This window comes from Curtobacterium sp. Leaf261 (assembly GCF_001422205.1).
Taxonomy (GTDB): domain Bacteria; phylum Actinomycetota; class Actinomycetes; order Actinomycetales; family Microbacteriaceae; genus Curtobacterium.
In genome coordinates this window covers 340256-395893 of record NZ_LMMJ01000010.1, presented here as the reverse complement: position 1 = coordinate 395893, position 55638 = coordinate 340256, and the positions used below count along the sequence as shown (strand labels likewise).

Below are 55638 nucleotides of genomic sequence, written 5' to 3'. Positions count from 1 at the left end.
ACAAGCTGCAGAAGCCGGTGCTCAAGGCGATCGACTACGCCATCGCGGCCAAGCACGCGTCGTTCGAGGCGGTCCACGTCGCGATCGACGAGGCCGACGCGTCCGCGCTCCGCGCGCAGTGGGCCGAGTACGGGATCGACGCCCCGCTGACCATCGTGTCGAGTCCCTACCGCGACATCTCGATGCCCCTCATCAAGTACATCAAGGCCCACCGGCTCGACCACGGGTCCGAGGTCGTCACCGTCTACACCCCCGTGTTCGTCGTCGGACACTGGTGGGAGACGTTCCTGCACAACCACCGCGGCCGTCGGATCCGGAAGAAGCTGCTGCTCGTGCACGGCGTCACCGTCGCGCTCGTCCCGTGGCTGCTCGACTCCTCGGAGCTCCTCTACGGCCGTCGCTCGAGGCCGTTCCCCGGGCAGGACCGTCGCGGCGAACCCGTCCGACCGACGTTCGAGCGACCGGCGGCGCCGCAGTCCGAGGCGGAGCGACTGCGCCGGTCGGTCCAGCGGAACAGCCTGCAGCCGAGGCGTGCGACCCGGCCCGCCGGACCCGCGGACGGGGTGGACCCGGCACTCTGCACGGGGTCGGTACCGGTGCTCGTGCCGACGACCCCGGCCTCGTCGAGGACCCCGCCCACCTCGGCGGAGTGATGCGGGAACGGTGTCCGCGGTCGGTCGTAGAGTGACCGCGACATGAACGACGACACCACCACCGACCCGGGACTCCGCGTCTTCGCGACGATCGACAGCCACGACGGCAAGGTCTCGCGGCGCGTGGAGGTGCTGCCGGTCGATCCCCCGTCGACGCCGGACGGACGCTACGACGGCATGGTCGTCGTCCGCGGCGAGCACCCGACCGGAGCGCTCGACCCGCAGCCGGTGGACGATGCGGACGCGAGCCTCGTCCGCGGTGCGTGGAGCATCGGGTACGCCGCGCCCGCCGACCTCCACGACTGGTACCGACCGGACCGCGTCGTCGTCCCGCACGCCGAGGCGCGCGTCTCCGGCCTCACCGCCGGCACGTTCGCGGACACCAGGACGCGTGGCCGGGTCCGCATCGACGGACGGGAGGCACACATCGCCCCCGACGGTCGTCCCGCGTTCCGCACGCTGGTGGGCTCCGACGACGTCCGCGTCGACGTCCCGCTCCCGCGTGACGAGGTCGTGCGCCTGGTCGAGATCGACACCGAGGCGACGACGGACACGGGCGCTGCGGGGGTGATGGTGCGATCGGTGCCGGTGTTGCCGATCCTGCCGCCCGGTGAGCACCCGGACCGGTCGTCGGACGTCGTCGGCCTGCCGCCGCGGGACACGGGCACACGTGTCGCCGTCCGGGCGTCGTGGATCGTGCGCGGGGAGCGCGTCGCGATCGTCCGGGTCGACGCCGAGGCGAACACCGCGTGGATCGGCCGACCGGGGCAGGAGCCCACGCCGATCGCGGCGAACGTCATCGATGCCGATCTGGTGCGGTACGAGGTGTCGCCCGCCTGACGCCGTCGCCGGGGGGCCGAGGGCCGGGGAGCGAGACCGGGGACCGGGGACCGGGGACCGGGACCGGGGACCGGGGACCGGGGACCGGGCGGCTGTACCCCGCAACGGCCGGCGCTGTCGGTGCCCGCGCGTACCGTTCGCTCCATGACGAACAGCGAACAGACCCCGATGAGCGACAGCAGCGCAGCACCCCTCGACGAGTCGCTCGACCCCGCGGGAGCCGGTCCGAGCGACGTGCTCCCCGACGACGTCCCCGCAGACTCCATCGGCTCGGACGACGCCCAGTCGAACGGTGCGGCGTCGACCGGTGCCGGGTCCGACACCATCGGCTCGACCGGCGACGCATCGAACGATGCCCAGTCGAACGGCGTCCAGTCGAACGGCGCACAGTCGAACGGTGTCGCCCCCGACGAGCCGACCGGGGAGCCGACCGGCGAGACCCTCGGCGGCGCTCGTCCGGACCCGTCGACCTCGGCGAGCAAGGACCCGGAGCAGTGGGTCACCGGCGACGAGCCCATGACCGGCGCCCAGCGGAGCTACCTCGACACGCTGGCGCGCGAGGCGGGCGAGGAGCTCTCCGCGGACCTCACGAAGGCCGAGGCGTCCGAGCACATCGAGCGCCTGCAGTCGAAGACGGGCCGCGGCCAGGGCTGAGTCGATCCGTCGAGAAGTGCCCATCTGTCGGGTCCCGCACCCCAGCCGACAGATGGGCACTTCTCATTCGGGGCTCGGGCCGGGGGCCGCGACGGCGCCCTCGCCCGTCGCCAGGCGCTCCACCACCTGCCGCGCGATCAGTCGCCCGGCCCGGTTCGCCCCGATCGTCGACGCCTGCGGTCCGTACCCCGCGAGGAACACCCGGGGGTCGCGGGCGGACACGCCGTCACGGACCGAGAACCCGCCCGAGCGCTCCCGGAGTCCGAGCGGCGCCAGGTACCGCAGCTCCGGACGGAACCCCGTCGCCCAGATGATCGTGTCGGCGTGCCGGAACGATCCGTCCGCCATGCGCACGCCGTCCGGCTCGACAGCAGAGAACATCGGCTGCTCGACCAGGACGCCCCGCCCGGCAGCCGCCCGCATGCGCTCGGTCTTCGGCACGCCGGTCCCCGCGACGATGCTCGGCAGGGGCAGCCCGGCGCGCGCGGCGTCGTCCTGCGCCCGGACGGCCGACGTCGCGGACTCGAGGTCGAGCGAGGTCTCCTCGAGCCAGTCCACCCGGCGCCGTGTCACCCACGTGATCGTCGCTGCGACGCCCTCGAGCTCCAGCACGAAGCCGATGGCGCTCGTCCCGCCGCCGACCACGACGACGTCCTGCCCGCGGAACTCCTCCGCGCTCCGGTACCCCGTGGTGTCGAGCTGTCGACCGGCGAACCCGTCGCGGCCCGGGACCCACGGCACGAAGGGCATCCCCCACGAGCCCGTGGCGCTCACCAGGACCTCGGTGCGGACGGTCACCACACCGTCGGGCGTGCGGACCTCCACCGCGAGGTCGTCGCCGTCCGCACGGACGGCGACCGCCTCGGCAGGGCGCTCGACGACGATCCCGGCACCGTCCTCGTAGCGGCGGTAGTACTCGGCCACGACGTCCCGAGCCGGTCGATCGTGATCTGCGTCGTCGAAGCGGAGTCCGAGCGCGTGCATGCCGGGCAGGTCGTGGACACGGTGGGCGAGGCCGAGCCGGAGCGCCTCCCAGCGGAACTGCCAGGCACCTCCCGTTGATGGTCCTCGATCCACCACGAGCACGTCCGCACCGGTCCGGAGACCCCGTCGCTGCAGTTCGTACGCGACCGAGAGCCCGGCCTGACCCGCCCCGACGACCACGACACGCGCACGAGCGTCGTCCGGGGGCTGCAGCACGGTCCCAATTGTGCTGTGCGCGGAGCGTTCTGGACGTGAGGGAATCGGGGTACATGGTAAAGTGATCGGCAGATTTCAAACCACGCACCGCATCGGTTGACCTGTTCCCAGCCCGTTTCGCTCGGACTCGCCAGTTCCGCCGGGCCGATCACACGAGGGGGTCACGCATGGGGCGCGGCCGTCAGAAGGCGAAGCACACCAAGGTCGCTCGGGAGCTGAAGTACTTCAGCCCCGAGACGAACTACGGTGCGCTCGAACGCGAACTGGCCACTGGACACGAGTCGGAGAACGACTACGTGGACAAGTGGGCAGACGATGAGGACGACGATTCGTTCGAGTCCTCCGAAGCCGATCAGCACGACAAGTCCGCGTAGTCGGCACTGATCCCGCGGGATCGGACGACGACCGGTACGGCGCCGCATGGAGTTGCTCCATGCGGCGCTTCGTCGCGTCCGGACGCACCCGTCTGGGCGCTCCCGCTCGGGCGCCGTCACGTGCCCGCTCGAGCGCCGTCGTGCGCCCGCTCGGGCGCCGTCACGCGCGGGCGTACGACGCCGGGCGCGACCGACGACACGTGGTGCCGATGCGAGGCGGGCGCGAGCCGTGCCTCCAGTCCGGCCGGGAGGCACGGCTGACGCCCGCCTCGCCGGCCCAGCCGCCCGTGTCCACGGGGCCGGCCTGGTCTCCCCGCAGGCCTAGTCCGCGTAGGTGCCGATCAGGCGCACCGCGCCGCCGTCGACGCCCTTCGCACCCTGCTCGAACCCCGCGAGGTCGTGCGGAGCCGTCGAGATCTCACCGACGGCCCACGCGGCGAGCCCGGCCGTGCCGAGCGCCTGCACGATCTGGTCGGCGGCCGCCCGCGACACCACGGCGAACATGCCGATGCCGAGGTTCCACGTGCCCTCGGTGTCCGTCAGCGGTGTGCCGGACATCGACGACAGGACCTGGAACACGGGCAGGGGCGCCCACGTCGCACGATCCACCTCGACCCACGAGCCGCGGGGCAGCACACGGGCCAGGTTCGCCGCGATGCCACCGCCCGTGACGTGGGAGAGCGCGTGCACCTGCCCGGCGAAGACCGGGTCGGCGAGCAGCGCGACGAGCGGCGCCGTGTAGAGACGGGTCGGCTCGAGGAGGACCTCGCCGACCATGCCGCCGAGGTCGTCCGAGTGCTCCGTGAACCCGACGCCGCGGGTGCTCAGGATGTGCCGGACGAGCGAGTAGCCGTTCGAGTGCAGGCCGGACGAGGCGATCGCGATCACCGTGTCGCCGTCCTCGACGAGCTGCGGGCCGAGCTGCAGGTCGGCCTCGACGACGCCCACCGCGGCACCGGCGACGTCGTAGTCGTCCGGCCCGAGGAGTCCCGGGTGCTCCGCGGTCTCGCCGCCGACGAGCGCGGTGCCGGTCGCCGAGCAGCCACGGGCGATGCCGGCGACGATGTCCGCGATCCGCGACGGGACGACCCGACCGCAGGCGATGTAGTCCGTCATGAAGATCGGGCGGGCGCCGACCACGACGATGTCGTCGACGACCATGCCGACGAGGTCCTGCCCGATGGTGTCGTGCTTGTCGATGGCCTGCGCGATCGCGACCTTGGTGCCGACGCCGTCGGTGCTCGTGGCGAGGAGCGGGTGTGAGAACTCGCGCAGGAACGAGACGTCGTAGAGCCCGGCGAAGCCGCCGACCCCACCGAGCACGGACGGGTTGTGCGTCGCGGACACCGCCGACTTCATGAGTTCGACGGCCAGGTCACCGGCCGCCGTGTCGACGCCGGCCTCGGCGTACGGGTTGACCATTCGTTCATCCTCCGCGGGCATGGCAGACTTGTTCGGTACCCCCACACTCTACGGTCTGGAGCCACGTCGGCATGTGCGGCATCGTCGGTCTCGTCTCGCAGGGACCAGCCAATCAATCCATCTACGACGCACTGCTCCTGCTGCAGCACCGGGGGCAGGACTCGACGGGCATCGCCACGAACGAGGGCCACGTCTTCCACGCGCACAAGACCCGTGGCCACGTGCGCGAGGCCTTCCGGACGCGCGACATGCGATCCCTCCTCGGCACCATGGGTCTGGGGCACGTCCGCTACGCCACCAAGGGCGTCGCGAGCAACGAGGAAGAGGCCCAGCCGTTCTACGTGAACGCGCCCTACGGCATCGTCCTCGTGCACAACGGCAACCTGACGAACACGCGCGAGCTCACCCGCGAGCTGTTCGACGTGGACCGCCGCCACCTCAACACCTCGTCGGACACCGAGCTGCTCGTGAACGTCCTGGCGCACGAGCTGCAGGCCCAGGTCCGCGGCACCGACCTCGACCCCGAGCAGGTGTTCCACGCGGTGGAGCGCGTGCACGAGCGCGTCGAGGGGTCGTACGCCACGATCGCGATGATCGCGGGGCACGGGCTCCTGGCGTTCCGCGACCCGTTCGGCATCCGGCCGCTCATCCTCGGGCACCGGTTCGCCGAGAGTGCTCCGGACAAGAGCGAGTGGATCGTCGCGTCGGAGTCGCTCGTGCTCGAGTCCGGCGGCTACGACATCGTCCGCGACATCGCTCCGGGCGAGGCCGTCTTCATCACCCTCGACGGGCAGCTCGTCAGCCGACAGTGCGCCCGGAACCCCCGCCTCATCCCGTGCTCGTTCGAGTACGTCTACCTGGCACGTCCGGACTCGATCATGAACGGCATCTCGGTGTACGACGCGCGCCTCCGCCTCGGGAACCGCCTCGCCGACACCATCGCCACGCACGCACCGGCCGGTGACATCGATGTGGTCATGCCGATCCCGGACTCCTCACGGCCCGCCGCCATGCAGGTCGCGCAGAAGCTCGGCATCGAGTACCGCGAGGGCTTCTACAAGAACCGCTACGTCGGCCGCACGTTCATCATGCCGGGACAGGCGGAGCGCAAGCGCAGTGTCCGTCAGAAGCTCAACGCGATGTCGTCGGAGTTCAAGGGCAAGAACATCCTCATCGTCGACGACTCCATCGTGCGCGGCACCACGAGCAAGGAGATCGTCGAGATGGCCCGTGCCGCCGGTGCGAACGAGGTCACGTTCACCTCGGCAGCGCCCCCGGTGCGCTACCCGCACGTCTACGGCATCAACATGCCGACGCGTGACGAGCTCATCGCGCACGGACGGAAGATCCCCGAGATCAACCAGGTCCTCGGCAGCGACCACCTCATCTACCAGGAGGTCGAGGACATGCGCTCCGCGATCTGCGAGGGGTCCGACGTCACCGAGCTCGAGATGAGCTGCTTCACCGGCGACTACGTCACCGGGTCGGTCACGCCGGAGTACCTGGCCTGGGTCGAGGCGAACCAGCTGAGCTGACGACGCTCCTGACACGCCGGCCGCTCCTGCCGCTGACGGACTGGAGGGACGGTGCGGTCCGAGCGAGACGCGCCGTCCGTCAGGTGGTCGCGTCCGCGACCTCCGGGCTACCGCCGGTCGTCCTCGTCAGCGTCGACCTCGCCGTCGACCGTGTCGACCGGCATCTGGATGTCGAGCCGCTCGGCCGTCAGCTTCGCCGCGCGCTTCGAGAGCCGCCAGTCGAGGACGACCGCCACGAGGGCACCGACCACGAGCCCCGCGGTGACCCCGTAGAGCGCGAAGTACCCGACGAGGCCCCAGAACCCGACGTCCGCCGAGGTCGTCGTGCCGTCGTTCGATGCGGCCACGCCACGGTCGAGGTCCATCGTCGCCGCGACCACGATGACCGTCGCGATGAAGCCCAGCACACCACCGCCGACGATGAACACGCCGAACTTCGGTGCCCTGCGGATCGTGACCTCGCCGGCGGATGCCGTCTCCGAGGGCGCAGGCGCGGTCTCCGACGGCGCGCCGACCCGGTCCGCGGGGACGACCGGTCCGTCGGGCTCGGCCTGTCCCTCGGGCTCGGTCGGACTTCCGGGACGATCGGTGCTGCTCACGTCCCCATTGTCCCCCACCTTGGGACGTCTCCCGACCTGTCACGGAACGCGGCCAGGGAGCAGAATTGCTCTGCGCCACCGGGCCGACGCGCAGGGCACCGTCCGGACGACAGCGAGGAGGGTGGACATGGTCGAACCGATGCGCGACGCCGGCCGGGCCACCCGGCTGCCGTCGCGGTCCGCCGCCGTCGCGTCGCTCGCCCCGGTCGCACCGATCGCCTCCGTCGAGCACGACCCGCTGCCCGCCCGGCTGTCGTGGCCCGTCCTCGAGCGCCGCGAGGAGAACCGGGCGGTCGCGGTCGTCGGCGACCATCGCTGGAGCGTCGCGATCGTCGGGTCAGCCGGGCTCGGCAAGAGCGTCGTCGCAGCCGCGGTCGTCGACCGGGTCGCCCGTGCCGATCGGACCGGCCTGGTCACCGTGCTGCCCATCACCGCGAGCCCGAACGAGGCCGCGAAGCCGTTCGCTGCGGCGATCGCCCACTTCGGGGACCTCCCGGAGGCGGTGCTCGCCGACGAGTCGGGCGCCGAACGCCGACTGCGGGAATCGGCTGACCTCGTCGGTCGTGACGTCCTGCTCCGCGTGGACGACGCCGACCAGCTCGACCCGATGTCGGCGCGCTACGTGGCCTGGCTCGTCCGGCACGCCGACGCCAGACTCGTCCTGACCTGCCGCGACTTCACCGCCCTCGCCGAGCCGCTCCGGCAGCTCTGGCAGGACGACATGCTCGAGCGGATCGACCTCGCGCCGCTCGACCTCGACGAGACCGACCGGCTCATGGCGCTCGCGCTCGACGGTCCGCTCGAGGCGGAGTCGCTCGACCGACTGCACCGTGCCACGCACGGCAACCCCCTGCACCTGCGGGAGGTGGTCCGCGCGGCACACAGCTCGGGGGCGCTCGAACGGACGGCCACCGGATGGTGGTGGCCCGGACGGGTGTCCGCGTCGAAGAGCCTCGAGGACCTCTACCGCACCGAACTCGCCGAGCTCTCCGGTGATCTCCGCGACGTCGTCGACATCGTCGCCCTGGCCGACCCGATCCCGCTCTCGAGACTGCTCGCCCTCGTCGCGGACGCCGACGTCGACCGGGTCGTCGCACTCGGATTCGTGACGGTGGACGTCGAGACGGCGACCGACGGGACGCCGGTGGTGCGTCCCTCCCATCCGCTCGTCGGTGACGTGGTGCGCTCGCTCGTCCCGGTCTCGCGGCGGACCCGGCTGTTCGCCAGGGCGAACGCGTTCCGCGCGGACCCGGCCGAGGGCGCACCGCCGGCCGCGCGCCTCCGGGCGTCGCTCTGGGCACTCGAGTGCGGCGTCGTCCCACCGACCGACCAACTACTCGACGCCGCACGGGTCGCGGTGCGCCTGCAGGAGTACGAGAGCGCGACGGTTCTGGCATCGGCGGCCCTCGCGGGCTCGGACACGTCCGTCGCGGCGTCCGTCAGCGCCCTCTGCACGCGGGCGACGGCCAGGACGTACAGCACCGGCCGCGAGTCCGCGCGGCACGACGCCGAGCGGGCGTGGGACCTGGCGTCCACCGCCAAGAGCGTCGGACGCAGCGCAGCGCAGCAGAGCGGTCCGGGGCCACGGCGGATCGACGACGCACTCGTCGTCGAGGCGGCCGAGGGACTCGCGAACCTCGCCCAGTTCCACGACGACGACGTGGACCGCGCCCTGGAGATCGTGGACGTCGCCGCCGCGATGGTCGCCGACCCCGCGCGCGAACGCCTCCGCATGCTCCGGCTCACGCACCTCGGCTGGGCCGGCCGCTTCCACGAGGTCCTCACCGAGGTGGATCGATCCGGTGTGCTCGACACCGACGCGGTGCCCCTCGACTTCCTCACGCTCGCACCCTGCGGCGTGATCGCCCTCGCGGTCGTCGGGCGCGTCCCGGAGGCCTACGCCCTGGCCGCCGCGTCGATCACGACGGCGAGCGCCCACGTCGAGGACGCCCCGTGGAGCCTCGGCGAGCTCGCGTCCGTGCTGCACCAGGTGCAGATGTGGTGCGGCGACCTCGCGGGCCTGACGCTCCAGGTCGGCCGTCGTCCGAGTCCGTTCTTCAAGTACGACTACACGCTCGAACTCCTCGGGACGGGGAACCTGGCGATCGCGGAACGTCGCTGGGCAGATGCCGCGACCGCGTTCCGGGCGGCCTGTGAGCGGTTCGAGGTCGCCGACCACGGCGGGTTCGCGGCGTACCCGTGGGCACGTCTCGCGCTGGCGCTCGTGATGCTCGGACGGACGGTCGAGTCGGCCGCCGCACTGGATCGCGCCCGATCGATCCCGGCGCGGGGCATGCGGATCACGGCCGAGGAGCTCCCGTCGACGATGGCCGTCACCGAGTTCATGCTCGGCCGGCCGACGGCGGTCACGCACGCGAGCGAGATCGTGGAACGGTCCGAGCGCTCCGGGGCGTGGCTCCCCGCCCTCTTCGGCCTGATGATGCTGCACGAGGCGGAGTCCGCGCTGGGGATGGACCCGACGACGACGCTGACGCGGATCCGCACCGCGGCCGCCCGGGTGCAGACACCGGTCGCCCGGGCGTACCTCGGCTACCGCGAGGCGGTCGAGCGCGGGGACGCCGCCGGGTCGCGTGCGGCGCGGACCGAGCTCGCCGACCACGGGTTCCCGCTGAGCATCGCGCAGCTCGGACGCTCGCCGCTCACGCCGCGCGAGTACGAGGTGGCCGAACTCGCGGCGCAGGGCCTCAGCAACCGCCAGGTCGCGGAGCACCTCGGACGATCGGTGCGGACCGTGGACGCGCACATGAGCCGGATCTTCGCGAAGTGGGGTCTGCACTCGCGCGGGGAGCTCGTCGACCTCGTCTGACCGAGCTCCCGCGGGCAGCACGGACGTCCCCGTGGCGCGCCGACTCGCGGTTGTCGGACCGGTCGCGTAGGGTTTCGATCGTCGCCGGGTTCGGACCCGTTCGGGTCGGGTCCGAATCCCGGCGACGCTCTCACGGTAGTCACGGACTCCGGAGCACACATCGGTAGGTGCTACCTAATCGAGTCGAGTGTCCCTCGCGCCTCAGTCCGGCAGGCGCACCGGCAGGTGGTCGGTCAGGTCCGCGCGGGACCCCGATGCGATCACCCTCGCCGCAGCGACCGCCTCCGGCCACGTCAGGGTCGCGGTCGCCAGGGCGATCCACGTCCGGGCGTCCATCTCGACGACGTTCGGGGGCGTCCCGCGGGTGTGCCGCGGACCGGGGACGGCCTGGACGGCACCGAACGGCGGCACCCTGACCTCCACGCTGTTGCCGGGGACGGCCGCCGCGAGCGACTGCAGCAGGAACCGCACGGTGGTCGCCGTCGTCGCGCGATCGGTCGCGCCGTCGCGCACTGCGGCGAGCGCCGCGCGCCCCTCTGCGGGGTCGATGATCCTGGCTGGCACGACACCACCATAGGCACGGGACCCCCGCCGGTGCCGAGCGTCGGCCGGGAGGCACGGTGCCGGTCACGCTGGTCGGCCTCCGGACCGGCGGCGACGGCGCGGTCGGTAGGCTTGCCGGGTGCGAATCCTCGTCCTCGGTTCCGGTGCCCGTGAGCACGCGATCATCACGGCCCTCCTCGCGGAGCGTGCCGGCCACGTCATCACCTGCGCGCCGGGCAACTCCGGCATCGCCGCTGTCGTCGAGACGGTGTCGCTCGACCCGACGAACGGCGGGCTCGTCGCGGAGTACGCGAACGAGAACGGCATCGAGCTCGTCGTCGTGGGTCCGGAGGCACCGCTCATCGCCGGCGTGGCCGATCCGATCCGCACGCGTGGCATCGCGGTCTTCGGTCCGAGCAGGGCGGCCGCGCAGCTCGAGGGCTCGAAGGCCTTCGCGAAGCGCATCATGGAGGTCGCCGGGGTCCCGACCGGCCGCCCGGTGTACGCCGGCACACTGGCCGAGGCGGAAGCCGCACTCGACGAGCTCGGTGCCCCGTACGTCGTGAAGGCCGACGGACTCGCCGCGGGCAAGGGCGTCATCGTCACCGAGGACCGCGACGCCGCCCTCGAGCACGCCCGCTACTGGCTCCAGCACGGACCCGTCGTGGTCGAGGAGTTCCTCGACGGAGAAGAGGTCTCGCTGTTCTTCCTGAGCGACGGCCACGACGTCGTGCCGCTCAGCCCGGCGCAGGACTCCAAGCGCCTCCTCGACGGCGACCTCGGACCGAACACCGGCGGCATGGGCGCCTACTCGCCGCTGCCGTGGCTCGCGGACCACTGGGGGAACGAGGAGGCCTTCGTCGCCGAGGTGACCGAGCTCGTCGCACTCCCGACGATCCGACGACTGGAGCACGAGGGCACCCCGTTCGTCGGGCTCCTCTACTGCGGACTCATCGTCACCGAGCAGGGCGTGCGGGTCATCGAGTTCAACGCGCGCTTCGGCGACCCGGAGACCCAGGTCGTGCTCCCCCGGCTCGTCACGCCGCTCAGCGAGCTGCTGTTCCAGGCGGCGACCGGACAGCTCGGCGGTCGGGCGCACCCCGAGTTCCACCCGCACGCCGGGGTGACCGTCGTGCTCGCCAGCGAGGGCTACCCGGAGAACCCGATGACCGGCCGCCGCCTCACCGGGGTCGACGAGGCCGAGGCCCTCGACGGTGTCAGTGTCCTGCACGCCGCGACCGCGACCCTCGACGGAGACCTCGTCGCGACCGGCGGCCGGGTGCTGAGCGTCTCCGCGGTCGGGGACGACTTCGCCGAGGCACGAGCACGCGCCTACGACGGCCTGTCCCGGATCCACCTCGACGGCGGGCAGTTCCGCACCGACATCGCCGCGAAGGTGGTCCGATGAGCACGCCGGGTGCCGCACTGGTCGGCTGGGAGCACGTCTACTCGGGCAAGGTCCGCGACCTCTACGTCCCCGAGACGAGCACGTCCAGAGCCGGAGCCCTGTCGGCCGCGACGGAGCTGCTGCTCGTCGCGAGCGACCGGGTGAGCGCCTACGACTTCATGCTCGAACCCCCCATCCCCGGCAAGGGCGAGCTCCTCACACGGCTCTCCCGGTTCTGGTTCGCCCAGCTCGCCGACGTGCCGAACCACCTGTTGCCGGACTCCGCCTCGGCGACCCCGGTGCCGGAGTCCGTCGCGGCGCGGTCGATGCGTGTGATGCCCCTGACCATGTTCCCGATCGAGTGCGTCGTCCGCGGGTACCTGGCGGGGAGCGGCTGGACGGAGTACCAGGAGTCCGGCAGCGTCTGCGGTGTCGAGCTCCCGGCCGGCCTCGAGAACGGCGACCGGCTCCCGACACCGATCTACACCCCCGCGTTCAAGGCCGAGCAGGGCGACCACGACGAGAACATCTCCTACGAACGGACCGTCGAGCTCGTCGGCCCGGACGTCGCCGCCACACTGCGGGACCTCGCGCTGCACGTGTACGGGTCCGCCGCGGCCGTCGCCCTCGAGCACGGGGTGATCATCGCCGACACGAAGTTCGAGTTCGGCCACGACGCCGACGGGCGGATCCGGATCGCCGACGAGGTCCTCACGAGCGACTCGAGCCGTTACTGGGACGCCGTCGTGTACGCGGCGGACGGCGACGGAGACCGCACGGAGTCGTTCGACAAGCAGATCGTCCGGAACTGGTTGGGTGCGCACTGGGACCGGCAGGGCACCCCGCCCGAGCTCCCCGCGGACGTGGTCGCGACGACGGCGGCGAGGTACCGCGAGCTGCTGGAGCGACTCGGCGCCTGACCGGGCGGGCGTGGCGGACGCGCGCCGTGCCTCCAATCCGTGTCCGTGTCCGTGTCATGTCCGTGACATTCGTCACGGCACGATCGTGACGGATCACCCATGGGTCGACCGCGCTCCTGCGCGACGCTGGGGGCATGAACGAGACCCCCGTCATCCAGCTCACCGGCCTCCGGAAGCGCTTCGGTGCCAACGGTGTCGTCGCCGTCGACGGCGTCGACCTCAGCGTCCACCGCGGTGAGGTCGTCGCGCTCCTCGGTCCGAACGGAGCCGGCAAGACGACGACCGTCGACCTCGCGCTCGGTCTCGCCACCCCGAGCACGGGCAGCGCCAGGCTCTTCGGGGCCGACCCGCGCGATGCGATCGTCGCCGGCCGGGTCGGCGCGATGCTGCAGGGCGGGGCGCTCCTGGCGGACATGACGGTCCAGGACGCGGTCGCGCTGGTCGCGAGCGCGCACCGTGCCCCCATGCCGGTGGCCGAGGCGCTCCGACGGGCCAGGGTGTCGGACCTCGCGGACCGGCGGGTGAGCAAGCTCTCCGGCGGTCAGGTCCAGCGCGCGCGGTTCGCCGTCGCCGTCGTCTCGGACCCGGAGCTCCTCGTGCTCGACGAACCGACCGCCGCCATGGACGTCGAGGCCAGGCACACCTTCTGGGAGTCGATGCACGAGTTCACCGACACCGGGCGGACGGTCGTGTTCGCGACCCACCACCTCGAGGAGGCGGACACGTTCGCGGACCGGATCGTCATCATGCGCGAGGGGCGGATCGTCGCCGACGGGACACCCGACGAGATCAAGGCGATCGTCGCGGCCCGGACCATCCGGTTCACCGGCGTCCCGGCGGACGAGCCGCGGCTCACCGTGCTGCCCGGAGTCTCGGCGGTGCAGCACCGTGGCGGGCAGGTCACGCTCGTCACCGACGACTCGGACAGGACGCTCCGCGCGCTCCTCGGGGCGTTCCCCGAGGCCCGGGACGTCGCGGTGGCCGCATCGACCATGGACGACGCGTTCCTCGCCCTCACCCGGACGGCGGCACAGACCGCTGACGTCGACCACCCCCTGATCGGAGCCTGACCAATGAGCGTCGCCACCCCCTCCTCCACCTCCACCACAGCGACCGGGTCCCCCGTCGTCGGCACGTCCCCGTCCCACCGCGGCCGGATTCCGATCCGCTACGTGGTCCTCGAGACGAAGCGACAGCTCCGGAACGTCCGGGCGATCGTCTTCACCATCGCCGTCCCCGTCGTGATGCTGCTCGTGTTCGGGGCGGCCTACGGCTCGGGGGGCCAGGTCGACACGAGCACCGGCCTCCCGTGGCTCGTCGTCACGACCCTGCAGATGGCGTCGTACGGCGCGATGATGGCGTCGCTCGGACAGGCGTTCGCGATCGTCAACGAGCGCGCGCTCGGGTGGAACCGGCAGCTCCGGGTCACCCCGCTCTCCGGCAGTGCCTTCCTGGCGTCGAAGACGATCGCCGCCATCACGACGGCAGCCGTGTCGATCGTCGTCGTGATGCTCGTGGCGACGGTCGGGATGCACGCGTCGATCGGCCTCGGACACTGGCTCGGCGCCGGCGTCGGCATCCTGCTCGGCGTCGTGCCGTTCACCCTGATCGCGATCCTCATCGGACAGTTCGCGAAGCCCTCGTTCGCGCAGCCGATGTTCGTCGTCGTGTTCATGGGCCTCGCGATCCTCGGTGGGCTCTGGGTACCGCTGTCGATCATGCCGTCGTGGATGGGCCCGGTCGCGCACCTGCTGCCGTCGTTCTGGCTGAACCGGATCGGGCAGATCGGCGCCGGATCGGACGGTTCGCTCCTCGAGCCGGTCACGGTGATGCTCGCGTGGACCGTCGTGCTCGGTGCCGTCGTGGTGTGGCGGTACCGCCGCGACGCGGCGCGCCAGTGAGTGCGCATCCGGACGGGAGGCCCGACACCCGTCGACCCGCCCCTATCGTTGGTCGCATGGCTCAGGAGGCGACCGACACGGCCCCGGTGAGCGTCCGGACGGACGCGCCCCGGGCCTCCCGTCCGCGCCGGTCGTTCCCGTGGGCGATCGCGCCGTCCGCGACCCCCGCCGACGTCGCCGCAGCGCGCAGGCGCTGGTACGCCGGTGCCACGTTCGGGCTGCTCTGGCAGTCCCTGCTCGTCATCGCGCTCTGGACCGACGGCCGCCCGCTCGCCGAACACGTGCTCGGATCGGTGACGCTGCTCGTGGTCTACGCGGCCTACCTCGGCGTCCCGGAGCTGATGTGGCGGCGCGGCCTGCCGTCCCGCGTCGGCATCGTGACGGCCTTCGCCGCGCTGTGCGGCCTGACGCTCCTGTCGATCGGACCGATCGCCGTGTGGTCGTGGCTCCTCGTGGCGTCACTGACCGGGTTCATCGCGCTGCGGATGTGGGTCGCCGGTCTCGGGATCGCCGTGATCGTCGCGGCTCAGCTCGCCGTGAGCGCCGTCGTCGGCTGGGACGCCGCCACCGACAGCGGCCTGCTGTTCGCACCGCTCGTGACGGTGTCGGTGGGCCTGTCCATGGTGTTCTTCGGGCGGCAGCGGGACGCCGAGGACCAGCTCGACGTCGCGAACGACGAGCTCACCCGCCTCGCCGTGGTCGAGGAGCGCGCACGGTTCTCCCGTGACCTGCACGACGTCCTCGGACACTCGCTGACCGTGGTCACCATGAAGTCGGAGCTCGCCGCGCGGCTCGTCGACCTCGATCCCGACCGCGCGAAGGCCGAGATCGCGGACATCGAGCGCCTCTCCCGCGAGGCGCTGCAGGGGCTCCGGCAGGCGGTCGGCGGGTACCGCGAGGCCGACCTCGACGCGGAGCTCGTCGCTGCCTGTGCCGCGTTCCGTGCCGCCGGGGTCGAGGCGTCCGTGCCGGACGACGGGGCCGCCGCGGCGCGCGACGTCCGGAGTCTCTTCGCGTGGGTGCTCCGGGAGGGCGTGACGAACGTCCTCCGGCACGCCGCAGCCACGCACGCTCGGGTGACGATCACCCGGACGGCGCTGACCGTCGAGGACGACGGCACGGGTGCGTCCGGCGACGTCCGGGCGGGTGGCGGGATCGGGGGGAACGGACTCCTGGGGCTCCGAGAACGCGCGGAGGCCGTCGGAGCTGTCATCTCGACCGGGACGAGCGATCTCGGCGGCTTCCTCCTGCGGGTGCAGCGGGGGCGCCGATGACCGCCGACCGGACCGCGATCCGAGCCGCCACCGCGGGCGTACCCGCGGGTGCGCCCGCTGCGCCCTCGGGCTCCGCCGCCTCGGGCACCGCCGCTGCGGGCACCGCCGCTGCGGGCACCGCCGCCGCGGGCACCGCCGCCGCGGGCACCGCCGCCTCGGGCGCCTCGGGCGGCGCCGCCGCCGCGGGTGCTCCGCGGATCCGCGTGCTGCTCGCGGACGACCAGGCCCTCGTCCGTGGTGCGCTCGCCTCGCTCCTGTCGCTCGAACCCGACATCGAGGTGGTCGCACAGGTCGATCGTGGTGACGTCGTGGTGGCCGAGGCCCGTCGTTCCGGAGCCACCGTGGCGCTGCTCGACGTCGAGATGCCCGGTGCCGACGGACTCAGCGCCGCTCGGGCTCTCTCTGCGGAGCTCCCCGCGTGCCGCTCGCTCATCGTGACGACGTTCGGTCGCCCCGGCTACCTGCGTCGAGCCCTCGAGGCCGGCGCGGCGGGGTTCGTCGTCAAGGACACCCCGGCAGAACAGCTGGCCGACGCGGTGCGACGGGTGGCGAACGGCTTCCGGGTCGTCGATCCGGTGCTCGCCGCGGAGTCACTCGCGGCCGGGCCCTCCCCCCTCACCCCGCGGGAGACCGAGGTGCTCATCTCGTTCCGGACGGCCCCGACCGTGGCCGGGGTCGCGGCGCATCTGCACCTGTCGGTCGGCACGGTCCGCAACCACCTGTCGTCCGCGATCGGCAAGACCGCGGCGCGCAACGCGACCGAGGCACTCCGGGTCGCGGCCGACAACGGATGGCTGCTCGGCTGACCCCGAGGGCCACCGTGCCCGGTCCGCCGTTGTTCGAGGCCGACGTAGGCTTGACCCGTGATCCGTCGCCTCGTTCCCGCTGTTGCGGTGATCGTCGCGGCCGGACTCGCGCTCACGGGGTGCGCCGTGCACGACAGCACCGGCCGGGTGTCCGTCTCGCTGAGTGCTGACGCGGCGAAGGGACACCACTACACGGTCAAGGTGTTCGACGCGCAGCGTCAGCTGGTCGAGCACCAGTCGATGCTCGCGGGGCAGACGGCGGACTTCGCGGGGGTGCCGCTCGGCAAGGTGACGGTCCGCGCCTCGGGGCTGTGCGCCGCCCGCACGACCGTGGCCTACGACGCCGTCGCGAGCGTCAAGCTCGGCACTGCCGGCTGCTGACCGCGGGCTGCCGGCCGCGAGCTGTCGGCCGTCCAACCCCGTGTTCTGAACACGTCCGGCCACGCCGAACACCCGCATCCACGTGTTCTCGACGGACGGCCGTGTTCAGAACACCGCGCCGTCGGCGGCCCCGGCGCGTCAGCGCCGTCGGCGGCCGTCAGGGCTTCGGCACGTCCGCGAACGTGTCCGGGTACCGTCCGAGCCACGACCACCGCGAGATCGGCCACGTGATGACGACGGCCCGCCCGACGATGTCCGCCTCGGGCACCGTGCCGTGCACCCGGGAGTCGGCGGAGTTGCCCCGGTTGTCCCCCATGACCCAGACCTGGCCCGCCGGCACCGTGACGTCGAAGGCCGCACGCGAACGACTGCCGAACTCCGGCAGGTACTGCGCGTAGGGCTCGTCGAGCGCCACACCGTTCACCTCGACCTTGCCGTCCGTCGAGCAGCACGACACGTGGTCGCCCGGCAGCCCGATGACCCGCTTGATCAGGTCGTTCTTGCCCGTCGCGCCGAGCCACCCGCCCGGGTCCTCGAACACCACGACGTCACCGCGGTGCAACCCGACGACCTTGGGGACGAGCTCGTTCACGACGACCCGGTCGTCGATCTGGAGCGTCGACTCCATGGACCCCGAGGGGATGTAGAACGACCGGACCACGAACGTCTTGACGAGGAACGAGACGAGGAGCGCGGCGAGGACGATGATCACGACGTCCCGCAGGAACCGCAGCCCACGCTTGTTGCCGCCCGCTGGCGCGCTCCCGCTCGGCGCGGCCCCCTCGTCACCGTCGATCGACGGGTTGTCAGTCTGACTCACTGTGCGAACACCACCTTCTCGGCGCGCGCCTGCTCGACGGTCAGCGCGCGATCGGCGGGCCGGGTGAGCAGGGGCATGGACTCATCTTGGCGCAGGCCCGCCGGATAGCCTGTGGATCTGATCCACGAGATGTCAACGACGACCCGCAGGAGCACGCATGCCGGACACCACCGAGAACACCACCACGGACCGCCCCGTCGCCCTGATCACGGGTGTCGGACGACGCACCGGGATCGCCGCCGGCCTCGCCGTCGCCCTCGCCGCGGACGGGTGGGACCTCGCCCTCAGCTGGTGGGGTCCGTACGACGAGCGCGTGCACGGCGGCGCCGACCCGGAGGGCGTGGAGTCCGTCATCGGGGAGTGCACCGCCCTCGGCGCCCGGGTCGCCCGCGTCCCGGTCGACCTCGCGGACGCGGACCAGGCGGCCGGTCTGGTGCCACGCGCGGCCGAGGAGCTCGGTCGCACGGTGTCCGCGATCGTGATGTCCCACGCCGAGTGCGTCGTGACGTCGATCGCCACGACGAGCGCTGCGGCCTTCGACCGGCACATGGCCGTGAACGCCCGGGCGCCGTTCCTGATGATCCAGGCCTACGCCGAGGCGCTCCGAGCCGACGACGAGGCGGCGGATGCGGCAGCGAAAGCGGAAGCGGAAGCGGAAGCGGAAGCGGAAGCCCCAGCATCCGCGACCACGGCCGCTCCCCGCGACCGCCGCCGGGTCATCGCGCTGACGAGCGACCACACCGCGCACAACCTGCCCTACGGCACGAGCAAGGGCGCGCTGGACCGACTCGTCATCGCGGCCGCGTCCGAGCTCGGCGACCTCGACGTCCGGGCGAACGTCCTGAACCCCGGTCCGATCGACACCGGCTGGATGGACGACGCGATCCGGGCATCGGGCGCGTCGGACACCCCCGCCGGGCGACTCGGGACCCCGGAGGACATCGGCGCGTACGTCGCGTTCCTCTGCTCCCCGGCCGGCGGGTGGATCAACGGGCAGCTCCTGTTCGCCGACGGCGGGTTCTCGTCGAAGGGCTGACACCGCGCGGCGCGCACCGTGACCAGGTCGCGGACTGGAGGGACGGTGCGGCCCCGCCCCGTCCCTCCAGTCCGGATCCCGTCACGTCGTCGACCGACGGCCGCTCCATTTAGTTGACGCGTCAACCAAATGGGCGCAGACTGGTCGCATGACCTCGAGCGCGTCCGACCTCCTCGCCCCCGACACCGGCATGGGTGCCGTGACCCTCCGCGTCGCGGACCTCGACCGCATGATCGGGTACTACCGCGAGGGTGTGCGGCTCGAACTCCTCGCCGAGGAGCACGGGCGGGCGGTGCTCGGCCGCGGCACGACCCCGATCGTGATCCTCGAACACGCCCCCGAGATGCGGCACGCAGCACCCGGGGCCGCCGGACTGTTCCACACCGCCATCCTCTTCGACTCGCGGGCCGACCTCGCCGCGGCGCTGTACTCCGTCGCGACGCGGTACCCGAACACGTTCACGGGCAGCGCCGACCACCTGGTCAGCAACGCCTTCTACTGCACCGACCCCGAGGGCAACGGCGTCGAGCTCTACTGGGACCGTGACCGGAGCGAGTGGTCGTGGACGCACGGGCAGGTCGACATGGCGACGATCTTCCTCGATCCGAACGCGTTCATCCAGGAGCACCTGACGCAGGACGCCCTCGACCTCGCGGCCGGCCGCCCCGGACGAGTCGGTCACGTGCACCTGTCCGTGGGCGACGTCGCGTCGGCGCGGGAGTTCTACGTCGACCGGCTGGGCTTCGCCACGACTGCGGCGATGGGCGACCAGGCGCTGTTCGTCAGCGCGGGCGGGTACCACCACCACATGGCGATGAACACCTGGAACTCCCGCGGAGCCGGACGTCGTCAGCAGGCGCTCGGGCTCGGGCTCGTCCGGATCGAGGTCCCCGCGGCCGACGATCTCGGCGCGCTCACCGAGCGGATGCGGCACGCGGGCGTCGACACCCGCGACGACGGCCGGACGGTCGGGTTCGAGGACCCGTGGGCGAACCGCATCGAGGTGACGGCCGCCGGTTGATCCGGGCGGACCGGCTCCTGCTCGCCGAGAGGTCGCATCCGAGACGCCTCGGAGGGCCAGACGTCTCGGATGCGACCTCTGTGCGGGACGGCGGCGACCCCTGATCGGGCAGGACGGGCCGGACCGGGCAGGATGGGGGCATGAACACCTCCGACCTGCACTGGACCGTCGTCCCCGAGGGAGACCTCGGACTCCCGGACCACGAGGCGATCGCGGCGATGCTCGCCAAGGCGTTCCCGGACAACGACCACTGGTTCCAAGGGGGCCGGAGCTGGGCCGGCATGCAGCCGGAGCGGCGGGTGATCGCGAGGGTCGACGACGTCGTGGTCGCGCACCTCGGCATCCGGCGGCAGTTCGTCACGGTCGGCGGGCACGACCTGCTCGTCGGCGGAGTCGGTCTCGTGTCGGTGACCCCGGATCTGCAGGGCGCCGGCGTCGGACGAGAGCTGCTCCGTCGGACCGCGGACGTCCTCGCCGACCTCGGGGTGCCGTTCGGGCTGCTCGGCACGGGTGAGGACCGCGTGCCGTTCTACGCCGCGAACGGCTGGCAGCTGCTCACCGAGACCGTCGGGTCCTTCACCGCGCTGAGCCCGGACGGCGCCGGGCTGCCCATGGTCGACGACGAGGGGTGGCTCGTCCTCCCCGTGGCAGCGACGATCGACGAGTGGCCGGTCGGCGACCTGCACTGGAACGGCCAGTTCGTCTGAGCCGGAGCCGGAGCCGGAGCCGGAGCGACCTGACTCCGCGTCAAAGCGGCGTGGCAGCGAGGGTCCCCGCCACAGCAGCCGCTTCCGCATGGTCGAGCCGCCCGTCGAGCACGGCGATCCGGAACCCCCTGCTGACCGACAGCCCCGCGGGGATGTCGACCCGGTCCTCCCAGGCGATCGCGGACCCGACGGCCGGGTAGTCGTCGACCCGGACGAACCACGGGTCCGCGGCGGACACGACGTCGTCCGGTACGAGCACGAGCGTGGCGTCGCCAGCCCGACTCGCACCGGCCGCGAAACGCGCCGACCAGGCGATCCACGGGCTCACCCGACCGATGACCCGCGACTCGTCGACACCCCCTGGGTCGCCGTCCGCGCAGAACAGGGTCACGTCGGAACACCGCGGGAGCCGCCAGAAGAACCCGCCGTAGCCGCCGCCCGGCCGTCCGTTCGTGCCCGGGCTGCCGAGCGACACCGGTCCGTCGACCGCGGTGAGCGTGGATCGGAGGTCGAGTCGCCACCCGCGGACCGCGCCTGCGGCACCGGCGTCCACCGCATCGGCCGGGAGGCCCGCCCAGCGCATCGAGCGAACCTCGCGGAGCACGACGTGGCCGGTCTGGTCCCGCCACGCGAGCGCATGGTCGAGTCCGGCGGTGCCGTCGCCCGCCCGGCGCCCGTCGTCGCCATCGGGCGGCCCGAGATGCTCCGTCACCATCGTGCCGTGGTCGTCGAGGAGCTCGTACCCGCGATCACGGACGAACGTCCCGCCACCCCAGAAGTTCGTGGCCCCGGCAGTCCCGCCCCGAACGTCGGGCACGGCGAACCCGAGGCCCGCGTGCCACTCGTGGTCCGCCGGTCGGGTCGCGGAGACCTCGATCCCGCCGAGCGTCCGGACCGGGTGCAGGAACGGGTGGGGCGACGACGTCGGCGTGCTGCCCGCACCGTCGAGCACATCGAACACCACCGTCCGGTCGAGCCCGGCCGCAGCGTCGAGCCCGGCCGCAGCGTCGAGGCCGACCGTCGCGTCGGGCCCGGCCGCAGCGTCGAGGCCGACCGTCGCGTCGGGCCCGGCCGCAGCGTCGAGGCCGACCGTCGCGTCGGGCCCGGCCGTCGCGTCGAGCACGGCGCGGGCGAGGACGTGGTCCGAGCGGTCGCCGTGCCGTTCGTCAGCTGCTCCGCTCGCACCGTGCTCGCGGAAGCGCCGCGCGAGCTCCGCCCCGGCGTCGAACGTCCAACGCAGCGGGTCACGGAGCGCGTCCTCGGCGTCCCCGGACGGTCCTGCCCCCGCCAGGTCCCGCAGGGCGACCGCGTGCGCGAACCCCTCGGTGGCAGCGGTGACCTCCCCCGCGACGAGTGCCGTCGGGACGCCGAGGTCGAAGGCCTCCCGGGCGACACGGTCCGGCACCTTGCCCGCGGCCGACTGCGCATCGAACCGTCCCTCACCGGTGACCACGAGGTCGGCGTCGCGGATCCGGTCCCGCAGCCCGAGGGCCCGGGCCACGAGCGACGCCCCCGGTTCGACGGCGGCACCCCAGGCGAGCAGCCCGAAGCCGACACCGCCGGCCGCGCCGGCGCCGGGCGTCGCGGGGTCGACGTCCGGGAACATCGACGCCCAGCGGGTCAGCCGGTGATCGAACGCGGCGATCCGATCGGCGGACACGCCCTTCTGCGGGCCGAACACCCGAGCGGCGCCCGCGGGCCCGAGGAGTGGGGAGTCGACGTCCGTGACGACGACCGCACCACCGCGGGGCAACGCCCGGAGCGATCGAGCGTCCACCCGCGCGACGAGGTCGAGCCCGTCGGCGCCGGGTGCCCGGTCCACGAGGTCGGCCGGATCGGTGCCGAGCCCGAGCGCGAGGAGCATCCCCAGTCCGCCGTCGGTCGATGCGCTCCCGCCGATGCCGAGGACGAGTCCGGTCGCTCCGGCGTCGAGCGCAGCGGCGATCGCCTGCCCGAACCCGACCGAGTGCGCGGTGTCTGGCCGCAGTCCGTCGAGGAGCGGCAGTCCGCTCGTCGCGGCGAGTTCCACCACGGCTCGCCCGTCCGGCAGCCGGAGCCAGGCGGTCCGCACGGGCCGGTCGTCGGGACCGCGGACGGTGACCGGCACGGGCTCGGCACCGGGGACGGCGGCCGCGAACGCGTCGATCGTCCCCTCGCCGCCGTCGGCCATGGGCACGAGGTCCACCTCGTCGTCCGGACGGACGGACCGCCAGCCGGTCGCGATCGCACGGGCGATCTCGGCCGCGTCCGCGGTCCCCTTGAACGAGTCCGGGGCGACGACGATCCGCATCGCGCCAGGCTAGCCTGCCGCCGTCGCGACGAGGCGGTCGCCGAGGGCGTCAGGCGAGTGTGATCGCCACGAGTCCGCCGACCCCGACCAGGTACAGCAGGACGACCACGAACGAGTCGATGCCCATCCCGATGATCCGGCGCTGCGGGCGGAACACGAGCCCGACGGCGTACACGAGCGTCAGGACCACCGCCACGGCCGTGAGGAACACGTCGGACGGGTTCGCCTGCGGGAGCACTGCGCGGCCGGAGATGACGGTCGCGCCGAGGAAGAGCACCGGGAGGAACGCGTTCCCGCCGAAGATGTCGCTGACCGCGAGGTTGTCGTCACCCTGACGGACCGCCTGGAGGCCCGTGGAGATCTCGGGCAGACTCGTCGCGAGCGCGAGGACGGTCGCGCCGAACAGGACCCCCGACAGCCCGATCTGCGACGATGCGGCGTCTCCGGCACGCTCGAGCACCACACCCGCCACGAGCGTCGCGAGCGCGGACACACCGAACAGGATCGACGCGCGCAGCGTGCTCATCCGCTTCGGATCCGCCTGTTGCCGCGTTCGATGGCCGCGCTGATGCGGCGCCGCGCCGGGCGCGGCTCCGTCCTCGTGCCAGGGCAGGCCCTTCCCGGCACGCTGGACGAGGAACAGTCCGACGGCCCAGATGGCCGCGATGAGGACGACGTCCGGGGTGAGTCGGAGGGCGATGAGCGTCGGCGGGAGCTGGCTGCCCGCGATGACGACGCCGAGGACCGCGACGACGACGATCGCTTCGAGGACAAGTCCGAGCGAGGCGGCACGGTAGGTGATCGGCTTGACCCCCTTCCCGCGCTTGCCGAATGCGTCGAGGATCGCGATGACCACCGTCTGCAGGGCGATGCCCCCGAGGATGTTGCCGGCGGCGACCTCGATCGAACCGGATGCCGCGGCGCTCACCGTGATCGCGATCTCCGGCAGGTTCGTCGCGACGGCGAGCACGATGAGGCCGCCGAGTGCACTCCCGAGGTGCAACCGGTCATCGAGCACGTCCGTCGTCTTCGAGAGCTGGATGCCGGCGACCCAGATGACGGCCGCGCCCGCGACGAAGATGACGACCAGGAGCCAGAGCGGGAGTGCGTGCACGGCTGCGATGCAACCCGCCTGGACGGGGACCGTCCGGACTGCATCCGCACAACGCACTGGAGGGACGGTGCAGGATCACCTGCACCGTCCCTCCAGTCCGTGTGGTCCCGTCCGGAACCGGCGGCCGCTAGGCCTGGGTGACCGCCTGCTCGCCACCGGTGCGGGTGGTGATGCCGACGGACTCCGGGTCCTCGTTCGAACCGGGCGCGCTCGGCTGGACGCCGGCGCGGACGCGGGCGCCGAGGTCGGCGTCGACGTTGGTCCAGTACTGGAAGATGCGCTCGAACAGCTCTGGGCGCGTGACCTTCGACACGTGGCCGACGATGTTGCCGACCATGCGCTCACGCTCCTCGTCGTTCATGACCTCGCGCCAGAGCGACCCGGCCTGGCCGAAGTCGTCGTCCTCGGCGTGCAGCGTCGCGGCGGAGCGGGTGAGCTCGCCGTCGGACTCCCAGCCACCGGTCGCCCCTGCGGCCGCGGGGTCAGCGGCAGCACCGCCGAGGGAGTTCGGCGCGTGGACCGGGACCTCCTCCTGCTGGAAGTCGAAGCGCATCGCACCGTCCTGCGAGTACGAGTTGACCTGGTTCTTCGGGGCGTTCACGGGCAGCTGCTGGTAGTTCGTGCCGACGCGGTACCGGTGCGCGTCCGCGTAGCTGAAGATGCGGGCGAGGAGCATCTTGTCCGGGCTCGCCGCGATGCCGGGCACGAAGTTCGAGGGCTCGAACGTCGCCTGCTCGATCTGCGCGAAGTAGTTGTCCGGGTTCTTGTCGAGGGTCATCGTGCCGACCTCGATGAGCGGGTAGTCGTCGTGAGGCCAGACCTTCGTCAGGTCGAACGGGTTGAAGCGGTACCCGGCGGCGTCCGCGTAGGGCATGACCTGCACCTTGAGCGTCCAGGTCGGGTGGTCGCCACGGGCGATCGCTTCGGACAGGTCGCGGATGTGGAAGTCCGCGTCCTCGCCCGCGATCCGGTCGGCGTCGTCCTGCGTCAGGATGTCGATGCCCTGGTCGGAGATGAAGTGGTACTTGACCCACGAGCGCTCACCGGCGGCGTTCACCCACTGGTACGTGTGCGATCCGTAGCCGTTCATGTGGCGCCAGCTCGCCGGCAGCCCGCGGTCGCCCATGAGCCACGTGACCTGGTGGGCCGACTCCGGGGAGAGCGTCCAGAAGTCCCACTGCATGTCGTGGTTGCGGAGGTGCGTGCCCGGCAGACGCTTCTGCGAGTGGATGAAGTCGGGGAACTTGATGCCGTCGCGGATGAAGAACACCGGGGTGTTGTTGCCGACGAGGTCGTAGTTGCCCTCGGTCGTGTAGAACTTCAGCGAGAACCCACGGGGGTCGCGCCAGGTGTCCGGGGAGCCCTGCTCGCCCGCGACGGTGGAGAACCGCGCGAGGAGCTCGGTCTCGACGCCCGGCTGCAGGAACGCTGCGCGGGTGTACTGGGAGACGTCGCCGGTCACGCGGAAGGTGCCGAACGCACCGCCGCCCTTGGCGTGCACGACGCGCTCCGGGACGCGCTCGCGGTTGAACTGCGCGAGCTTCTCGACGAGGTAGTGGTCGTGCAGGGCGATGGCACCGTCACGGCCGACGCTCATGGAGTGCTCGTCGCTCGCGACGGGGGCACCGTTGTTGCTGGTGGTGATGGGCGTGTTCTCGGACACGGGTCCTCCTCGGTGTGGTGGATTCGTCAGGCGGGTGGTCGTCAGGCGGGTGGTCGTCGGGCTGGTGGTCGTCGGGGTGGTGTCGTCTCGACGCACGGGATCAGGCGGTGACGGTGTCGGTCAGGACGTCGTCGTCGGCAGCCGCACACGCCGCGCAGAGCCCCCAGAAGGTGACCTCGGCGGTGTTCACGGTGAACCCGTTGGTCTCGGACGGGGTCAGGCACGGTGCCGCCCCGACGGCGCAGTCGACGTCGCCGATGGCCCCGCAGACCGTGCAGACGACGTGGTGGTGGTTGTCGCCGATGCGCCGCTCGTACCGTGCCGCGGACCCGGCCGGCTCGATCCGGCGGAGGAGCCCTGCGCCGGTGAGCGCGCCGAGCACGCCGTACACGGCCTGGGGACTCGTGTTCGGGAGGTCGTCCTGGATCGCGGACACGATCTGGTCGACGGCCGCGTGCGGGATCCGGGTCGTGGCGGCGAGGACGGCGCGACGCGTGGCGGTCACCCGGAGCCCGGCGGTCTGCAGTGCTCGGACGTCCATGTCATCGATCGTCATCATGCACTCCCTTGAGTCACTCAAGACTATGCCACACGATCACCGCATGACATTCGGTAGGTGTTCAGTGTTTCACCGCCAACATTCCACGATGTCTCGAACCATTCCTACCCCGTCCACCCCTGACCGAACGCTGAACACGTCGTCGCTCACAGCCCGCCTCGGAGCCGAGGCCACCGGCACGTTCCTCCTCGTCTTCGCCCTGATCGGTGCCGCGACCTTCACCGCGGTGTTCCCGTCCGGCGACGACACGGGGCTCCTCGGGACCGGGTTCCTCGGTGTCGCGCTGACCCTCGGCCTGACGGTGATGATCGCCGCCACCGCGTTCGGACCGGTGAGCGGTGGGCACTTCAACCCCGCTGTCTCCCTCGGCCTCGCGATCGCCGGACGCCTGCCGTGGCGCGACGTCGCGCCCTACGTGGTCGCGCAGGTCGTGGGCGCGACGCTCGGGGCCGGGGCCGTCGTGTTGCTCGCGGCGCAGGGCCCCGATGGGTTCGCCGCCGCCGCGCTCGACGGCGGTCTCGCGTCGAACGGGTTCGGCACACGGTCGCCCGGCGGATTCGGGTTCGCCGGTGCCGCGATCGTCGAGACCATCGTCACGGCACTCTTCGTCACCGTGATCCTCCGGGTGACCGCCGGGACGGCGACGACGACGTTCGCGCCGATCGTGATCGGCGGGACCCTGACGATCATGCTGCTCGTCGCGATCCCGATCGACAACGCGTCGCTGAACCCCGCGCGGTCGTTCGCCACGGCGGTGTTCGCCGGGTCCGACTGGCTCGGACAGCTCTGGGTGTTCGTGGTGTTCCCGGCGCTCGGTGCGACGATCGCCGGAGTGATCGGTCGTGTGACGGACCGTCGCTCCGCCGCATGACCCGTGGTGCGGACCACGCGCCGGGCTGAACCGACTCTCACCCGGCCGGGGCGGGCCTCCCGTCCTCGCGGATCCACAATGGGGAGCACCCGTCGATCGCTCCCAGGAGGCCCGCCACGCCAACGCCCGCCGTCTTCTGGAGCATCTGGCACGTCGACCTGCTCGCGGTCCTGATGATCCTCGCCGCGGTCGTGGTCTACGGCCGGTGGCTCGTCGTCGCACGCCGTCGAGGGCACCGGTGGCCGGCCGCCCGCGTGCTGTCGTTCGCGGCATCGGTCGCGCTCTTCGCAGTGCTCCAGTTCGGCATCGTCGGCGTCTACGACCGCGAGCTCCGGTGGGCCTTCGTGCTCCGGCTCGCCCTGCTGTTCTTCGCCGTGCCGACGTTCGCCGCGCTCGGCGCGCCGGTCGCCCTCCTGCGGCTCGGCGGAGGGACCCGCGCGGCGGCGTCGGCGGACCGGCTGATGCATTCCCGGCCGGTCCGCGTCCTCGGCAACGCGATCGTCTCGCCGATCGTCGCGCTCGCCCTGTTCGCGATCCTGCTCACCCCGATGGCCGCGTCGATCCGGGAGTCGGCGGTCTGGGCGCTCGCGATCACGGTGCTCGTGCCGGTGCTCGGGTTCGCCCTGATCCTGCCGCTCACGGAGCCGGACGTCATCCGCTCGAGCACCTTCGTGACGGCCGAGTTCATGCTCGCGTTCGTGGAGCTCATGCTCGACGCGATCCCGGGCATCGTGCTGCGGATCACGAACTCGGTGCTCGACCACGCCACCGAGATGGCATCGGGGCCGGCGTGGTTCCCGACGCCGCTCCGGGACCAGCACCTGGCGGGCGACCTGCTCTGGTTCATCGCCGAGATCGCGGACATCCCCGTGCTCATCACGCTCTTCATCCGGTGGCAGCGGAGCGACCGCCGTGAGGCCCGTGCCGTGGACGCGCTGACCGACGAGGAGATGGACGCCCTGACGCAGGAGCACCTGGACCGGTTCCGGCAGTAGGCCCGGCTGGCCCGGCCCGGCCCGGCCCGGCACGCCTCATGCCGGCACGACAGAACACCGCCCTTCCGACATCGCACCGCGCGAGAGAGCGGTGTTCCGTCGGGAGAGCGGTGTCGTGCGGAAGCGGAGGGGACTACTCCGCCGTGTGCCGCCCCGCGTGCTCGGTGGCGGCCAGCTCCTCGTCGGGGGTCGACGGCGCCGGCGCGGCGGCGTGCGCGGCGTGGTGCGCGGCGGCGTGCGCGGGGTGGTGCTCGACCGCGGGAGCCTCGGCCGGCGACTCCGGGGCCCCGACCTCGGGCGACACCGGCGCCTCGCCCGCCGGAGCCTGCGCGGGGGTCCCCGCGGGCGCCGCACCCCACGACACGGGCTGGGGCTTGGCGAAGAACAGCGCCGCGACGAACGCCACGATGATGACCGCGGCCGGCAGGAGCATCGCCTCGCCCATCGCCGACGAGAACGGCGCGTGCAGGAACGACGGCAGGACACCGAGCGAACTCGTCGCGCCCTCGCCGGTCGAGCCGGCTGACCCGGTCGACCCCGACGAACCGGCCCCGGCGGGGAAGTTCGCCGTGATCCTGGCCTCGATGACCGCCGCGATCGCCGCGGAGCCGAGGACCGCGCCGACCTGGCGCGTCGTGTTGAACACACCGGCCCCGGCCCCGGCGAGCCGCGGGGGCAGGTTCCGGGTCGCCGCGACGGAGAGCGGCCCCCACATGGCACCCGAGCCGAGCCCGAGCACGACGGCCGGGGCGATGACGGACCACCACGGGTCGTTGCCGCGGACGACCGTGCCGACCCAGAAGAGCCCACCCGAGAAGAAGGCGAGGCCGAACGCGGCCACCCAGCGCGGGTTCCACCGGTGCAGGTTCTTGCCGACGACCGGGGCGACCCCCATCGACACGACGGCCATCGGGGTGAGGAGCAGCGCCGAGGTGGTCGGCGAGAAGCCCTTGACGTCCTGGGCCCAGAGGATGAGCGGCAGGGCGAAGGACGAGATCGAGAGGCCGACCGCCGTGATCGCGATGTTCGCGAGCGTGAAGTTCCGGTCCTTGAAGAGCCCGAGCGGCAGGAGCGCATCACCCTTCCGGACGCGCTGCCAGAACACGAAGGCGACGAGCACGACGATGCCCGCGATGATCATGCCCCAGACGGTGACCGGACCGGTGATGGTCCCCCACTTGTACGTCTCGCCCTCCTGGATGCCGAACACGACGAGGAACAGGCCGACCGCGCTGAGCGCGACGCCGAGCCAGTCGAAGGAGTGGGCGTGCTTCTCGAACTGCGGGACGAGCCGCACCGCGAGCACGAACGCCACGATGCCGACGGGGACGTTCACGAAGAAGATCCACTCCCAGCCGAGGCTGTCGACGAGCAGTCCGCCCGCGATCGGTCCGACGAGCGTGGCGACCCCGGCGACGGCGCCCCAGAGGCCCATCGCCGCGCCGCGCTTGTCCGGCGGGAACATCCGGGTGATGACGGCCATGGTCTGTGGCGTCATGAGCGCGGCACCGAGGCCCTGCACGACACGGGCGACGATGAGCATCTCGATGGACCCCGCGAACCCGCACCAGAGCGACGACAGCGTGAACACCGCGAGGCCGATGAGGTAGAGGTTCTTCGGCCCGAACCGGTCGCCGAGCCGCCCGGTGACGAGCAGCGGCACGGCGTAGGCGAGCAGGTACGCGCTCGTGACCCAGATCACCGCGTTGATGTCGGCGTCGAGCTTGGAGGAGATGGTCGGGATCGCCACGGACACGATCGTGGAGTCGACGAGGATCATGAAGAAGCCGATGACGAGCGCCCAGAGCGCCGGCCATGGCTTCTTCTCGACGGTCATGCCGCCGGGCAGAGCGGTGGATGTGGAGGTCATCGAGTGGGTTCCTTCGTGGTGATGACGGGTCCGGCGGCCGGGGTGCCGATCGCCGGGGAGTCGTGGGGGACGGCGGGTCCCGTCCAGGGGAGGTCGCCGCTGCGGATGCGATCGACGAGGACGCGCAACCACTCGATCTGTGCGGCGAGCATGGCATGCACGTACGACACGTCGAGCCAGTAGCGCTCGGCGAGCTCCCTGCCGCGGACGCCGTCGATGTCGTCCTGGTAGCGGGCGCGATCGGCCAGCAACGCACCGATCCGGCGCTCGAGCGCCCGGACGGCATCGGCCGCCGCCAGGTTCTCGAGCTCGGACATCGCCAGGTGGAAGGACGGGTACTCCTCCGCCGGGAGCGACACCATCCGGAACAGGGCGTCACGGAGGACGTCCCGCCCCGCGTCGGTGATGGCGTAGCGGGTGCGCTCGGGGCGGTTGCCCTCGCGCTCCGTGCCGGCCTCGACCGCGTAGCCGAGCTCGGTGAGACGTCCGACCTGGTGGTACAGCGTGCCGGGACGGACCTTGACGTTCCGGTCGTCGCCCCTGGCGATCATCGTCTGGAACATCTCGTACGGGTGCATCGGCCCCTCGGAGAGCAGGCCGAGCGCGGAGAAGGCGAGTGGCGTGAGTTCCGGCACCGTTCCTCCAGTCCGATTGTTCCAACGTGACTATTCCACTTGGAACATACCCCTCGGATCCGGGACGCGCAAGCGTCGCCGCCATCGGACGGGAGGCCCGGTCAGCGCCCGGCGCGCCACCGGGCGCCCCGTAGACTGGTCCGGTCCCTTCCCCCATCGCGCTGGAGTGAACAAGGTGCCAATCATCGTCGTCGAGGTCATGCCGAAGGCCGAGATCCTCGACCCCCAGGGCAAGGCCGTCGGCAGTGCCCTCGCCCGTCTCGGCAAGGCCGACCTCGCGAACGTCCGGATCGGCAAGCGGTTCGAGGTGTCGGTGGACGGTCCCGTCGACGACGTGAAGCTCGCCGAGGTCCGGGAACTGGCGGTCGACATCTTCTCGAACGCCGTGATCGAGGACGTCGTCAGCGTCAGCGTCGAAGGCGCCTGATGCGCATCGGGGTCATCACCTTCCCGGGTTCACTCGACGACCGTGACGCCCAGCGGGCGGTCCGCCTCGCCGGTGCCACCCCCGTCGCGCTCTGGCACGGCGACCACGACCTGCAGGGCGTCGACGCGATCGTGCTCCCCGGCGGGTTCTCCTACGGCGACTACCTCCGCGCTGGCGCCATCGCCGCGAAGGCCCCGATCATGGCCGAGGTCATCGACGCCGCAGGCCGCGGCGTCCCCGTGCTCGGCATCTGCAACGGCTTCCAGATGCTCGCCGAGGCCCGTCTCGTGCCGGGCGCGCACACCCGGAACGCCCACCAGCAGTTCATCCGCCGCGACCAGCGCCTCCGCGTCGAGAACGCCGACACCGTCTGGACGAGCGGCTTCGCCGCCGAGCAGGAGATCACCATCCCGCTCAAGAACGCGGACGGCCGGTTCGTCGCCGACGCCGAGACGATCAAGCGCATCGAGGGTCAGGGTCAGGTGACGTTCCGCTACGTCGGCGTCAACCCGAACGGTTCCATCGACGACATCGCCGGGGTCTCGAACGAGCGCGGCAACGTCGTCGGACTCATGCCGCACCCGGAGCACGCCACCGAGCCCGGCTACGGTCCGGACACCAGGGCCGCGATGTCCTCCGGGACCGACGGCCTCACCTTCTTCACCTCGGTCATCGAGTCGACGCTCGTCAAGTGACGAGCACGGAAAGAGCAGACGCACCCGTGACGACGTACACGCCCCCCGCACCCGACACCGTCCAGGACGCCGCGGCGACGCCGGACAAGGAGCAGCCGTACGAGGCGCTCGGGCTCAAGGCCGACGAGTACGCCAGGATCCGCGAGATCCTCGGCCGCCGCCCCACGTCGGGCGAGCTCGCGATGTACTCCGTCATGTGGAGCGAGCACTGCTCCTACAAGTCGAGCAAGAACTACCTGCGGCAGTTCGGCAAGAAGGTCACGCCCGAGATGACCAAGGACCTGATGGTCGGCATGGGCGAGAACGCCGGTGTCGTCGACGTCGGGAACGGCTACGCGGTCACGTTCAAGGTCGAGTCGCACAACCACCCGTCCTACGTCGAGCCGTTCCAGGGCGCCGCGACGGGTGTCGGCGGCATCGTCCGCGACATCATCTCGATGGGTGCCCGCCCGGTCGCCGTGATGGACCAGCTCCGCTTCGGCGCGATCGACGCCGAGGACACCCAGCGCGTCGTGCACGGCGTCGTCGGCGGCATCTCGTTCTACGGCAACTGCCTCGGCCTGCCGAACATCGGTGGCGAGACCTACTTCGACCCGATCTACCAGGGCAACCCGCTCGTCAACGCCCTGGCCGTCGGCGTCCTCCGGCACGAGGACCTGCATCTGGCGAACGCGTCCGGCACCGGCAACAAGATCGTCCTGTTCGGTGCGCGCACCGGCGGCGACGGCATCGGCGGTGCCTCGATCCTGGCCTCCGACACCTTCACCGAGGGCGGCCCCACCAAGCGCCCGGCGGTCCAGGTGGGAGACCCGTTCGCCGAGAAGGTGCTCATCGAGTGCTGCCTCGAGCTGTTCCAGAAGGAGCTCGTCGAGGGCATCCAGGACCTCGGGGCCGCGGGCATCAGCTGCGCCACGAGCGAGCTCGCCTCGAACGGCGACGGCGGCATGCACATCTCGCTCGACGACGTCCTGCTCCGCGACCCCACGCTCACCGCCGAGGAGATCCTCATGTCGGAGAGCCAGGAGCGCATGATGGCGGTCGTCGCACCCGACAAGCTCGACGCGTTCATGGCCGTCGTCGACAAGTGGGAGGTCGAGACGAGCGTCCTCGGCGAGGTCACCGGGACGGGCCGCCTCGTCATCGACTGGCAGGGCCAGGAGATCGTCAACGTCGACCCGCGCACGGTCGCCGTCGACGGTCCGGTGTACGACCGCCCGGTCGCGTACCCCACGTGGATCGACGCCCTGCAGGCCGACGATGCCGCGTCCCTCCCCCGCCCGGAGGACGGACCGGCCCTCCGGGCACAGTTCCTGCAGCTCCTCGGCTCGCCGAACATGGCGTCGAAGAACTGGGTCACGAACCAGTACGACACCTACGTCCTCGGGAACACCGCGCTGAGCTTCCCCGACGACGGCGGCATGATCCGCGTCGACGAGGAGACCGGGCTCGGTGTCGCGATCGCCACGGACGCGAACGGCCGCTACTGCTACCTCGACCCGCGCGCCGGCGCGAGACTCGCCCTCGCCGAGGCGTACCGGAACGTCGCCGTCACGGGTGCGATCCCCGCGGCGGTCACGGACTGCCTCAACTTCGGCTCCCCGGAGAACCCCGAGGTGATGTGGCAGTTCTCCGAGGCGGTCGAGGGCCTCGCGGACGGCTGCATGGAGCTCGGCATCCCGGTGACCGGCGGCAACGTGTCGTTCTACAACCAGACCGGCACCACACCGATCCACCCGACACCCGTCGTCGGCGTGCTCGGGATCATCGACGACGTCGCCAAGCGGATCCCGTCCGGCTGGCAGGACGACGGCCACAACATCTACCTGCTCGGCACGACGTCGCTCGAGCTCGATGGCTCCGCCTGGGCCGGAACGGTGCACGGGCACCTCGGTGGTCGTCCACCTGCGGTCGACCTCGAGCGCGAGAAGGGCCTCGGGGACCTGCTGCGCGCGGCCGGCGACGAGCAGCTCCTGACGAGCGCGCACGACCTCTCGGACGGCGGCCTCGGCCAGTCGCTCGCGGAGTCGGTGCTCCGGTTCGGCATCGGCGCCCGCGTGGTGCTCGACGAGCTCGGGGAGCGCGACGGCGTCGACGCCGCGACCGCCCTGTTCTCCGAGTCGACGGGCCGCGTGATCGTGACCGTCCGGCGCGAGGACGACGTCCGGTTCCAGGGCCTCTGCAACGGCCGCGGGTACCCGGTGCTCCGGATCGGCGTGACCGATGCGGCGTCGGACGCGCTCGAGGTCCAGGGCCGGTTCACGGTGCCACTCGACGAGCTCCGGACGACCCACCGCGGCACGCTTCCGGCACGCTTCGGCGCCGTCATCGACGAGCCCGCGGCAGCGCCGGCCGCCGCCGACGAGTCGGCCGTCTGATCATGGCTGATCGGCGCACGCTCGTCACGCTGTCCTTCGCCGAGCTCGTCGAGCGCTTCGGGCCGGTCCCCGACGGCGTCGAGCTGACCGTCTGGGACATGGAGGCGCCGAGCCCCCGCGCGGACGAGGTGACCATCGCAGTGCTGCCGTTCTTCTTCGAGGGTGGCCGGCGGTGGCAGTACCTCGCCGACCTGCCGAACGTCGCACTCCTGCAGCTGCCGAGCGCCGGGTACGAGCACGCGCTCCCCCATGTCCCCGACCACGCGGTGCTCGCGAACGGCCGGGGCATCCACGACGACGAGACCGCCGAGCTCGCGCTCGGGCTCGCACTCGCCTCGCTCCGGCAGATCGACACGTTCGCGATCGACCGCACGCACGAGGTCTGGGACACCCGTCCCTCGCGCTCGCTCGCGGAGCGGAAGGTGCTGGTGGTCGGCTACGGCGCGATCGGGCGGGCCATCGCGGACCGCTTCGAGGCGTGTCGGACCCACGTGACGGTGGTCGCCCGGACCGCCCGCACGCAGGACGGCCGCGACGTCGAGGCCTTCGCCGACCTGCCGTCTCTGCTCCCGGAGGCCGAGGTCGTCGTCCTCATCACCCCGCTCACCGAGGAGACCGAGGGGCTCGTCGACGCGGCGTTCCTCGCGGCACTGCCGGACGGGGCGCTCGTGGTGAACGTGTCGCGTGGCAAGGTCGTGGACACCGACGCGCTCGTCGCTGAGCTCAGGTCCGGGCGGCTCCGAGCGGGGCTCGACGTGACGGACCCCGAGCCGCTCCCGGCCGGACACCCGCTGTGGACGACGCCGAACACGGTCCTGACGCCGCACATCGGCGGGAACACCGACCTCAGCGTGCCGCGGGCGATCGAGCTGGTGCGCCGGCAGGTCGAGGCGCACCTCGCCGGCCGGCCGTTCGAGAACGTGGTGACGGGGCCGACCGACCGCTGACCGCCGGGTGCGGGGCGGGCGCGGGTCGCGCCTCCAGGCCGGGTCCGGCGGTGCGTTCCGGACTGGAGGGACGGTGCGGGCCCGCCTCGTCCGTGCGGCCTTCCTGCATTCCCACACCGATTCGGGACATGCAGCCCCCGAACGAACGGCGTCGGCTGTCCCGAACCGGTGGGGCTCGTCAGATCGCGACGACGCAGGTGGGGCTGCCGACCGGGATCTGCGTGATCGGGGCTCCTGGCAGGCCGTCGGCGCCCAGAGGGAGCACCGCGAGCGCGTCAGACCGCTCGTTCGCGACTACGATGACCGGTCCGTCATCGGTGTCCACGAGCGCGAAGTGCCGTGGCCAGGCGCCCCCGCAGTCGACCTCCGCCACCAGCGTCAGCGGGCCCGTCGCGTCGAGGACCGCGATCGTGTCCCGACCGCGGACGGCGACGTAGACGAGTCCCGCGTCGGTGACCTCGATGTGCGACAGGTACGACTCACCGGTCGATCCGGTGACGGTGGCGGCCTCGGCGATCGCGTCGTCGTCGCCCTCGGCGGCCGGCGTGCTCGTCGCAGCGCTCTCGACGGGGACGAGCGCTCCGGTGCCGTCCGGTCGGAGGCGGTGCACACGGCCGTCGAGTTCCCCGGCGACGATGAGGTCGTCGCCCCACCAGGCCATGTGCCGCGGGCCGACGCCGGGTGCGAGCGGGTAGCGGGTGACGGGTTCGAACCGACGGCCGCCGTCGGTGTCCTCGGCCAGGTGGAACCGGTGGATCGCGTCGCCACCGAGGTCGGACACCAGGACGTCGCCGTCCGGTGCGGCCACGGACTGGTGCGCGTGCGGACCGTCCTGGCGGTCGAGGACCGGCCCGGTGGCGGCGGGGAGCGAAGCCGTGCTCGTCCGACCGACCGCCGTGCCCGTCCGTTCGCCGGTCGTGCTGGTGCGCTCGCTGGTCGTGGTCGGCCGCCGGCTCGCCAGGGCGCCGACCGTGCCGGAGCTGTAGTTCGTCACGACGAGGGTGCCCGACCCGTCGAGCCGGAGGTGGCAGGGAGCGTCGCCGCCGCTCGGGGCGCTCCACAGGAGTTCCAGTGCTGCTCCGGCACGACCGAACGCGTGCACGCTGCCGGACTCGGTCTCGGCGACGGCGTACAGGCGGTCGTCGGTCACGACGATGAAGGACGGGTCGTCCACGACGGCGGCGGTGCTGACGCGGAAGGCGGTCGCGTCGCGGGCCGCAGTCCTGTCGCGGGGCTCGATGAAGGAGATCCCGGTCGAGTGGCCCCCGCTCGTCGACGTGTACGCACCGACGAACAACCGGAGGTCCGACAACGAGTGGGTCACTCGTCGCCGCCGGCGATGCGCTCGTGGTGGTGGATGACCTCGGCGATGATGAAGTTCAGGAACTTCTCCGCGAAGGCAGGGTCGAGGTGCGACTCGGACGCGAGGGACCGGAGCTTGGCGATCTGGATACGCTCGCGGTCCGGGTCCGATGGCGGCATGCCCGCGGTCGCCTTCAGGTAGCCCACGCGCTGGGTGTACTTGAACCGCTCCGCGAGCATGTGCACGACGGCGGCGTCGATGTTGTCGATGCTGTCGCGGATGCTCTGCAGCTCCTCGACGGCGGTGCGCTCGAACGGAGACCCCGACCGTGGTGGCGCTGTGCGGGACGGCGCTGTCTGCGGTCGTGCGCTGTGCTGCTGCGCGGTGTCGGGGGCGACCGCGGCGTCGCTCGGGGCAGGTTCGGGCTGCTGGGCGTCGCTCATGTCCGCAGCCTACCGGGACGGCCGACGGCCGACGGCCGGCGTCGGGGACGGGGACGGGGCCAGGTCCACAGGCCGACCGCGGACCTGGGAGGATGGTGGCATGTCGATCGTCCTCGGGATCTCGTGTGTGTTCGCAGTCCTCGCCGGACTCGTGCACGTGTACATCTTCTTCCTCGAATCCATCGCGTGGACCAACCCCCGAGTCCGTGCGGTCTTCGGGATCTCCACCGACGCCGAAGCACAGGCCACCAGGTCGTTGGCGTTCAACCAGGGCTTCTACAACCTGTTCCTCGCGATCGGTGCGGTGCTCGGAACCGTCCTCGTCGCCACCGGCAGCGGCACGACGGGCTGGCCGCTGGTGGTCTTCTCCGCGGCGTGCATGCTCGGGGCGGCCGTGATCCTCGCCGGGACCGGTCGGAAGTACCTGCGCTCGGCCCTCGTGCAGGGCACGTTCCCGCTCGTCGCGCTGCTGTTCGCGTTCATCGGGTCGATGCTGGTGGCCTGAGCGCCGATGGGCCTCGGAGCGTTCCGCACGCAGCTGCGTCGTTGGGCTGCGCTCTTCCCGGTGGGTTCGTGACGTGAACCGGACGGATCGCCTCTACGCCATCGTCGAGGAACTGCGCGCGGTGGCACCTCGTCCGCGCAGCGCCCGGTGGCTGGCGCAGCACTTCGAGGTGAGTGCTCGGACCATCGAACGCGACATCGGTGCCCTCCAGCAGACCGGGACGCCGATCTGGGCGGAACCCGGGCGCACGGGCGGCTACTGCCTCGACCCGCTCCGCACGCTCCCACCCGTGAACCTGACGCCGCAGGAGGCCGTCGCGATGGCCGTCGCGCTCGACGCCCTCGGCGCGTCCCCGTTCCGACAGGCAGCCCAGTCGGCGCTCCGGAAGCTCGTCGGTGTGATGACGGACGCGGACGCGGCGGCGGCCGAGGCACTGGCGCGACGGGTCCACCGCCTGGCAGACCAGGAGGAGACACCGCGAGTGCCTGCGGTCATCGCCGATGCGCTGTCCGCGGGCCGGGTCCTGCGGATCCAGTACCGGGACCGCGCGGGGGCCACGACGGCGCGCGAGGTCGAACCGCTCGGCTACGTCGTCTCGGGCACGAACTGGTACCTCATCGGCTGGTGTCGGCTCCGCGACGGCGTCCGGGCGTTCCGCACGGACCGGATCGACGGGACGGTCGCGACGCACGAGGTGCCGCCGCAGCGCGTGCTCCGGAGCGAGGACCTCGACATCCAGCACGGTGCGGTCCGCGCCATCACGCTCGGCTGAACGAGGACGGACGCGGAGCCTCGACGCCGTCCGGAAACACTGACATGGGGCTGTCGCGGACGACACCGAGACTGGGTGGAGCCGGGACGGACCCGGCGGGACGGACACCGCAATGAACCTCGTATCGATCCACATCATCACCGACGACGTCGACGCCTCCGCCGCGTTCTACGAACGCGTCACGGGGCTCTCTGCGACGCGTCTCACCCCGCAGTTCGCGGAGATCCGGACACCGTCGGGAACCCTCGCGATCGGGCACACGGCGACCGTCGCCCTGTTCGGTGCCGACGCCGCGCGCCCGGCGGACAACCACACGGCGATCATCGAGTTCCTGGTCGACGACGTCGATGCCACGTACGACCGGCTCCGAACCGCCGGAGCTGCCGGAACTGGCCGCACCGGCGGAACCGGCCGGGTGGACGTCGCCGGGCCCGACCTCGTGTTCGTCCAGGAGCCGACGACGATGCCGTGGGGCAACCGCTCGCTCCTGCTCCGGGACCCCGACGGCACTCTGGTCAACCTGTTCACCCCTGTCAGCGCAGCGGCGGTAGAGAGGTTCGCGGGTGTGCCACGCTGAGCACGACCGGTCGCCGTCAGCCGCTTCGGAGACACCGCGCGTTCGATCGGAGCATGCCCGACGCCATCGTGACCCCACGCGGGTTCTCCCACGTCCGCCTGACCGTCACCGACATCCACCGCAGCAAGGCCTTCTACCGGGACCTGTTCGGCATGGAACCGGGCAGCGACTTCAGCGACCAGATCGACGACCCGACCATCCACGACGACCCCGACCGGACGTACGGCGGATGCTCGTTCACGTTCGCCGGCCAGACACTCGGGCTGCGACCGGTCGCGGACCCCGGTGACACGTTCGACCCGAACCGGGTCGGGCTCGACCACGTGAGCTTCTCAGTGGGCTCGGTCGATGAGCTGCACACCGCCGCAGAGCGCCTGGACAACGCCGGCATCGAGCACGGTGCGGTGACGGACCTGCCCGCCTTCGGGCTGGTGATCCTCTCGGTGCAGGACCCCGATGACATCAACCTCGAGCTGGCAGCTCCGCGCGAGCACTGAGGCCGGCCGATCCTGAGCACTGAGGCCGGCCGTCCGTGCGGCGCGACCCGCCTCTGAGCGGCGAGTCGTGCCTCCAGTCCGACGCGGACGCGGACGCGGACGCGGCCTGCGGCTCAGCCGAGCTTGGCGGAGAACTGGTCGGGCAGCCGCTTCAACGACCAGAGCAGCGCCGGGACGGTCCCGGCGGAGAACGCCGAGCGCACACTCTGCTGCTGGAACACGATGTCGTGCCCGGCCTCGACCGACGGCACCTTCTGGAACAGGGGCGACGCCTCGGCCTGTTCGACGGTCTGGTAGATCGGCAGGATGACGGTCAGGTCCGCATCGAGCAGGTCGAGGTTCTCGTCGGACAGCTTCGCGGAGAACTGGTCACCAGCGAGCTGGTCGATCTTCTTCGGCTGCGTGAACCCGAGCTTCTTCATGTACTGCACGCGGGTGTCGTTCGAACTGTAGGCGCCGTAGCCCTCCGACGTGAACGCACCGATCACGGCGGTCTTGCCCTCGAACTCCGGGTGCGCCTTCCGCGCGGCGGCGAACGCCGTGTCGACCGACTGCAGGAGTTCCTTGCCCTTGGCGACCTTGCCGAGTGCCTTGGCGATCATCGTGACTTGCTGGGCGGTGGTCGCGGCGTAGTTCGCGCCACCCTTCGGCACCGCGACCGTCGGGGCGATCTTCGAGAGTGTGTCGTAGCGGGTCTTGTCGCCGGAGGAGTTGACGTCGAGGATCAGGTCCGGCTTCAGCGCGACGATCGACTCGTAGCTCGGTTCCAGGGTGCCGATGATCTTCGGGGACTTCGTGTACGCGTTCTTCAGCCACGGTCCGACCCCGTCTCCGCCGAAGGCGAGCCAGTCGCTCGCCCCGACGGGCTGGACGCCGAGGGCGAGGGCGGTCTCCGCGTCCCCCCAGCCGAGCGCGACGACGCGCTTGGGGGCGGCGTCGACGGTGGTCGTCCCGAAGGCCGTGGTCACCCTCGCCGGGAACGCTCCGCCGTCACTCGACGCGCTGGCGCCGGAGGACGGGGAGCCCGCGGAGCAGCCTGCGAGGACGAGGGTCGCGGCAACGGCTGCGCCGATGACGGCGAGGACGGATCGGAGGCGGCGCGCGGGCCGACGGGTCTGAGTCACAAAGGTAAGCCTAACCTAAATCCACGAACACGAGCGGCGCGCCCGAGGTGCTCGGACGACCCCTCACTCGGTGAAGATCACCCCGATCGGCTCACGCTTCTCCTCCTGGAACCGGTCCTCCGCACGCCCGAGCGCCCAGTACGCGGAGAGCGACATCGAGCGCTTCTCGACACCCCACTCGTCCTGCAGCAGCCGGCGGATCGCCTTGACGGCGGTGCGCTCCCCGTGCACGAACGCCTGGAGCCGCTCCGGACTGGAGGGACGCTGCAGTCCCCGGGCCGCCTCCAGCAGGAGCGTGCCCGGCTGGGCACCCGTGTCACCGCGGTGCAGCCAGGTGAGCCGGACACCGTCGGGATGCACGAGGTCGAGTTCGTCGGCGGTGCCGTCCACCTCGATGACGGCGGTCCCGACGGCGTCGACGGACATCAACTCGAGCGCAGCGGCGATGGCGGGGATCGCCGAGTCGTCGCCGAGCAGCAGGTGCACGGCATCACGGTCGGCCGTCGGCGAGTAGGTCCCGCCTGGGCCCGAGAGTGCGAGCAGGTCCCCCGGTGCTGCCGAAGCGGCCCACGGTCCGGCGATGCCGTCGTCGCCGTGCACCACGAAGTCGATCGCGATGGTCTCGGTGTCGTGGTCGACGCTCCGGACCGTGTAGGTCCGGCGCACCGGGCGGTCCTCCTTCGGGAGGCGGTCCTTCAGGTCGTCGAGGTCGTACGGGGGCACGAGTCCGAGCTCCGGCTTCGCGACCAGGAGCTTGACGTACTTGTCCGTCGATCGGAGCCGCTCGGGGTCCGCACCCGCGACGAAGGGCCCGAACGCCTCGCCTCCGAGGTGCACCCGGACCAGGTGCGGCGAGAGTCGTTCGGTGCGATCGACGACGAACACGTGCTGCTGGCGCTTGGGACGTACCGGGGAATCGGGCATGTGTCGGTTCTAGCAGTCGTTCCTCGGCGGGGCTCGTCGGCCGCGTCCCCCGCCCGGTCCGACCGGGACAGGCGGACCTGGTCGGGAACCGCACATCACGCCTCGGGACGGTCTACCCTCGGGCAGGTCGCATCACAGCGGCCCTCCCGGATCCGCCTCGGCACCGGGCCACGACGAGCATTGCTGCACGGGTCGCACAAGCACCGGCCGGTCTGGACCCGATGAACACGCTCACGACGGACCTGCCGATCGAGGTCGACGACGTCGTCGCGGCGCTCGCACGCGTGGAGGTGTCCGACGCGATGCTCCGGTCTCGGCTGCGGGCCCACCTCGGGATCAACAGCACCGACCTCGCGGCGCTGCAGTACATCGACCGGTGCGAGACGGCGGGGCGCGGTGCGTACGCGAAGGACCTCGCTCCCCTCCTCGGGGTCACGAGCGCCGCGATGACGACGATCCTCGACCGCCTCAGCAGTGCCGGACACGTGCAGCGCGAACCGGACCCGGCGAGCAGGCGGACCCGTCTGCTCACGCTGACGAGCGGCACGCGGAGCCAACTCGCGACGACGATCGGCGAGACCCAGGGCAAGCTCCGCGACCTCGTCGAGTCGATGAGTCGGCGTGACCGCAGTCGCGCAGTCCGTCTGATGGACGACATCCGTGCCGCGCTCGACGCCGGCGCCGCGGACACCGACGAGGCGCAGCACCCGACGGACTGAGTTCCGGCGCCCTCGGAGCGGGGGCTCCGTCGCGTATCCGATCCACGCACGCCACGCCCTGATTGTTCAGAATTCGAGCGGTCGAGCTGGTGTGAACAGTCCTCGCGCAATAGCCTCGGGTGGTCGAGGCTCATCACAGGCTTCGGTCGACGAACCGCCGCGCAGCGGCACGAACGCCTGCATCACGTGGGCACCGTCGGCACGAGAACCCTCGATCGACGAGCGGCGCATCCCGCCGGAACGCACGGCTCCAGGACCGGTCCACGATCCCGGAGTCACTCCCCCAACAGCACCGGCCGCTTCCCGAGCCGGAATCCGACCCGCGATGCACGCGGGCCCCACCGTTTCCACGATCTCATCCGAGATCCGTCGGCCCAGACCCCGCCGTCACTCTGCGAAGAGTGCACCCCGCGAGGCCCCCGCACCCCGGGGGTTCGTCTGCAGAATCCGTCAGGACGACACCATGCGCGAACACCAGCACGACCTCCAGACCCTCCGCCGGTCCGCCTCCGAGTGGCGACGCCGCGGACTCACCCCGCCAGAAGCGATCGAGGCGATGGTCACCGCCCGCATCAACAGCGGACCGTTCCCACACGCCGGCGGTGCCCAGGACCCGGCGTACGCGGACTTCTTCTCCGAGGCCGCGCTCCTCGACGGGCGGATGGACAGCGACACGCTCGCTGACGAAGCTCGATCCGCATGATGCGACCGCACGATCTCGCGACCCGACACGAGGGCGTGTGGACCCGGCTCGAGCAGCTCGTCAACGTCTTCGCACGCGACCGCGTCACGCCCCGGCCGAGCACCCCGACCAAGGACGCACGCGAGCCCGACTGACCGGCGAGCCGTCCCGACCGGCGAGCCCGGTTCGACGTGGCGTCACCAGCCGACGATGCCGTGCCGATCGTGGAACTCCCCCGTCGGACCGTCTGCCCCGATCGTCGCCATCGCCACGATCGCGTCGGTGCCCTCGGTCACCGTCTGCGGTCCTGAGTTGCCGTTGAACTCCGTCGCCGTGTACCCGGGGTCGACCACGTTGATCCGGACGTCGGGCACGAACTTGGCGTAGACCGTCGTGAGCATGGTCAGCGCCGCCTTGCTCGCGCTGTACGCCAGCGTCGGCAGGGTCGATTCGATCCGGTCGTCGTCGGCCCGCACCGCGAACGACCCGAGGCCGCTCGCCACGTTGACGATGACCGGCTGCTCGGATCGGCGGAGCAGCGGCAGGAACGCGTGTGTCATCCGGACCGCGCTGACGGTGTTGGTGTCGAGGACGCTCGCGATCGCGGGACCGTCGACGTCCTCGATCGCCGTCATGCCGCCCGAGATGCCCGCGTTGTTCACGAGGACGTCGATCGTGCCGTAGCGCTCCGCGAGTGCGTCCGCCGCGCCACGGACCGATGCATCGGAGGTCACGTCGAGCTGGACCCAGTCCACGCCGAGTTCCTCTGCTGCTGCCCTGCCACGCTCCGGGTCGCGTGCGCCGATGACCACGGTGTGGCCGATGTCGCGGAGTCGCCGCGCCGTCTCGTGTCCGAGTCCCTTGTTGCCGCCGGTGATGAGTGTCGTCGTCATGGATCGAGTGTGACCCCGCGGAGCTGTACGACCATGTGCCCTGTCCGTCCCTGTGCACAGCAGTACCACCCAGCGGGGCTGTGGAGGAGAGGATGATCGGACCATGGCCGACCGAGGTGACTTCGCGACCCTGGTGCGCGCATGGCGCGACCGTCTCCAACCGGCTGCTGTGGGCCTCCCGTCCGGTCCCGGCCGCCGCGCATCCGGCATCCGACGTGAGGAACTGGCCATGCTGGCCGGCATCTCCGTCGACTACGTCGTCCGGCTCGAGCAGGGACGCGCCGACAGCCCGTCGGACCAGGTCGTGTCCTCGCTCGCGCGGGCGCTCCAGCTGTCAGCGTCGGATCGCGAACAGCTGTTCGTCGCCGCCGGTCTCGCACCGCCGATGCCGTCGACGGTGCCCACCTTCGTCCCGCCGAGCATCCAGCGCCTCATCGGCCGACTCCCCGACGTCGCCGTCGCCGTCTACGCGGCCGACTGGACCGTGCTCATGACGAACGCCGCGTGGGACTCCGTCCACGGCCGGATGCCGACCGCGGGTCTCGAGCGGAACCTGCTCTTCCGGCACTTCTCCGGCATGTCGGACCGCCTGGTCCGGCAGGCCGGCGAGGCCGACAGGTTCGAGCGTGCGATCGTCTCCGACCTGCGGATCACCACCATCCGGTACCCGGAGGACCGGGCCCTCCGCGAACTCGTCGCACGGCTGCAGCGCCTGAGCGAACGATTCCGCGCACTGTGGGCCGACGTCCAGGTCGCGCACCACCAGACCGAGCACAAGACGGTCGACCACCCGGTCGTCGGTCCGATCACCCTCGACTGCGACGTGCTCGCGGTACCGGGCGCCGATCTGCACGTCGTCACGTTCACGGCAGAGCCCGGGAGCGAGGACGCCTCGCGCCTCGATCTCGCGCGCACGCTCGGGGCGTCGGAGCCGGCGACCCTCCCGACCCCGGCCACCGTCGACACCGCGCACGCCCGGCAGGGACAGGACGCTCGCCAGGGTCAGGAACCCCGCCGAGGCCAGGACGCCCGGCAGGGTCAGGACGCTCGCTAGGGTCGGACCGTGCACCTCAGCGACCCGACCAGAACCCGACTCGCCGTCCTCGGATCCCCGATCGGGCACTCGCTCTCGCCGACCCTGCACGCCGCGGCGTACCGGGTGCTCGACCTGCCGTTCGAGTACGGCCGGCACGAGGTCGTCTCGGGCGAGCTCGAGGGGTTCGTCGCGGGGCTCGGTGCCGAGTGGCGCGGACTCAGCCTCACGATGCCCCTGAAGCGCGAGGTCCTGCCCATGCTCGACCGCACGACGCCGCTCGTCGACCAGCTCGGTGTCGCGAACACGCTGGCCTTCCGCTCCGAGGGCCCCTCGACCGTGCTCGCCGGCGCCAACACCGACGTCGACGGCATGGTCCGTCCGGTCCAGGCCCTCGGGCACCTCCCCCGCGAGGCGACGATCCTCGGCGGGGGTGCGACCGCGGCGAGTGCGGTGTCGGCGTGCCACCGCCTCGGAGCGACCACCGTCCGGGTGTTCGTCCGCGACACGGCGCGTGCCGCGCACCTCGTCGACCTGGCGGTGCGGCTCGGGGTCACGATCGAACTCGACACGTTCGGTGCGCTGCCGTCATCCGGCCCGCACGCGTTCGTCGTCTCGACGCTGCCCGGCGGCGCAGCCGACGACCTGGTCGTCACACCCTCCGGAGCGGATGCGGTGCTCCTCGACGTCGCCTACGACCCGTGGCCCTCGGCGATCGCGGAACGCTGGCGGGCGGCCGGCGGGCGGACCCTGAGTGGTCTCGACATGCTGGTCGAGCAAGCGATCGGACAGATCCGGTTCTTCGTCGGGGACGACACCGAGACCCCGCTGCCCCGCGAGGACGCGGTGCGCATCGCGATGCGCACGTCCGTCAGGCTGCCTGCGGCGATCGACGGCTGACGCCGGACACGGCCGGGAGGCACGACACGCGCCCGGTGCGACGACCGACGCCCGACAGCTGGCCGGGCTGGGCAGGGTCGTCGGTCAGTCGACGATGCCGTCCACGTAGAACCAGCGCCCGGACTCCCGGACGAACGAACTCGTCTCGTGGAGCTCCCCCCGCGCCTCCGGTGTCCGCCAGAACGCCCGGAACTCCACCACGCCGGCGGTGTCGAACGGACCCCCGGCCGACGTCCGGACGACGTCGAGACGCTGCCAGCGGGTGTCGGGGTCCAGGTCGAGCTCCGTCGGCCGTGTCCTCGGGTGCCAGGTGGTCAGCAGGTACTCCGGGAGGTCCCGGGCGAAGGCCGAGAACCGGGAGCGCATGAGCCGCTCCGCCGTGGGCGCGGTCGCACCGGCGTGGAGCGGACCGCAGCACTCGTCGTAGGGGTTGCCGCTGAGGCACGGGCACCGATCGGAGGGCATGCCACCAGGCTACGGCCGAGTTCCCCGAGGTGTGGCGGACCGTGGTGCGCGGTCCGGGCTCAGTCGACGAGCGAGAGCGTGACCTCGACGTTGCCGCGGGTCGCGTTCGAGTACGGGCAGACCTGGTGCGCGGCGTCGGCGATCTCCCGGCGGCGCTCCGCGGGGACCTCCGGCGCGTAGATGTCGAGCTCGACCGCCAGGCCGAAGCCCCCGGAACCGTTCGGGCCGATGCCCACCGACGCCGAGACCGCCGCGTCCGAGGTGTCGACCCCGAGCTGCTTGCCGACCAGGTGGTACGCCCCGAGGAAGCACGCCGCGTACCCCGCCGCGAAGAGCTGCTCGGGGTTCGTGCCCGCGCCGTCGCCACCCATCTCCTTCGGCGGACGGGTGTCGAAGTCCAGCTGGTCGTCCTCGCTGCGGACGTGGCCGTCGCGACCGCCCCCGGTGGCGTGTGCGATGGCGGTGTAGGCGATGTCGAGCGTCATGCACTCACCCTCGTGCCGCCCGCCTGGACGATCCCTGGAGCTCCCGTGTGCGCGCCGTGTCAGGCGGAGAACGCGAACCGGGGCCGGGCGTGTCCGGACCCCGCGAGGTCGGCGAGCATCTCCCCGAGGAGCGGCGCGAACTTGAACCCGTGCCCCGAGAACCCCGTCGCGACGACGATCGGGCCCGTGCGGTCGAGCACGAAGTCCTCGCTCGGGGTGTTGTCGTAGAGGCAGCTGATCGGCGCGATGGTCGAGGTGTCCGCCCCGGGGACGAACCGCTCGACGTACTCCACCAGGGCGCGGAGCATGTCGTGGTCCGGCTCGGTACGCCTGGTGTCGGCGTCGATCACCGGACCGGTGCCGTGGAAGCCGACCTTGACGCCCTCGCCCGGGGTGAAGAGGCCGTAGACCCCGTGCGTCGACGGCTCCGCGATCGGATGGTGCACGAAGCTCGGCCATGATCCGGCGGGCACGTCCGTCGCGAAGTGGGCCGGCTGCTCCTCGGTGACCCGGACGTCGGGGAGCCGGACACCCCGTGCCCCGAGGGTCGGACCGAGCAGCGGGTGCGCCCAGGACCCGACCGCGGCCACGACGCTCGCCGCGCGCAGGACCTCGCCGTTCCGGAGCTCCACCACGGCGTCGCCGTCCGCACCCGCTCGGACCGCGGAGACCGGTGTCTCGAACCGGAGCTCGGTGCCGTCGCGTTCGGCGAGCGTCAGGAACGCCTCGACCGCATGATCGGAACGGATCCGTCCGGCGCTCGCGTGCGCGAGGACGCTGCCCTCGAACACCAGACCGGGCCACCGTGCGGATGCATCGGCCGGCGACAGGCGCTCGTACGGCACGCCCGCGTCGGCGAGTGTGCGGGCGATCGCGTCGATCACGTCCGGCCGCCCGTGGTCGACCCCACCCGTGAGCGTCAGCAGGTCCTCACCGATCTCGGACTCGAGTTCGCGCCAGAGTTCGAGCGACCTCGTGGTCATCGTCACGTACTCGGGGTCGGGGTACCCCTGCCGGAAGATCCGCGATGCCCCGTGCGACGACCCGCGGTCGTGTCCGCGTGCGAACTGCTCGACGAGCACCACCCGCCGCCCGCGTGCCGCGAGTGCACGCGCGGTCGCGGCGCCGATGACACCTGCCCCGATGACGATGTGATCCGGTCGTTCCATGGCGCAACGCTACCGGCGGGAGCGGCGAGCGGGGCTACTCGGTCGTGTGACCCGACGGCCGGTCGGCCGCGGACGCCCGGCGGAGCACCCCGGAGAACAGGGCGCCGAGCACACCGGCCACCATGACGACCAGGGGCGGAGCGATGGTGGCGCCGATGAGCAGGCTCACCACCAGGAAGGCAGCGCCGAGCACGACGATGCCGAACGACACCCGGAGGATGGCGATACGGGTGCGGCGACGGGCCCGAGGGCTGCCGTCACGGTTCGTCCGCTGGTGGTCTGCGGCGCGATCGATGTTCGAGTCGGTGATCATCAGGGTCCCTTCCGGGAGTCCGTGCGTGTTCGGGTCGCATGGACGGGACATCGACGGATTCGGGTCGCCGATGTGGTCTCTCGACGGGTTCGGGCCGTCGAGATGGAGCGGGAGCGTCGCGGCTCCCACGCGGGTCCACGGCGTTCGGTCACCGTGGTGGGTACACGGTGGCGGGGCACCGCGGCGGGTTCTCGGTCCTGAACTCCCGAGGACGCCGACAGTACGGTCCGCACCTGGGCGTCGGGTCGGCATCATCCGCGAAACGCCCCGACGTGCGGACATCCGCAGGGTTCCTGCGGTCGTGTCGCCGACCGTCGGTCGCCCCGGGACCGCCCCGGGACCGCCCCGCAGTCCGCGGCGGCTCCGAAGAGATGGCATGACCAGGGACCGACGAGGGAGCACCGCACCGGCCCGACGGCTCGGACTGGAGGGACGGCGCACCTTCCCCGCGCAGCTCCGGTCCGCGACGGGGCCGGCTCGGCGACGCCTGCTGGCCGGGCTCCCGATGATCGCCGGGATCGTGACCGCGATCGGCGTGGCCGTCGCGGTGCTGACCGCCGAGCCGGCGAGCGATGGCCGGACGGTCGCCCCTGCTGCCGTCGGGGTGGTCCTCGGGGTGGTCGTCGCCCTCGTGTCGGGCGTCGCCGTGGCCGCGCTGGTGACCTACGCCGTCGCGCGGGTCTTCCTGGTCCGCGACGCCGCTGCGGTCACCGCCCCCGCGTGGCAGCACGACGGGATCCTCGTCGGACACACCGGCCCGGACGCCGAACCGCTGTCGCCCGAGCTCGCGGGACCGCTCGCGGCGGCCGCCGACGCCGCGGAGGCCCGGATGGTGTGGGGCGTCGTCGTCGGATGGGCGCAGTGCGTGTTCGGGGCTGCGGCGTTCGTGGTGGTCGTGGTCGGCATGGTCGTCGGAGCCGGCGTCCCGTGGATCCTCGCACTCGTGACGTTCATCATCGGCGGACTCGGCCAGGACATGGCGGCCAGGAGCACCAGGACGCTCGGACGTGTCGCGGAGGCCAGGCGTCGCGTCGCGGAGGCCAGGCATCGCATCGACGAGCAGCCTCCCGCCGCACCGCACGGTCCCGACGTGCTCCCCCGTGCGATGCCGGCGGCGCCTGCCGTGGTGCGCGGACCGGGACCGCTCGATGTCTCGCGGCGGACCGCACGTCGGATGCCGCCGCGGTCACCCGGGCGGGGCTCGTCGCTCGAGCTCCCGGGCGAGTGACCATCGGCCGACGACACGACCGACGACACGGGGAACGGCTCGTGGCAGGTGTCGCCGGTTCCGGGCAGACTGGGGCCATGTGTGGTCGATTCGTCGTGTCCGACACCACCGCGGACCTGCTCCCGGAACTCGTCGGCGAGCTCGCTTCCCGGACCGAGCACGTCGACCAGGACACGGGCGTGGTCGAGACCGGCCTGATCACGAGCTACAACGTGGCGCCGACCGACCGGGTCAACGCCGTCCGGCAGTTCCGAGGGACCCGCGAGCTGCCGGCGATCTCGTGGGGGTTCGTGCCGTCGTGGGCCAAGGACTTCTCGAAGCAGCGCCCGAAGCCGATCAACGCCCGCATCGAGACCGTCGCGACCTCGGGCATGTTCCGCCGGGCGTTCGCGTCCAACCGGTGCATCGTCCCCGCCCTCGGCTACTACGAGTGGGTGGTCACCGAGACCGGCAAGGAGCCGCACTTCGTCCACCGCCCCGACGGTGCCATCGCGATGGCCGGGATCGTCAGCGCCTGGCCCGACCCGACGAAGCCCGACGACGACCCCGACAAGTGGCTGCTCTCGCTCGCGATCATCACGCAGGACGCGCACGTCGCCCCTGGCGAGGTGCACGACCGCATGCCGGCGTTCCTCACCCCGGCCGGGTACGACGACTGGCTCGGTGACGGCATGGGGACCGACGACCTGCTCGGCCTCCTCGACCGCGAGTCGCACGAGGTCGCGGCGGACCTGACCCAGTACGAGGTCGCCCGGACGGTGAACTCCGTGCGGAACAGCGGCCCGCACCTCATCGAGCCGGTGGCCTGAGCCCACCGCAGGCCGGAACCCGCCGCACAGCCGGAACTCGCCGCACAGCCCGCGGCCGGACGGTGTCAGTCCTCGAGGATCCGGATCGTGTCCCGCATCCCCGCGGCGGCGTCCGGCGCGAGTGTCCCCGTCCGTGCGAACTCGGCCCACAGCGCGCGGACGCGACGACCCCGACGGTCGATCTCCGCCCACGGTGTCGTCCCGATGAGCGCCGTGCCGGACCACGCCCGCTCGGTGCCGAGCAGCAGCGGCAGGTCCGTGATGTGCGCCGGGCCGAGCTCGGAGCCCTCCGGTGCCCAGTGCAGCTCGTAGGACACCGCCCGACCCCCGGCGGCACGGTGTCGCGCGGCGAACCGCCTGGCGTCGGCGGTGTAGATGCGATGCGTGGTCGCCCGGACGAGCCACCGACGGAGGAGCCGACCGACGAGCGGCACCCTGCCGAGGTACCGAACGGGTGCGACGAGCACCGCGTAGAGCCCGGTCTCCTCGGACGTCGAGCCGATGAGCAGGTCGACGTCGGGTGCAACGGCCTCCCACGCCCGCTCGCGGTCGACCTCGCCGGGCAGTGGCGCATGCCCGTACTGGGTGCCGAACGGCATGCCGCCGCGGAGTCCGAACCGGAGCGCGGCCCGCTCGGCCCTCGGCTGCAGCGCGAGGACCTCGTCCGTCGGCGCCGTCCTCGACGGGATGCCCGTCGCCCGGAGCATCGCGCGCGACATCGCCGCACGACGACGCCCGAGCCCGAGCGGGGCGCTCTGCACGACCACCCGTCGGAACAGCCCGGCGGCACCGTCGCTGATCATCAGGTGCGCGATCGCGTCGGCTCCGGACGACTGCCCGAAGAGCGTCACGAGGTCGGGGTCACCGCCGAAGGACGCGATGCAGTCCTGCACCCATCCGAGTGCGGCGAGGATGTCGAGCAGCCCCAGGTTCGCCGGCACGTGTGCACCGTCGCCGAGGAACCCGAACATCCCGAGCCGGTACGTGACCCCGACGACGACCACCCGCTGCTCCGTGACGAACGACACCGGATCGTAGATGTCGACGTCCCCGGCACCCGTGACGTACGAACCGCCGTGGATCCACACCATCACGGGCAGCCGCTCGTCGGCCTGCACGTCGACCGGCGCGGTGACGGTCAGGCGGAGGCAGTCCTCGGACGCCGTCATGTCCGCGCCGGCACCGGCGAGCAGGACCTCGATCGCCGGGGAGGAGAGCTGCGGGCTCGCGGGCGCCTGCGTCTCGGCCCGGAAGGGTTCCGTCGTGGGTGCGGTGCGACGGGGCGCGGCGAACCGATCGGCCTCGGCGTACCGGATGCCCCGCGCCCGGACGACGCCGTCCCGGTGCGAGACGGCGGCGACCACCGGGCCGAACGGCGTCGCGACGGTGCGGGTGGTGTCGTCCATCGGTGCGTCGGTCACCCGTCCACCGTGCCACACGTGGGCCTACCCGCATCACGGACGCACCCGGCGCACGATGCACTGCGCGACGCCGCGACGCGACCGGGCCGGACCGACGACACGACGACGCCCCGCGGCCGGAGCCGCGGGGCGTTCGAGTCGTGCCGAGGCGGTGCGTCAGCGGATCGGACGGATGACCCCGGGGAGCATCACGTGCAGGTGGGCGCCGAGACGACCCTGCGCCTCGTCGAGGGTGCGGAAGTCACCGACGTACTGACCGAACGTGTCGGACGCGAAGAAGTGGCCGTTCTGCTGGTCCACCGTGCCGCCGTAGTAGCCGCCGTAGCTCGCCACCCAGAGACCGGAATCGGCCTCGCTCCAGACGATCTCGGCACGGGCAGGGGTCGTTCCCTCGGATGCTGCCGCCTCTGCCTCGAGGATGGCGATCGTGTCGACGGTCTCGGTGTCGAGGGTGAGCTCGGTGGTTGCGATCGTCATGCTCATGACTGGCTCCTTCTGCGTTTCGGGGTACGACTTCGTGCTGTGCTCAACCGTACGGAAATCGTGCAGTGAGCACCAGCCGAGCCCTGCTTTCCCGGTGTTCTCGGAGTCGGAGCATCAGTACCGCACTGGTACTTCCCGCGGAAACCCGGGCTGGTCGCAACTGGGGTACCCGGTTTCGGGGTACAGGGGTACACGCGGGGGACGACCGTTGGTCGCGTCTTCCGGACAGTGCTCCGATGCCGGGGACGACACCCCCGGGCGCCGGAACCGGCCACGGACGGTACCGGACGCTGCCCCGGGGCGCCGGAACCGCCGACAGACGGACGGGAGGCCCGGTACCAGCTGGTACCGGGCCTCCCGTCCGTCTGTCGGCGCGTCAGCGCTCGTCCGCACCCAGCAGGTCGTGCCGCACCACGATCGCGTCGCGGCCGGGGCCGACCCCGATCGCGGAGATGCGTGCGCCGGACATCGCCTCGACCGCGAGCACGTAGTCCTGCGCGTTCTTCGGCAGGTCGGCGAAGCTCCGCACGCCGGTGATGTCCTCGCTCCACCCGGGGAGCTCCTCGTAGATCGGCTTCGCGTGGTGGAAGTCCGACTGGGACACCGGGACCTCGTCGACACGGACGCCGTCGACGTCGTAGGCGACGCAGACCGGGATCGTCTCGAGGCCGGTCAGGACGTCGAGCTTCGTCAGCACGAAGTCCGTCACCCCGTTGATGCGCGCCGAGTACCGCGCGATGGGCGCGTCGTACCAGCCACAGCGACGCGGGCGACCGGTCGTGGTCCCGAACTCGAAGCCGTTCGCCCGGAGGAACTCCCCCGATGCGTCGAACAGCTCGGTCGGGAACGGGCCGGCCCCGACGCGGGTCGTGTAGGCCTTGACGATCCCGATGATCCGCTCGAGCCTGCCCGGGCCGATCCCGGACCCGGTCGCGGCCCCGCCGGCGGTGGCCGATGAGGACGTGACGAACGGGTAGGTGCCGTGGTCCACGTCGAGCATGGTCGCCTGACCGGCCTCGAACAGGACGGTCTTGTCCGCCTCGAGCGCCTGGTGGATCTCGAGCGCGGTGTCCGCGACCATCGGCTCGAGGCGGGCGGCGTACGAGCGGAGCGACTCGACGACCTCGTCCACGTCGATCGCGCGCCGGTTGTAGATCTTCACGAGTAGGTGGTTCTTCTGGTCGAGGGCCGCCTCGACCTTCTGCCGCAGGATGTTCTCGTCGAAGATGTCCTGGATGCGGATGCCGACGCGGTTGATCTTGTCCGCGTAGGTCGGGCCGATCCCGCGCCCCGTCGTCCCGATCTGACGCTTGCCGAGGAACCGCTCCGTGACCTTGTCGATGGTGCGGTGGTAGTGCGTGATGACGTGGGCGTTCGCGGAGACGCGGAGCTTCGAGACGTCGACGCCGCGGGCCTTCAGCGCGTCGAGCTCCTGGAACAGCACCTCGAGGTCGACGACGACGCCGTTGCCGATGACGGGCGTGACGCCCTCGGTGAGGATGCCGGAGGGCAGCAGGTGCAGGGCGTACTTCTCGTTGCCGATGACGACGGTGTGCCCGGCGTTGTTGCCGCCGTTGAACTTGACGACGTAGTCGATGCGGCTGCCGAGGAGGTCAGTGGCCTTGCCCTTGCCCTCGTCACCCCACTGCGCCCCGATGATGACGGCTGCGGGCATGGTGGTTCTCCTCAATCTCTGCGGAGGACCTCCCCGACCGGGCTGCCGGCCGGTGGTCCACCCAAGTCTATCGACCGGGCGGCAGAGTGCGACCCTGCCCGTGGCCCGAGGTACTTCCACTCCTGAACTATCCGTTTTGCGGGAGTCACCCGCCCCCCGTTGAGGGGTAGAACGATCAGCGGCCGGAGAGCGTCCCGAAATTGACGTAACGTCGCATGCACATCGCGCGCTTGCCGGCGCCCGGTTTCAGCGGTCGCTTCCCTGGCGACCTGCACGAGGTCCCGCCACCCGAGCGGACCACTACACCACCCGGACTCCGGGAACGGAGCAGTGGGGCACATCGCTGTGCTCTCGTGCGCTCAACAACAGGAAGAGTTCCACACATGCAGAAAGCCCTCTGGACCAAGAAGGCCGTCACCATCCCGGCGTGCGCAGCACTCGTCGCCGGTGCGTTCACGTTCGCCGCCACCCCCGCGTTCGCCGACCCGGCGGACCTCTCGATCACCTCGCAGTCCGTCTCCGGTCGTGTCCTGACCGTCAACGGAACCGGCACCCCGGGCGAGAACGTCATCCTGCAGAAGGGCTTCCCGGCAGAGCGGATCCCCGTCGGCGACGACGGCACCTGGCAGATCACCTACACAATCCCCGGCACCGACTACGACCAGCACACCTACGAGATCGACCAGCAGAACGGTCTGAACTCGGACGGCAGCGTCAACGTCACCGCAGCAGCCGAGGCACCGGTCGCGGCGTTCGCCGTCACCAGCCAGTCCGTCGACGGCCGTGTCCTCACGGTCAACGGCACGGGCAACCCGGACAACAAGGTGCAGCTCCTCACCGGCAACGGCAACGAGTTCGTGCAGCGCAAGAACATCAACGCCGACGGCACCTGGACGATCACCTACACGATCCCCGGCACCGACACCGACTCGCACACCTACGGCATCCAGACGGTCACGCAGGATCTGCGCGACCAGGGCACCATCAACGTCACCGCGGCCGCCGAGGCCACCCCGGTCAACACCGTCTTCGCGATCACCGGCCAGTCGGTCAAGGGCCGCACCCTCACCGTCTCCGGCACCGGCGACCCCGCCGACACCGTGCAGATCGACGCCGGCTTCCCCGTGGTCCGCCACGACATCGCGGACGACGGCACCTGGAGCTTCACCTACGAGATCCCGGGCACCGACACGGACGCACACACCTACACGATCCTCGAGGAGGCAGCCAACCTCTCCGTCGTCGCGCAGGGCACGGTCACCGCGTCGGCCGAGGCCGTCACCCCGGCGTCGCAGTTCTCGCTGACCAGCCCGACCGACGGGGACACCGTCGACTCGCGCACCGTCACGTTCACGGGGACCGGCACGCCGGGCGACCTCGTCAACGTCCTCGCCGAGGACGGCACCCGTGCCGCTCCCCAGACGCAGGTCGATGCCGACGGCAACTGGAGCGTCGTCGGGACCTTCTCCGACTCCGCAGCCGTCACGCAGAACCTGTCGGTGAACCAGTTCGGTGGCGGACAGGGCCAGGGCAACGTGACCTTCACGATCACGCTGCCGGCCGTCGCCGTCACCCCCGGTGGGCCGACGACCGACCCGACCACCCCGGCAGACCCCGCCGACCCGACCAACCCGGTCACCGGCGGCGGCACCGTCTCCGTCCCGGTGGGCGGCGGCACGGCGGCGACGCCGAACCTCCCGGTCGTCAGCGGCTGATCGAGGCACAACGATGACGGAACCGGGCCAGCGTGCTGCTGGCCCGGTTTCGTCGTTCCCGTCGCCGACCACCGGTGACACGCGATCCCCCAGCAGTCCCGACGACCAGCGCGACCCCCTGGAACCATGACCTCTCAGAACCCCTCCGCCCGCCGACGCACC

Annotated in this window: 58 protein-coding genes and 1 pseudogene (2 of these 59 only partly in view); 35 read left to right on the top strand and 24 right to left on the bottom strand. The window is 71.7% G+C overall.

Going from position 1 to position 55638, the window contains the following annotated elements:
- The 3 genes and pseudogenes from ASF23_RS15100 to ASF23_RS18895 form a co-directional block, all read left to right on the top strand.
- Positions 1 to 653 carry the end of an APC family permease gene (locus tag ASF23_RS15100; RefSeq protein ID WP_055955415.1) on the top strand. The gene continues 1570 nt to the left of window position 1, outside the view, so 653 of the gene's 2223 nt are visible here — the last part of the coding sequence; its start codon lies off the left edge, out of view; the stop codon is at positions 651 to 653.
- 42 nt (positions 654 to 695) lie between these two features.
- Complete coding sequence (locus ASF23_RS15095) at positions 696 to 1493, top strand: hypothetical protein (protein ID WP_055955412.1); 798 nt, start codon at positions 696 to 698, stop codon at positions 1491 to 1493.
- Positions 1494 to 1928: 435 nt separating this feature from the next.
- Positions 1929 to 2147 (top strand): annotated as a pseudogene (locus ASF23_RS18895) (DUF3072 domain-containing protein); the annotation flags it as partial.
- 63 nt (positions 2148 to 2210) lie between these two features.
- On the opposite strand, the gene ASF23_RS15085 reads toward ASF23_RS18895, so the two are convergent.
- Positions 2211 to 3347 (bottom strand): FAD-dependent oxidoreductase, encoded by a 1137-nt coding sequence (locus ASF23_RS15085; protein WP_326999004.1) that lies wholly within the window; start codon positions 3345 to 3347, stop codon positions 2211 to 2213.
- A 167-nt stretch (positions 3348 to 3514) separates the two neighbouring features.
- Between ASF23_RS15085 and ASF23_RS15080 the strand changes: the two genes are divergently transcribed.
- The gene (locus tag ASF23_RS15080; protein WP_055955409.1) at positions 3515 to 3721 is read left to right on the top strand and encodes a DUF3073 domain-containing protein; all 207 of its coding nucleotides are present in this window, start codon (positions 3515 to 3517) and stop codon (positions 3719 to 3721) included.
- 321 nt (positions 3722 to 4042) lie between these two features.
- On the opposite strand, the gene purM is transcribed toward ASF23_RS15080, so the two are convergent.
- On the bottom strand, positions 4043 to 5143 hold the full coding sequence (purM, locus tag ASF23_RS15075; protein WP_055955406.1) for a phosphoribosylformylglycinamidine cyclo-ligase: 1101 nt from the start codon (positions 5141 to 5143) through the stop codon (positions 4043 to 4045).
- A 71-nt stretch (positions 5144 to 5214) separates the two neighbouring features.
- Here purM and purF point away from each other — a divergent pair, with 71 nt between their 5' ends.
- Positions 5215 to 6678, top strand: a complete 1464-nt coding sequence (gene purF / locus ASF23_RS15070; protein ID WP_055955403.1) for an amidophosphoribosyltransferase — start codon at positions 5215 to 5217, stop codon at positions 6676 to 6678.
- A 107-nt stretch (positions 6679 to 6785) separates the two neighbouring features.
- Here the strand turns inward: purF and ASF23_RS15065 are convergent, their stop codons facing one another.
- Positions 6786 to 7277, bottom strand: coding sequence for a hypothetical protein (locus ASF23_RS15065; protein WP_055955400.1), 492 nt, complete (start codon positions 7275 to 7277; stop codon positions 6786 to 6788).
- 127 nt (positions 7278 to 7404) lie between these two features.
- Here ASF23_RS15065 and ASF23_RS15060 point away from each other — a divergent pair, with 127 nt between their 5' ends.
- Entirely contained in the window at positions 7405 to 10104 is a 2700-nt protein-coding gene (locus ASF23_RS15060) for a LuxR C-terminal-related transcriptional regulator (protein WP_055955397.1), read from the top strand.
- A 201-nt stretch (positions 10105 to 10305) separates the two neighbouring features.
- On the opposite strand, the gene ASF23_RS15055 is transcribed toward ASF23_RS15060, so the two are convergent.
- A complete protein-coding gene (locus ASF23_RS15055; RefSeq protein WP_055955394.1) occupies positions 10306 to 10668 on the bottom strand; it encodes a sterol carrier family protein in 363 nt (120 codons plus the stop codon).
- A gap of 118 nt (positions 10669 to 10786) precedes the next feature.
- On the opposite strand from ASF23_RS15055, the gene purD reads away from it, so the two are divergent.
- The 7 genes from purD (at position 10787) to ASF23_RS15020 (ending at position 17316) form a co-directional block, all read left to right on the top strand.
- On the top strand, positions 10787 to 12055 hold the full coding sequence (gene purD, locus ASF23_RS15050; protein ID WP_055955391.1) for a phosphoribosylamine--glycine ligase: 1269 nt from the start codon (positions 10787 to 10789) through the stop codon (positions 12053 to 12055).
- A complete protein-coding gene (locus ASF23_RS15045) occupies positions 12052 to 12954 on the top strand; it encodes a phosphoribosylaminoimidazolesuccinocarboxamide synthase (RefSeq protein WP_055955388.1) in 903 nt (300 codons plus the stop codon). The genes purD and ASF23_RS15045 overlap by 4 nt, the downstream gene beginning before the upstream one ends.
- Before the next feature lie 134 nt (positions 12955 to 13088).
- Positions 13089 to 14024: an ABC transporter ATP-binding protein gene (locus ASF23_RS15040; protein WP_055955385.1), complete on the top strand. Its 936-nt coding sequence runs from the start codon at positions 13089 to 13091 to the stop codon at positions 14022 to 14024.
- A 3-nt stretch (positions 14025 to 14027) separates the two neighbouring features.
- The gene (locus tag ASF23_RS15035; protein WP_235510911.1) at positions 14028 to 14855 is read left to right on the top strand and encodes an ABC transporter permease; all 828 of its coding nucleotides are present in this window, start codon (positions 14028 to 14030) and stop codon (positions 14853 to 14855) included.
- Between the two features lie 56 nt (positions 14856 to 14911).
- The gene (locus ASF23_RS15030) at positions 14912 to 16129 is read left to right on the top strand and encodes a sensor histidine kinase (protein WP_055955382.1); all 1218 of its coding nucleotides are present in this window, start codon (positions 14912 to 14914) and stop codon (positions 16127 to 16129) included.
- Between the two features lie 197 nt (positions 16130 to 16326).
- Positions 16327 to 16935, top strand: a complete 609-nt coding sequence (locus ASF23_RS15025) for a response regulator transcription factor (RefSeq protein WP_055955578.1) — start codon at positions 16327 to 16329, stop codon at positions 16933 to 16935.
- 57 nt (positions 16936 to 16992) lie between these two features.
- Positions 16993 to 17316, top strand: a complete 324-nt coding sequence (locus ASF23_RS15020; RefSeq protein WP_156364547.1) for a hypothetical protein — start codon at positions 16993 to 16995, stop codon at positions 17314 to 17316.
- A 157-nt stretch (positions 17317 to 17473) separates the two neighbouring features.
- Here the strand turns inward: ASF23_RS15020 and lepB are convergent, their stop codons facing one another.
- Both lepB and ASF23_RS18440 read right to left on the bottom strand, forming a co-directional pair.
- Complete coding sequence (gene lepB, locus ASF23_RS15015; RefSeq protein WP_442855035.1) at positions 17474 to 18136, bottom strand: signal peptidase I; 663 nt, start codon at positions 18134 to 18136, stop codon at positions 17474 to 17476.
- On the bottom strand, positions 18133 to 18291 hold the full coding sequence (locus ASF23_RS18440) for a hypothetical protein (RefSeq protein WP_156364546.1): 159 nt from the start codon (positions 18289 to 18291) through the stop codon (positions 18133 to 18135). The genes lepB and ASF23_RS18440 overlap by 4 nt, the downstream gene beginning before the upstream one ends.
- Positions 18292 to 18293: 2 nt before the next feature.
- On the opposite strand from ASF23_RS18440, the gene ASF23_RS15010 reads away from it, so the two are divergent.
- The 3 genes from ASF23_RS15010 (at position 18294) to ASF23_RS15000 (ending at position 20900) form a co-directional block, all read left to right on the top strand.
- Positions 18294 to 19172, top strand: coding sequence for an SDR family oxidoreductase (locus ASF23_RS15010; RefSeq protein ID WP_055955377.1), 879 nt, complete (start codon positions 18294 to 18296; stop codon positions 19170 to 19172).
- Positions 19173 to 19320: 148 nt separating this feature from the next.
- Complete coding sequence (locus ASF23_RS15005; protein WP_055955374.1) at positions 19321 to 20193, top strand: VOC family protein; 873 nt, start codon at positions 19321 to 19323, stop codon at positions 20191 to 20193.
- A 140-nt stretch (positions 20194 to 20333) separates the two neighbouring features.
- Positions 20334 to 20900, top strand: coding sequence for a GNAT family N-acetyltransferase (locus tag ASF23_RS15000; protein ID WP_055955372.1), 567 nt, complete (start codon positions 20334 to 20336; stop codon positions 20898 to 20900).
- A 40-nt stretch (positions 20901 to 20940) separates the two neighbouring features.
- On the opposite strand, the gene ASF23_RS19025 is transcribed toward ASF23_RS15000, so the two are convergent.
- From ASF23_RS19025 to ASF23_RS14980, 4 genes are all read right to left on the bottom strand, one after another.
- The gene (locus ASF23_RS19025) at positions 20941 to 23190 is read right to left on the bottom strand and encodes a glycerate kinase (RefSeq protein ID WP_082474206.1); all 2250 of its coding nucleotides are present in this window, start codon (positions 23188 to 23190) and stop codon (positions 20941 to 20943) included.
- Between the two features lie 49 nt (positions 23191 to 23239).
- Positions 23240 to 24304: a sodium:calcium antiporter gene (locus ASF23_RS14990; protein WP_055955369.1), complete on the bottom strand. Its 1065-nt coding sequence runs from the start codon at positions 24302 to 24304 to the stop codon at positions 23240 to 23242.
- Positions 24305 to 24431: 127 nt separating this feature from the next.
- The gene (locus tag ASF23_RS14985; protein ID WP_055955573.1) at positions 24432 to 25901 is read right to left on the bottom strand and encodes a catalase; all 1470 of its coding nucleotides are present in this window, start codon (positions 25899 to 25901) and stop codon (positions 24432 to 24434) included.
- Between the two features lie 166 nt (positions 25902 to 26067).
- Positions 26068 to 26523, bottom strand: a complete 456-nt coding sequence (locus ASF23_RS14980) for a Fur family transcriptional regulator (RefSeq protein WP_442855034.1) — start codon at positions 26521 to 26523, stop codon at positions 26068 to 26070.
- Positions 26524 to 26614: 91 nt separating this feature from the next.
- Here ASF23_RS14980 and ASF23_RS14975 point away from each other — a divergent pair, with 91 nt between their 5' ends.
- Together ASF23_RS14975 and ASF23_RS14970 are read left to right on the top strand one after the other, a co-directional pair.
- Positions 26615 to 27397, top strand: coding sequence for an aquaporin (locus ASF23_RS14975; protein WP_055955364.1), 783 nt, complete (start codon positions 26615 to 26617; stop codon positions 27395 to 27397).
- Positions 27398 to 27570: 173 nt separating this feature from the next.
- Entirely contained in the window at positions 27571 to 28392 is an 822-nt protein-coding gene (locus tag ASF23_RS14970; RefSeq protein ID WP_055955362.1) for a cytochrome c oxidase assembly protein, read from the top strand.
- A gap of 133 nt (positions 28393 to 28525) precedes the next feature.
- Here the strand turns inward: ASF23_RS14970 and ASF23_RS14965 are convergent, their stop codons facing one another.
- Both ASF23_RS14965 and ASF23_RS14960 read right to left on the bottom strand, forming a co-directional pair.
- On the bottom strand, positions 28526 to 30262 hold the full coding sequence (locus ASF23_RS14965) for a DHA2 family efflux MFS transporter permease subunit (protein WP_235510910.1): 1737 nt from the start codon (positions 30260 to 30262) through the stop codon (positions 28526 to 28528).
- Positions 30259 to 30897 carry a PadR family transcriptional regulator gene (locus tag ASF23_RS14960; RefSeq protein ID WP_235510909.1) on the bottom strand — a complete coding sequence of 213 codons (639 nt, stop codon included), beginning with the start codon at positions 30895 to 30897 and terminating at the stop codon, positions 30259 to 30261. The genes ASF23_RS14965 and ASF23_RS14960 overlap by 4 nt, the downstream gene beginning before the upstream one ends.
- 175 nt (positions 30898 to 31072) lie before the next feature.
- Between ASF23_RS14960 and ASF23_RS14955 the strand changes: the two genes are divergently transcribed.
- From ASF23_RS14955 to ASF23_RS14940, 4 genes are read left to right on the top strand one after another with little or no spacing between them, the layout of a single operon-like run.
- Positions 31073 to 31324: a phosphoribosylformylglycinamidine synthase subunit PurS gene (locus ASF23_RS14955; RefSeq protein ID WP_055955570.1), complete on the top strand. Its 252-nt coding sequence runs from the start codon at positions 31073 to 31075 to the stop codon at positions 31322 to 31324.
- Positions 31324 to 32019 (top strand): phosphoribosylformylglycinamidine synthase subunit PurQ, encoded by a 696-nt coding sequence (purQ, locus tag ASF23_RS14950; RefSeq protein ID WP_055955360.1) that lies wholly within the window; start codon positions 31324 to 31326, stop codon positions 32017 to 32019. The genes ASF23_RS14955 and purQ overlap by 1 nt, the downstream gene beginning before the upstream one ends.
- Positions 32016 to 34394: a phosphoribosylformylglycinamidine synthase subunit PurL gene (gene purL / locus ASF23_RS14945; RefSeq protein ID WP_235510908.1), complete on the top strand. Its 2379-nt coding sequence runs from the start codon at positions 32016 to 32018 to the stop codon at positions 34392 to 34394. The genes purQ and purL overlap by 4 nt, the downstream gene beginning before the upstream one ends.
- A gap of 2 nt (positions 34395 to 34396) precedes the next feature.
- Positions 34397 to 35341 carry a 2-hydroxyacid dehydrogenase gene (locus ASF23_RS14940; RefSeq protein ID WP_055955354.1) on the top strand — a complete coding sequence of 315 codons (945 nt, stop codon included), beginning with the start codon at positions 34397 to 34399 and terminating at the stop codon, positions 35339 to 35341.
- 178 nt (positions 35342 to 35519) lie between these two features.
- Here the strand turns inward: ASF23_RS14940 and ASF23_RS14935 are convergent, their stop codons facing one another.
- Both ASF23_RS14935 and ASF23_RS18975 read right to left on the bottom strand, forming a co-directional pair.
- Positions 35520 to 36665, bottom strand: coding sequence for a lactonase family protein (locus tag ASF23_RS14935; RefSeq protein ID WP_055955352.1), 1146 nt, complete (start codon positions 36663 to 36665; stop codon positions 35520 to 35522).
- A complete protein-coding gene (locus ASF23_RS18975; protein ID WP_082474204.1) occupies positions 36662 to 37087 on the bottom strand; it encodes a chorismate mutase in 426 nt (141 codons plus the stop codon). Before ASF23_RS18975 ends, ASF23_RS14935 begins: the two co-directional genes overlap by 4 nt.
- A 100-nt stretch (positions 37088 to 37187) precedes the next feature.
- Between ASF23_RS18975 and ASF23_RS14925 the strand changes: the two genes are divergently transcribed.
- From ASF23_RS14925 to ASF23_RS14910, 4 genes are all read left to right on the top strand, one after another.
- Complete coding sequence (locus ASF23_RS14925; protein ID WP_055955350.1) at positions 37188 to 37592, top strand: DUF1304 domain-containing protein; 405 nt, start codon at positions 37188 to 37190, stop codon at positions 37590 to 37592.
- Positions 37593 to 37665: 73 nt separating this feature from the next.
- Positions 37666 to 38364: a helix-turn-helix transcriptional regulator gene (locus ASF23_RS14920; RefSeq protein WP_055955348.1), complete on the top strand. Its 699-nt coding sequence runs from the start codon at positions 37666 to 37668 to the stop codon at positions 38362 to 38364.
- Positions 38365 to 38476: 112 nt separating this feature from the next.
- Complete coding sequence (locus ASF23_RS14915; protein ID WP_055955345.1) at positions 38477 to 38941, top strand: VOC family protein; 465 nt, start codon at positions 38477 to 38479, stop codon at positions 38939 to 38941.
- 53 nt (positions 38942 to 38994) lie between these two features.
- Positions 38995 to 39438: a VOC family protein gene (locus ASF23_RS14910; protein WP_055955343.1), complete on the top strand. Its 444-nt coding sequence runs from the start codon at positions 38995 to 38997 to the stop codon at positions 39436 to 39438.
- A 113-nt stretch (positions 39439 to 39551) separates the two neighbouring features.
- Here ASF23_RS14910 and ASF23_RS14905 read toward each other — a convergent pair whose 3' ends face one another.
- A complete protein-coding gene (locus ASF23_RS14905; protein WP_055955340.1) occupies positions 39552 to 40562 on the bottom strand; it encodes an iron-siderophore ABC transporter substrate-binding protein in 1011 nt (336 codons plus the stop codon).
- Between the two features lie 63 nt (positions 40563 to 40625).
- Positions 40626 to 41486, bottom strand: a complete 861-nt coding sequence (locus ASF23_RS14900) for a siderophore-interacting protein (RefSeq protein WP_055955337.1) — start codon at positions 41484 to 41486, stop codon at positions 40626 to 40628.
- A 221-nt stretch (positions 41487 to 41707) separates the two neighbouring features.
- On the opposite strand from ASF23_RS14900, the gene ASF23_RS14895 reads away from it, so the two are divergent.
- The 3 genes from ASF23_RS14895 (at position 41708) to ASF23_RS18970 (ending at position 43042) form a co-directional block, all read left to right on the top strand.
- Complete coding sequence (locus ASF23_RS14895) at positions 41708 to 42205, top strand: MarR family winged helix-turn-helix transcriptional regulator (protein ID WP_055955334.1); 498 nt, start codon at positions 41708 to 41710, stop codon at positions 42203 to 42205.
- Positions 42206 to 42668: 463 nt separating this feature from the next.
- The gene (locus ASF23_RS14890) at positions 42669 to 42908 is read left to right on the top strand and encodes a hypothetical protein (protein WP_055955332.1); all 240 of its coding nucleotides are present in this window, start codon (positions 42669 to 42671) and stop codon (positions 42906 to 42908) included.
- A complete protein-coding gene (locus ASF23_RS18970) occupies positions 42908 to 43042 on the top strand; it encodes a hypothetical protein (RefSeq protein ID WP_268750860.1) in 135 nt (44 codons plus the stop codon). The genes ASF23_RS14890 and ASF23_RS18970 overlap by 1 nt, the downstream gene beginning before the upstream one ends.
- Before the next feature lie 42 nt (positions 43043 to 43084).
- On the opposite strand, the gene ASF23_RS14885 is transcribed toward ASF23_RS18970, so the two are convergent.
- A complete protein-coding gene (locus ASF23_RS14885) occupies positions 43085 to 43780 on the bottom strand; it encodes an SDR family NAD(P)-dependent oxidoreductase (RefSeq protein ID WP_055955330.1) in 696 nt (231 codons plus the stop codon).
- Positions 43781 to 43883: 103 nt separating this feature from the next.
- Here ASF23_RS14885 and ASF23_RS14880 point away from each other — a divergent pair, with 103 nt between their 5' ends.
- Together ASF23_RS14880 and ASF23_RS14875 are read left to right on the top strand one after the other, a co-directional pair.
- Positions 43884 to 44834, top strand: coding sequence for a helix-turn-helix domain-containing protein (locus tag ASF23_RS14880; RefSeq protein ID WP_082474203.1), 951 nt, complete (start codon positions 43884 to 43886; stop codon positions 44832 to 44834).
- A 9-nt stretch (positions 44835 to 44843) separates the two neighbouring features.
- Entirely contained in the window at positions 44844 to 45713 is an 870-nt protein-coding gene (locus ASF23_RS14875) for a shikimate dehydrogenase family protein (protein WP_055955327.1), read from the top strand.
- An 84-nt stretch (positions 45714 to 45797) separates the two neighbouring features.
- Here the strand turns inward: ASF23_RS14875 and ASF23_RS14870 are convergent, their stop codons facing one another.
- The 4 genes from ASF23_RS14870 to ASF23_RS14855 are packed head-to-tail and all read right to left on the bottom strand — an operon-like array spanning position 45798 to position 48145.
- On the bottom strand, positions 45798 to 46178 hold the full coding sequence (locus tag ASF23_RS14870) for a YchJ family protein (protein ID WP_055955324.1): 381 nt from the start codon (positions 46176 to 46178) through the stop codon (positions 45798 to 45800).
- 59 nt (positions 46179 to 46237) lie between these two features.
- On the bottom strand, positions 46238 to 46663 hold the full coding sequence (locus tag ASF23_RS14865; RefSeq protein ID WP_055955321.1) for an organic hydroperoxide resistance protein: 426 nt from the start codon (positions 46661 to 46663) through the stop codon (positions 46238 to 46240).
- A 59-nt stretch (positions 46664 to 46722) separates the two neighbouring features.
- Positions 46723 to 47832 (bottom strand): FAD-dependent oxidoreductase, encoded by a 1110-nt coding sequence (locus ASF23_RS14860; protein ID WP_055955318.1) that lies wholly within the window; start codon positions 47830 to 47832, stop codon positions 46723 to 46725.
- 34 nt (positions 47833 to 47866) lie between these two features.
- A complete protein-coding gene (locus tag ASF23_RS14855) occupies positions 47867 to 48145 on the bottom strand; it encodes a hypothetical protein (RefSeq protein WP_156364545.1) in 279 nt (92 codons plus the stop codon).
- Positions 48146 to 48521: 376 nt separating this feature from the next.
- On the opposite strand from ASF23_RS14855, the gene ASF23_RS14850 reads away from it, so the two are divergent.
- Together ASF23_RS14850 and ASF23_RS14845 are read left to right on the top strand one after the other, a co-directional pair.
- Positions 48522 to 49373 carry a hypothetical protein gene (locus ASF23_RS14850; protein ID WP_055955314.1) on the top strand — a complete coding sequence of 284 codons (852 nt, stop codon included), beginning with the start codon at positions 48522 to 48524 and terminating at the stop codon, positions 49371 to 49373.
- 77 nt (positions 49374 to 49450) lie between these two features.
- Entirely contained in the window at positions 49451 to 50182 is a 732-nt protein-coding gene (locus ASF23_RS14845; RefSeq protein WP_055955564.1) for an SOS response-associated peptidase, read from the top strand.
- A 65-nt stretch (positions 50183 to 50247) separates the two neighbouring features.
- On the opposite strand, the gene ASF23_RS14840 is transcribed toward ASF23_RS14845, so the two are convergent.
- From ASF23_RS14840 to ASF23_RS14830, 3 genes are all read right to left on the bottom strand, one after another.
- Positions 50248 to 51603, bottom strand: a complete 1356-nt coding sequence (locus ASF23_RS14840) for a carboxylesterase family protein (protein WP_055955311.1) — start codon at positions 51601 to 51603, stop codon at positions 50248 to 50250.
- Between the two features lie 156 nt (positions 51604 to 51759).
- A complete protein-coding gene (locus ASF23_RS14835; protein ID WP_055955308.1) occupies positions 51760 to 52086 on the bottom strand; it encodes a hypothetical protein in 327 nt (108 codons plus the stop codon).
- A 376-nt stretch (positions 52087 to 52462) separates the two neighbouring features.
- A complete protein-coding gene (locus ASF23_RS14830; protein ID WP_055955305.1) occupies positions 52463 to 53761 on the bottom strand; it encodes an adenylosuccinate synthase in 1299 nt (432 codons plus the stop codon).
- A 383-nt stretch (positions 53762 to 54144) separates the two neighbouring features.
- Between ASF23_RS14830 and ASF23_RS14825 the strand changes: the two genes are divergently transcribed.
- Together ASF23_RS14825 and ASF23_RS14820 are read left to right on the top strand one after the other, a co-directional pair.
- Positions 54145 to 55476 (top strand): hypothetical protein, encoded by a 1332-nt coding sequence (locus ASF23_RS14825; protein WP_055955302.1) that lies wholly within the window; start codon positions 54145 to 54147, stop codon positions 55474 to 55476.
- Positions 55477 to 55602: 126 nt separating this feature from the next.
- On the top strand, positions 55603 to 55638 hold the beginning of the coding sequence (locus ASF23_RS14820; RefSeq protein ID WP_055955299.1) for a L,D-transpeptidase. 873 nt of this gene lie beyond the right edge of the window; the window shows 36 of its 909 coding nt (coding positions 1-36); its start codon is at positions 55603 to 55605; its stop codon lies beyond the right edge, outside the window.

Excerpts from the sequence above, each read along its gene's own strand:
- ASF23_RS15045 (WP_055955388.1), top strand. The coding sequence starts at position 12,052 with ATGAGCACGCCGGGTGCCGCACTGGTCGGCTGGGAGCACGTCTACTCG.
- ASF23_RS15060 (WP_055955397.1), top strand. The coding sequence starts at position 7,405 with ATGGTCGAACCGATGCGCGACGCCGGCCGGGCCACCCGGCTGCCGTCG.
- ASF23_RS14915 (WP_055955345.1), top strand. The coding sequence starts at position 38,477 with ATGAACCTCGTATCGATCCACATCATCACCGACGACGTCGACGCCTCC.
- ASF23_RS14860 (WP_055955318.1), bottom strand. The coding sequence starts at position 47,832 with ATGGAACGACCGGATCACATCGTCATCGGGGCAGGTGTCATCGGCGCC.
- purF (WP_055955403.1), top strand. The coding sequence starts at position 5,215 with ATGTGCGGCATCGTCGGTCTCGTCTCGCAGGGACCAGCCAATCAATCC.
- ASF23_RS18975 (WP_082474204.1), bottom strand. The coding sequence starts at position 37,087 with ATGAGCGACGCCCAGCAGCCCGAACCTGCCCCGAGCGACGCCGCGGTC.
- ASF23_RS14925 (WP_055955350.1), top strand. The coding sequence starts at position 37,188 with ATGTCGATCGTCCTCGGGATCTCGTGTGTGTTCGCAGTCCTCGCCGGA.
- ASF23_RS14985 (WP_055955573.1), bottom strand. The coding sequence starts at position 25,901 with ATGAGCGTCGGCCGTGACGGTGCCATCGCCCTGCACGACCACTACCTC.
- ASF23_RS14835 (WP_055955308.1), bottom strand. The coding sequence starts at position 52,086 with ATGAGCATGACGATCGCAACCACCGAGCTCACCCTCGACACCGAGACC.
- ASF23_RS14895 (WP_055955334.1), top strand. The coding sequence starts at position 41,708 with ATGAACACGCTCACGACGGACCTGCCGATCGAGGTCGACGACGTCGTC.
- ASF23_RS18970 (WP_268750860.1), top strand. The coding sequence starts at position 42,908 with ATGCGACCGCACGATCTCGCGACCCGACACGAGGGCGTGTGGACCCGG.
- ASF23_RS14825 (WP_055955302.1), top strand. The coding sequence starts at position 54,145 with ATGCAGAAAGCCCTCTGGACCAAGAAGGCCGTCACCATCCCGGCGTGC.
- ASF23_RS14880 (WP_082474203.1), top strand. The coding sequence starts at position 43,884 with ATGGCCGACCGAGGTGACTTCGCGACCCTGGTGCGCGCATGGCGCGAC.
- ASF23_RS14965 (WP_235510910.1), bottom strand. The coding sequence starts at position 30,262 with ATGACCTCCACATCCACCGCTCTGCCCGGCGGCATGACCGTCGAGAAG.
- ASF23_RS15095 (WP_055955412.1), top strand. The coding sequence starts at position 696 with ATGAACGACGACACCACCACCGACCCGGGACTCCGCGTCTTCGCGACG.
- ASF23_RS15040 (WP_055955385.1), top strand. The coding sequence starts at position 13,089 with ATGAACGAGACCCCCGTCATCCAGCTCACCGGCCTCCGGAAGCGCTTC.
- ASF23_RS14940 (WP_055955354.1), top strand. The coding sequence starts at position 34,397 with ATGGCTGATCGGCGCACGCTCGTCACGCTGTCCTTCGCCGAGCTCGTC.
- ASF23_RS14980 (WP_442855034.1), bottom strand. The coding sequence starts at position 26,523 with ATGACGATCGATGACATGGACGTCCGAGCACTGCAGACCGCCGGGCTC.
- ASF23_RS14890 (WP_055955332.1), top strand. The coding sequence starts at position 42,669 with ATGCGCGAACACCAGCACGACCTCCAGACCCTCCGCCGGTCCGCCTCC.
- ASF23_RS14850 (WP_055955314.1), top strand. The coding sequence starts at position 48,522 with ATGACCAGGGACCGACGAGGGAGCACCGCACCGGCCCGACGGCTCGGA.
- ASF23_RS14845 (WP_055955564.1), top strand. The coding sequence starts at position 49,451 with ATGTGTGGTCGATTCGTCGTGTCCGACACCACCGCGGACCTGCTCCCG.
- ASF23_RS15035 (WP_235510911.1), top strand. The coding sequence starts at position 14,028 with ATGAGCGTCGCCACCCCCTCCTCCACCTCCACCACAGCGACCGGGTCC.
- ASF23_RS14885 (WP_055955330.1), bottom strand. The coding sequence starts at position 43,780 with ATGACGACGACACTCATCACCGGCGGCAACAAGGGACTCGGACACGAG.
- ASF23_RS15010 (WP_055955377.1), top strand. The coding sequence starts at position 18,294 with ATGCCGGACACCACCGAGAACACCACCACGGACCGCCCCGTCGCCCTG.
- purM (WP_055955406.1), bottom strand. The coding sequence starts at position 5,143 with ATGGTCAACCCGTACGCCGAGGCCGGCGTCGACACGGCGGCCGGTGAC.
- ASF23_RS15080 (WP_055955409.1), top strand. The coding sequence starts at position 3,515 with ATGGGGCGCGGCCGTCAGAAGGCGAAGCACACCAAGGTCGCTCGGGAG.
- ASF23_RS15030 (WP_055955382.1), top strand. The coding sequence starts at position 14,912 with ATGGCTCAGGAGGCGACCGACACGGCCCCGGTGAGCGTCCGGACGGAC.
- ASF23_RS14865 (WP_055955321.1), bottom strand. The coding sequence starts at position 46,663 with ATGACGCTCGACATCGCCTACACCGCCATCGCACACGCCACCGGGGGC.
- ASF23_RS15005 (WP_055955374.1), top strand. The coding sequence starts at position 19,321 with ATGACCTCGAGCGCGTCCGACCTCCTCGCCCCCGACACCGGCATGGGT.
- ASF23_RS15000 (WP_055955372.1), top strand. The coding sequence starts at position 20,334 with ATGAACACCTCCGACCTGCACTGGACCGTCGTCCCCGAGGGAGACCTC.
- ASF23_RS14830 (WP_055955305.1), bottom strand. The coding sequence starts at position 53,761 with ATGCCCGCAGCCGTCATCATCGGGGCGCAGTGGGGTGACGAGGGCAAG.
- ASF23_RS14910 (WP_055955343.1), top strand. The coding sequence starts at position 38,995 with ATGCCCGACGCCATCGTGACCCCACGCGGGTTCTCCCACGTCCGCCTG.
- ASF23_RS14970 (WP_055955362.1), top strand. The coding sequence starts at position 27,571 with ATGATCCTCGCCGCGGTCGTGGTCTACGGCCGGTGGCTCGTCGTCGCA.
- ASF23_RS14870 (WP_055955324.1), bottom strand. The coding sequence starts at position 46,178 with ATGCCCTCCGATCGGTGCCCGTGCCTCAGCGGCAACCCCTACGACGAG.
- ASF23_RS14900 (WP_055955337.1), bottom strand. The coding sequence starts at position 41,486 with ATGCCCGATTCCCCGGTACGTCCCAAGCGCCAGCAGCACGTGTTCGTC.
- ASF23_RS14855 (WP_156364545.1), bottom strand. The coding sequence starts at position 48,145 with ATGATCACCGACTCGAACATCGATCGCGCCGCAGACCACCAGCGGACG.
- ASF23_RS14975 (WP_055955364.1), top strand. The coding sequence starts at position 26,615 with ATGTCTCGAACCATTCCTACCCCGTCCACCCCTGACCGAACGCTGAAC.
- ASF23_RS19025 (WP_082474206.1), bottom strand. The coding sequence starts at position 23,190 with ATGCGGATCGTCGTCGCCCCGGACTCGTTCAAGGGGACCGCGGACGCG.
- purQ (WP_055955360.1), top strand. The coding sequence starts at position 31,324 with ATGCGCATCGGGGTCATCACCTTCCCGGGTTCACTCGACGACCGTGAC.